General features: G+C 63.7%; 45 protein-coding genes and 7 tRNA genes. 9 read left to right on the top strand and 43 right to left on the bottom strand.

The genetic code is table 11. The features are described 5' to 3' along the window. The first annotated feature begins 213 nt into the window (after nt 1-213). From ACTYOL_RS08520 to ACTYOL_RS08510, 3 genes are read left to right on the top strand one after another with little or no spacing between them, the layout of a single operon-like run. Nucleotides 214-1,449: an exonuclease SbcCD subunit D C-terminal domain-containing protein gene (locus ACTYOL_RS08520; protein WP_063543913.1), complete on the top strand. Its 1,236-nt coding sequence runs from the start codon at nt 214-216 to the stop codon at nt 1,447-1,449. Next, complete coding sequence (locus ACTYOL_RS08515) at nt 1,446-5,090, top strand: AAA family ATPase (protein WP_444757775.1); 3,645 nt, start codon at nt 1,446-1,448, stop codon at nt 5,088-5,090. The genes ACTYOL_RS08520 and ACTYOL_RS08515 overlap by 4 nt, the downstream gene beginning before the upstream one ends. Then, nucleotides 5,087-5,680, top strand: a complete 594-nt coding sequence (locus ACTYOL_RS08510; protein ID WP_444757774.1) for a glutathione S-transferase — start codon at nt 5,087-5,089, stop codon at nt 5,678-5,680. The genes ACTYOL_RS08515 and ACTYOL_RS08510 overlap by 4 nt, the downstream gene beginning before the upstream one ends. Nucleotides 5,681-5,808: 128 nt before the next feature. Here ACTYOL_RS08510 and ACTYOL_RS08505 read toward each other — a convergent pair whose 3' ends face one another. The 11 genes from ACTYOL_RS08505 to ACTYOL_RS08455 all read right to left on the bottom strand — a co-directional run bounded on the left by ACTYOL_RS08505 (nt 5,809) and on the right by ACTYOL_RS08455 (nt 17,772). Beyond that, nucleotides 5,809-5,988: a hypothetical protein gene (locus ACTYOL_RS08505; RefSeq protein WP_063543907.1), complete on the bottom strand. Its 180-nt coding sequence runs from the start codon at nt 5,986-5,988 to the stop codon at nt 5,809-5,811. A 121-nt stretch (nt 5,989-6,109) separates the two neighbouring features. After that, a complete protein-coding gene (locus tag ACTYOL_RS08500; protein WP_420029848.1) occupies nt 6,110-7,240 on the bottom strand; it encodes a lactonase family protein in 1,131 nt (376 codons plus the stop codon). Further along, nucleotides 7,206-7,496 (bottom strand): DUF5629 family protein, encoded by a 291-nt coding sequence (locus ACTYOL_RS08495; protein WP_153773411.1) that lies wholly within the window; start codon nt 7,494-7,496, stop codon nt 7,206-7,208. The genes ACTYOL_RS08500 and ACTYOL_RS08495 overlap by 35 nt, the downstream gene beginning before the upstream one ends. Before the next feature lie 113 nt (nt 7,497-7,609). After that, entirely contained in the window at nt 7,610-9,982 is a 2,373-nt protein-coding gene (locus tag ACTYOL_RS08490) for an efflux RND transporter permease subunit (RefSeq protein ID WP_444758134.1), read from the bottom strand. A gap of 20 nt (nt 9,983-10,002) precedes the next feature. Then, on the bottom strand, nt 10,003-11,025 hold the full coding sequence (locus ACTYOL_RS08485; RefSeq protein ID WP_200603638.1) for a YCF48-related protein: 1,023 nt from the start codon (nt 11,023-11,025) through the stop codon (nt 10,003-10,005). Between the two features lie 234 nt (nt 11,026-11,259). After that, complete coding sequence (pepN, locus tag ACTYOL_RS08480; RefSeq protein ID WP_444757773.1) at nt 11,260-13,920, bottom strand: aminopeptidase N; 2,661 nt, start codon at nt 13,918-13,920, stop codon at nt 11,260-11,262. Nucleotides 13,921-13,933: 13 nt separating this feature from the next. Continuing rightward, a complete protein-coding gene (locus ACTYOL_RS08475; RefSeq protein ID WP_063543897.1) occupies nt 13,934-14,764 on the bottom strand; it encodes a DUF2797 domain-containing protein in 831 nt (276 codons plus the stop codon). Continuing rightward, a complete protein-coding gene (locus ACTYOL_RS08470) occupies nt 14,761-15,021 on the bottom strand; it encodes a YeaC family protein (RefSeq protein ID WP_054893122.1) in 261 nt (86 codons plus the stop codon). The genes ACTYOL_RS08475 and ACTYOL_RS08470 overlap by 4 nt, the downstream gene beginning before the upstream one ends. A gap of 20 nt (nt 15,022-15,041) precedes the next feature. After that, complete coding sequence (locus tag ACTYOL_RS08465) at nt 15,042-15,914, bottom strand: rhomboid family intramembrane serine protease (protein ID WP_444757772.1); 873 nt, start codon at nt 15,912-15,914, stop codon at nt 15,042-15,044. After that, nucleotides 15,911-16,885, bottom strand: coding sequence for a metallophosphoesterase (locus ACTYOL_RS08460; protein ID WP_178117541.1), 975 nt, complete (start codon nt 16,883-16,885; stop codon nt 15,911-15,913). The genes ACTYOL_RS08465 and ACTYOL_RS08460 overlap by 4 nt, the downstream gene beginning before the upstream one ends. Continuing rightward, nucleotides 16,882-17,772 carry an NAD(+) kinase gene (locus ACTYOL_RS08455; RefSeq protein ID WP_054893119.1) on the bottom strand — a complete coding sequence of 297 codons (891 nt, stop codon included), beginning with the start codon at nt 17,770-17,772 and terminating at the stop codon, nt 16,882-16,884. Before ACTYOL_RS08455 ends, ACTYOL_RS08460 begins: the two co-directional genes overlap by 4 nt. Between ACTYOL_RS08455 and ACTYOL_RS08450 the strand changes: the two genes are divergently transcribed. Further along, complete coding sequence (locus ACTYOL_RS08450; protein ID WP_444757771.1) at nt 17,771-18,805, top strand: DUF1853 family protein; 1,035 nt, start codon at nt 17,771-17,773, stop codon at nt 18,803-18,805. The genes ACTYOL_RS08455 and ACTYOL_RS08450 overlap by 2 nt on opposite strands. Nucleotides 18,806-18,956: 151 nt before the next feature. Then, a complete protein-coding gene (locus tag ACTYOL_RS08445; RefSeq protein WP_323454513.1) occupies nt 18,957-19,502 on the top strand; it encodes a cytochrome b in 546 nt (181 codons plus the stop codon). On the opposite strand, the gene ACTYOL_RS08440 is transcribed toward ACTYOL_RS08445, so the two are convergent. The 3 genes from ACTYOL_RS08440 to ACTYOL_RS08430 form a co-directional block, all read right to left on the bottom strand. Then, on the bottom strand, nt 19,493-20,392 hold the full coding sequence (locus tag ACTYOL_RS08440) for a 1-aminocyclopropane-1-carboxylate deaminase/D-cysteine desulfhydrase (RefSeq protein ID WP_197889832.1): 900 nt from the start codon (nt 20,390-20,392) through the stop codon (nt 19,493-19,495). The two genes, ACTYOL_RS08445 and ACTYOL_RS08440, sit on opposite strands and share 10 nt — an antisense overlap. 34 nt (nt 20,393-20,426) lie before the next feature. Further along, nucleotides 20,427-24,368 carry a dermonecrotic toxin domain-containing protein gene (locus ACTYOL_RS08435; protein WP_444757770.1) on the bottom strand — a complete coding sequence of 1,314 codons (3,942 nt, stop codon included), beginning with the start codon at nt 24,366-24,368 and terminating at the stop codon, nt 20,427-20,429. An 85-nt stretch (nt 24,369-24,453) separates the two neighbouring features. Continuing rightward, a complete protein-coding gene (locus tag ACTYOL_RS08430; RefSeq protein ID WP_200603642.1) occupies nt 24,454-26,490 on the bottom strand; it encodes an oxidoreductase in 2,037 nt (678 codons plus the stop codon). A 186-nt stretch (nt 26,491-26,676) separates the two neighbouring features. On the opposite strand from ACTYOL_RS08430, the gene ACTYOL_RS08425 reads away from it, so the two are divergent. Both ACTYOL_RS08425 and ACTYOL_RS08420 read left to right on the top strand, forming a co-directional pair. Next, on the top strand, nt 26,677-27,795 hold the full coding sequence (locus ACTYOL_RS08425; protein ID WP_444757769.1) for a nitrilase-related carbon-nitrogen hydrolase: 1,119 nt from the start codon (nt 26,677-26,679) through the stop codon (nt 27,793-27,795). Nucleotides 27,796-27,799: 4 nt separating this feature from the next. Beyond that, nucleotides 27,800-28,840 carry an AraC family transcriptional regulator gene (locus ACTYOL_RS08420; protein WP_197889835.1) on the top strand — a complete coding sequence of 347 codons (1,041 nt, stop codon included), beginning with the start codon at nt 27,800-27,802 and terminating at the stop codon, nt 28,838-28,840. Between the two features lie 238 nt (nt 28,841-29,078). On the opposite strand, the gene ACTYOL_RS08415 is transcribed toward ACTYOL_RS08420, so the two are convergent. The 21 genes from ACTYOL_RS08415 to leuC all read right to left on the bottom strand — a co-directional run bounded on the left by ACTYOL_RS08415 (nt 29,079) and on the right by leuC (nt 49,192). Then, nucleotides 29,079-29,948, bottom strand: coding sequence for a DUF2242 domain-containing protein (locus ACTYOL_RS08415; protein WP_197889836.1), 870 nt, complete (start codon nt 29,946-29,948; stop codon nt 29,079-29,081). 258 nt (nt 29,949-30,206) lie between these two features. Beyond that, nucleotides 30,207-30,283 (bottom strand) — tRNA-Asp (locus ACTYOL_RS08410). A 139-nt stretch (nt 30,284-30,422) separates the two neighbouring features. After that, nucleotides 30,423-30,499, bottom strand: a tRNA-Asp gene (locus tag ACTYOL_RS08405). Between the two features lie 99 nt (nt 30,500-30,598). Then, nucleotides 30,599-30,675: transfer RNA gene (locus tag ACTYOL_RS08400), tRNA-Asp, on the bottom strand. Nucleotides 30,676-30,754: 79 nt separating this feature from the next. Further along, nucleotides 30,755-30,830, bottom strand: a tRNA-Val gene (locus tag ACTYOL_RS08395). A 168-nt stretch (nt 30,831-30,998) separates the two neighbouring features. Then, entirely contained in the window at nt 30,999-31,772 is a 774-nt protein-coding gene (locus ACTYOL_RS08390) for an SDR family oxidoreductase (protein ID WP_054893111.1), read from the bottom strand. Next, the gene (locus tag ACTYOL_RS08385) at nt 31,769-32,980 is read right to left on the bottom strand and encodes an O-succinylhomoserine sulfhydrylase (protein ID WP_112897765.1); all 1,212 of its coding nucleotides are present in this window, start codon (nt 32,978-32,980) and stop codon (nt 31,769-31,771) included. Before ACTYOL_RS08385 ends, ACTYOL_RS08390 begins: the two co-directional genes overlap by 4 nt. 25 nt (nt 32,981-33,005) lie before the next feature. Continuing rightward, nucleotides 33,006-34,511, bottom strand: a complete 1,506-nt coding sequence (gene purF, locus ACTYOL_RS08380) for an amidophosphoribosyltransferase (RefSeq protein ID WP_054893109.1) — start codon at nt 34,509-34,511, stop codon at nt 33,006-33,008. A gap of 42 nt (nt 34,512-34,553) precedes the next feature. Further along, the gene (locus tag ACTYOL_RS08375; RefSeq protein WP_054893108.1) at nt 34,554-35,108 is read right to left on the bottom strand and encodes a CvpA family protein; all 555 of its coding nucleotides are present in this window, start codon (nt 35,106-35,108) and stop codon (nt 34,554-34,556) included. A gap of 195 nt (nt 35,109-35,303) precedes the next feature. Then, entirely contained in the window at nt 35,304-35,987 is a 684-nt protein-coding gene (locus ACTYOL_RS08370) for an SPOR domain-containing protein (RefSeq protein ID WP_444757768.1), read from the bottom strand. Beyond that, entirely contained in the window at nt 35,971-37,278 is a 1,308-nt protein-coding gene (folC, locus tag ACTYOL_RS08365) for a bifunctional tetrahydrofolate synthase/dihydrofolate synthase (RefSeq protein ID WP_444757767.1), read from the bottom strand. The genes ACTYOL_RS08370 and folC overlap by 17 nt, the downstream gene beginning before the upstream one ends. Then, the gene (gene accD / locus ACTYOL_RS08360) at nt 37,278-38,171 is read right to left on the bottom strand and encodes an acetyl-CoA carboxylase, carboxyltransferase subunit beta (protein WP_054893105.1); all 894 of its coding nucleotides are present in this window, start codon (nt 38,169-38,171) and stop codon (nt 37,278-37,280) included. Before accD ends, folC begins: the two co-directional genes overlap by 1 nt. Nucleotides 38,172-38,423: 252 nt before the next feature. After that, a complete protein-coding gene (locus ACTYOL_RS08355; protein WP_444757766.1) occupies nt 38,424-39,044 on the bottom strand; it encodes a phosphoribosylanthranilate isomerase in 621 nt (206 codons plus the stop codon). Between the two features lie 60 nt (nt 39,045-39,104). Beyond that, nucleotides 39,105-39,959, bottom strand: a complete 855-nt coding sequence (gene truA, locus ACTYOL_RS08350) for a tRNA pseudouridine(38-40) synthase TruA (RefSeq protein ID WP_054893103.1) — start codon at nt 39,957-39,959, stop codon at nt 39,105-39,107. A gap of 95 nt (nt 39,960-40,054) precedes the next feature. Further along, nucleotides 40,055-42,712 carry a FimV/HubP family polar landmark protein gene (locus tag ACTYOL_RS08345; RefSeq protein ID WP_197889839.1) on the bottom strand — a complete coding sequence of 886 codons (2,658 nt, stop codon included), beginning with the start codon at nt 42,710-42,712 and terminating at the stop codon, nt 40,055-40,057. A gap of 72 nt (nt 42,713-42,784) precedes the next feature. Then, nucleotides 42,785-43,789: an aspartate-semialdehyde dehydrogenase gene (locus ACTYOL_RS08340; RefSeq protein WP_200604006.1), complete on the bottom strand. Its 1,005-nt coding sequence runs from the start codon at nt 43,787-43,789 to the stop codon at nt 42,785-42,787. 108 nt (nt 43,790-43,897) lie between these two features. Further along, the gene (asd, locus tag ACTYOL_RS08335) at nt 43,898-45,010 is read right to left on the bottom strand and encodes an aspartate-semialdehyde dehydrogenase (RefSeq protein WP_054893100.1); all 1,113 of its coding nucleotides are present in this window, start codon (nt 45,008-45,010) and stop codon (nt 43,898-43,900) included. A gap of 64 nt (nt 45,011-45,074) precedes the next feature. After that, the gene (gene leuB / locus ACTYOL_RS08330; RefSeq protein WP_054893099.1) at nt 45,075-46,157 is read right to left on the bottom strand and encodes a 3-isopropylmalate dehydrogenase; all 1,083 of its coding nucleotides are present in this window, start codon (nt 46,155-46,157) and stop codon (nt 45,075-45,077) included. A gap of 52 nt (nt 46,158-46,209) precedes the next feature. After that, entirely contained in the window at nt 46,210-46,974 is a 765-nt protein-coding gene (locus ACTYOL_RS08325) for a class I SAM-dependent methyltransferase (protein WP_200604005.1), read from the bottom strand. Nucleotides 46,975-47,117: 143 nt separating this feature from the next. Continuing rightward, nucleotides 47,118-47,762, bottom strand: a complete 645-nt coding sequence (gene leuD / locus ACTYOL_RS08320; RefSeq protein ID WP_125930419.1) for a 3-isopropylmalate dehydratase small subunit — start codon at nt 47,760-47,762, stop codon at nt 47,118-47,120. After that, on the bottom strand, nt 47,759-49,192 hold the full coding sequence (leuC, locus tag ACTYOL_RS08315; protein WP_125930420.1) for a 3-isopropylmalate dehydratase large subunit: 1,434 nt from the start codon (nt 49,190-49,192) through the stop codon (nt 47,759-47,761). The genes leuD and leuC overlap by 4 nt, the downstream gene beginning before the upstream one ends. A gap of 131 nt (nt 49,193-49,323) precedes the next feature. On the opposite strand from leuC, the gene ACTYOL_RS08310 reads away from it, so the two are divergent. Both ACTYOL_RS08310 and ACTYOL_RS08305 read left to right on the top strand, forming a co-directional pair. After that, nucleotides 49,324-50,202, top strand: a complete 879-nt coding sequence (locus tag ACTYOL_RS08310; RefSeq protein WP_054893095.1) for a LysR family transcriptional regulator — start codon at nt 49,324-49,326, stop codon at nt 50,200-50,202. 61 nt (nt 50,203-50,263) lie between these two features. Further along, complete coding sequence (locus ACTYOL_RS08305) at nt 50,264-53,560, top strand: bifunctional diguanylate cyclase/phosphodiesterase (RefSeq protein ID WP_153773430.1); 3,297 nt, start codon at nt 50,264-50,266, stop codon at nt 53,558-53,560. A gap of 83 nt (nt 53,561-53,643) precedes the next feature. On the opposite strand, the gene ACTYOL_RS08300 is transcribed toward ACTYOL_RS08305, so the two are convergent. The 8 genes from ACTYOL_RS08300 to ACTYOL_RS08265 all read right to left on the bottom strand — a co-directional run bounded on the left by ACTYOL_RS08300 (nt 53,644) and on the right by ACTYOL_RS08265 (nt 57,638). Then, a complete protein-coding gene (locus tag ACTYOL_RS08300; RefSeq protein WP_054893093.1) occupies nt 53,644-54,087 on the bottom strand; it encodes an Hsp20 family protein in 444 nt (147 codons plus the stop codon). A gap of 140 nt (nt 54,088-54,227) precedes the next feature. Next, nucleotides 54,228-55,208, bottom strand: a complete 981-nt coding sequence (locus ACTYOL_RS08295; RefSeq protein ID WP_054893092.1) for a tRNA dihydrouridine synthase — start codon at nt 55,206-55,208, stop codon at nt 54,228-54,230. Nucleotides 55,209-55,259: 51 nt separating this feature from the next. Beyond that, nucleotides 55,260-55,694, bottom strand: coding sequence for an acyl-CoA thioesterase (locus tag ACTYOL_RS08290; RefSeq protein ID WP_054893091.1), 435 nt, complete (start codon nt 55,692-55,694; stop codon nt 55,260-55,262). 43 nt (nt 55,695-55,737) lie between these two features. Beyond that, nucleotides 55,738-56,571: an alpha/beta fold hydrolase gene (locus ACTYOL_RS08285; protein ID WP_153773431.1), complete on the bottom strand. Its 834-nt coding sequence runs from the start codon at nt 56,569-56,571 to the stop codon at nt 55,738-55,740. A gap of 25 nt (nt 56,572-56,596) precedes the next feature. Then, entirely contained in the window at nt 56,597-57,136 is a 540-nt protein-coding gene (locus ACTYOL_RS08280) for a TetR/AcrR family transcriptional regulator (RefSeq protein ID WP_054893089.1), read from the bottom strand. Between the two features lie 166 nt (nt 57,137-57,302). Continuing rightward, nucleotides 57,303-57,378 (bottom strand) — tRNA-Glu (locus ACTYOL_RS08275). A 41-nt stretch (nt 57,379-57,419) separates the two neighbouring features. Beyond that, nucleotides 57,420-57,495 (bottom strand) — tRNA-Ala (locus tag ACTYOL_RS08270). Nucleotides 57,496-57,562: 67 nt separating this feature from the next. After that, nucleotides 57,563-57,638, bottom strand: a tRNA-Glu gene (locus ACTYOL_RS08265). Nucleotides 57,639-57,671 lie beyond the last annotated feature (33 nt).

The raw sequence follows: 57,671 nt of genomic DNA, 5'->3' as shown, positions 1-57,671 counted from the left end.
TCGAGCGCCGCCCGCGCGGCGCTCGATCTCAAGGGCACCAAAAATCTTTCGGCGAACACCTATCAGCCTCTACGCAAACACTTCGCCTGGCGACCTCGCAGCCACAGCAAAAGCGAACCTGCGCAGCCACTTGGGTTACCATACCCACCCTCCGAGACCCCATCCCAAGCGCAGCCCCGGCCGCTCGCTTGATTCGACACCAACAGGTCCTCCATGCGTCTGTTTCACACCTCCGACTGGCACCTGGGCCAGAGCCTCCACGGCCAGGAACGCGACTTCGAACACGCCTGCTTCCTCGACTGGCTGCTCGGCCAGCTGCGCCTGCGCCAACCCGACGCGCTGTTGATCGCCGGGGATATCTTCGACACGGTCAACCCACCGGTCAAAGCCCAGGAGCGCCTCTACGACTTCATCGTCCAGGCCCACGAACAGCAGCCCAAGCTGGACATCGTGATGATCGCCGGCAACCACGACTCCGGCTCGCGCATCGAATTGCCCGCCGCCCTGATGCGCCGCCTGCGCACTCACGCCCTGGGCCGCGTGCACTGGCTCGACGAAGGCCAGCTCGACGCCGAACGCCTGCTGATCCCGCTGACCAACGCCCGCGGCAAGGTCTGTGCCTGGTGCCTGGCCCTGCCCTTCCTGCGCCCGGCAGAAGTCACCGGCCCGCAACTGGGCGATGACTACCTGCAAGGCATCACCCAGGTGCATCAACAACTGATCGCCGCCGCCCTTGGCAAGCGCAAGAAGGACCAGGCGCTGATCGCCATCAGCCACGCCCACATGGCCGGCGGCTCGATTTCCGAAGACTCCGAGCGCAGCCTGATCATCGGCAATGCCGAAGCCCTGCCGGCGCGGTTGTTCGACAAGGCCATCAGCTACGTCGCCCTGGGCCACCTGCATAAGCCACAGAAGGTCAACCGGGAGAACCGCATCCGCTACAGCGGCGCGCCTATCCCGCTGTCATTCGCCGAGATCAACTACCCGCACCAGGTACTGGAGATCGAGCTGGACGGCACCGAGCTGCTCAGCGTCGAACCGCGCCTGGTACCGCGGGCCGTGGCCTTGCAGCGCATGGGCCCGGCACCGCTCGGCGAACTGCTCGAGCAGCTTGCCGACCTGCCGGTGATCGACCTCCTCGAAGACCCCAACCGCCAGCCGTGGCTGGAAGTGCGGGTACGCCTGGACGAGCCGCAGCCCGACCTGCGCCAACAGATCGAAAGCGCACTGCAGGGCAAGGCAGTGCGCCTGGTGCGCATCAGCGCCGAATATGCTGGGCGCAACGCTCAGGACGAGGACGCACAGGCCTTCGTCGAGCTGTCGCAGATGACCCCGCAGGACCTGTTCGGCCGCGCCTGGGAGCAGGCCTACGGCAGCCCCGTCGATGAACAGACCCTGAGCGACTTCGCCCTGCTGCTGCAGGACGTGCAACTGGAGGAGCAGCCATGAAGATCCTGGCCATCCGCCTGAAGAACCTTGCCTCCCTGGCCGGCCCCATCGACATCGACTTCACTGCCGAGCCCTTGGCCAGCGCCGGGTTGTTCGCCATCACCGGCCCGACCGGCGCAGGCAAGAGCACCCTGCTGGACGCCCTGTGCCTGGGGCTGTTCGGTACGGTGCCACGCCTGAACGAGATCGGCCGCGAAGCCAAGGTGCCGGACGCCGACGGCGAAATCCCCACCTCCGATCCGCGCAACCTGTTGCGCCGTGGCACCGGCAGCGGCTTTGCCGAGGTCGATTTCGTCGGCATCGATGGCAAGCGATACCGCGCCCGCTGGGAAGCCAACCGAGCGCGTGACAAGGCCAACGGCAAATTGCAGCACAGCCGCCAGAGCTTCTACGACCTGGACGGCGAACAACTGCTGGCCAGCGGCAAGAACGAATACAAGCAACTGGCCGAAGCACGCCTGGGGCTGAATTTCGAGCAGTTCACCCGTGCGGTGATGCTGGCCCAGAGCGAGTTCGGTGCCTTCCTCAAGGCCGACGATCGCGAGCGCAGCGAACTGCTGGAAAAGCTCACCAACACGGCCATCTATACCCGCCTGGGGCAGCGCGCCTTCACCCGCTCGCGCGAGGCTGCCGAGGCGCTCAAGGATCTTGAGGATCGCGCCAGCCACCTGCTACCGCTGGCCACTGAGGCCCGTGCTGAACTCGACCAGCGCCTGGAGCAGGCGCAACAGCACTTCAAGGGCGAACAGGCGCGCGAGCGGCAGCTTGAACAACAGTGCATCTGGCTCAGCGAACAGCAGCGCCTGCTGGCCCAACACGCCGAAGCCGGTGAAACGCTCAAGGCTGCCGAGCACGCCAGCGCACAGCTCAGCGAACAGCGTATCGACCTGCAACGCCTGGAGCGCCTGGCCCCGCAGCGCCATCAGTTCCACCGTCAGCTGGCCCTGGCCGCCCAGCTCACGCCGCTGGCCGCCGAAATCGCCGAGCAGGTACGCCAGCAGACCGAACTGCACACCCGTACTGGCGAACTGGAGCAGGCGCAGCTCGCGGCACGCGACGCGCTCACGCAATGCCAGGCGCAGCACAGCGAGAACGCTCCCCGCCTGCGCCAGGCCTTTGCCGCCCAGGACGGCCTCGCCCGCCTCGACCAGGACCTGGCAAAACAGCACTCGGCCTGCCAGCAGGCTGAGCAGGACCTTGCCGAAAGCCAGCAGCACCTGCAGCAGCTGGAACAGAACCAGCAGCGCAGCCTGGAACAACTGGCCCTGATCGACACCGCGCTGGCCGACAGCCAACACCTGGCAGGCCTGGCCAATGCCTGGCAGGCCTACCTGCCGCAGCTCAAGCAGGTGATGCTGATCGGCGGCCGTCTGGCCAAGGGTCGCGAAGAGCTGCCAGGCTTGCAGGCGCAGGCCAGCCAGGCCAATACCCAACTGCAAACCCAGCGCGACAGTTTCGAGCTGCTGTTCCGCGAAGCCAAGGCCGAACCCCAGGCCCTGGCCGAACAGATCGACCTGCTCGGCGGCATGCTCCAGGACAACCGCAAGCAGCAGCGTGCTGTCGAGGAACTGTCGCGCCTGCACGGTCGCGAGATGGAACTGCGCCAGCAGCTCGACGTTCTGCGTGAGCGACAGCAACAGGCCATGCAGCAACGCCAGCAACTGATCAGCGACGGCACATCGGCCAAGGCCCGGCTGGAAACGGCAGAACAGGCGCTCGCCCTCACTCGCCAGTTGCTCGATCGCCAACGCCTGGCGCGCAACACCAGCGTTGAAGAACTGCGCGGCCAACTGCGCGACGGCGAACCCTGCCCGGTGTGCGGCAGCGCCGAGCATCCGTTCCACCAGCCCGAAGCGCTGCTGCAGAGCCTCGGCCGCCATGACCAGGCCGAAGAAGAGGCTGCGCAGCAACAGGTCGAGGCCCTCAACGGTCAACTGGTGGAGCTGCGCACCCAGTTGGGCGTGGTCAATGCCCAGCTCAAGGATTTCCAACAGCAGCAACAGCAACTCGGCGCACAGCTGCAGCCCTTGGTCGCACAGGTGCAGGCCCACAGTCTGTGGCCAGCCCTGGCACCGCAGGACGACAAGGCTCGCAGCGCCTGGCTCGACAGTCAGCTGCGGCGCCTGGACGAGGAAATCGGCAAGGACGAGAAGCGCCAGAGCGCCCTGCTCGCCCTGCAAAAGGACGCCGCCCGCCTCACCCAGCAGTTGCAAGCGGCGCAAGAGGCCCAGCAACAGGCCCAGCGCCATCTGGAACAACAGCACCAGGCCTTGGCCAACGACGAGCAGCAACTGGAACAAGGGCTGAAGGACCTCGCCAGCGTGCTGCCGGACGACGTGCTCAAGGCCCTGAGCGACGACCCGACCCACGCGTTCGTCGCCCTCGACCAGCAGATCACCCAGCGCCTGCAGCAGCTCGAACAGCGCAAGGACGAACAGGAAGAACAGCAGGCACGCCAACTCCAGCTGGACAAGCTGCGCGACCAGCATCAAGCACGGCTGAATACCCAGGAACAATTGCGCCAGCAACTCGCCGCCCTTGAGGCCCAGCGACAGCAGGCCCAGGCCGCGCTGGCCGAGTTGCTTGGCGAACAGCCCAGCGCCGAAGCCTGGCAACAGCATATGGAGGCGCAACTGGAGCAGGCCCGTGCGCTCGACGCCGATACCGCACAACACCTGCAGACGCTGCGCACCCAAGGCGTGCAGTTGGCCAGTGAGCTCAAGGCCAACGGCAATCGCCAGCAGGCACTGGAACAGGAACACCAACAACTGCACGGCGACATCGCCCAATGGCGCGCCGAGCACCCTGAGTTGGACGACGTCGGTCTGGAGCGCCTGCTGGCCATCGACGACGCCGCCGTCAGCGCGCTGCGCCAGCACTTGCAGGACGCCGACAAGGCTGTCGAGCAGGCGCGGGTGCTGCTGCACGAGCGCGAACAGCGCCTGCAACAGCACAGCGCCGATTCGACCGTCCAGACGTCGGCCGAAGACCTGCAGCAGAGCCTTGGGGAACTGCGCGAGCAACTGGCCATCCACGAACAGCACTGCGCCGAACTGCGCGCCCAACAGGCCGACGACCAGCGTCGCCAGCAGGCGCACCAGGCACTCGCCGACGACATCGACAAGGCCCGTGGCGAGCGCCAGCGCTGGGGCCGGCTCAATGACCTGATCGGCTCGGCCTCAGGCGATGTGTTCCGCAAGATCGCCCAGGGCTACAACCTCGACCTGCTGCTGCACCACGCCAACAATCAGTTGCGCCAGTTGGCCCGGCGCTATCGTCTCAAGCGCGGTGGCAGCGCCCTCGGCCTGCTGGTGCTGGACACCGAGATGGGCGACGAACTGCGCTCGGTGCACTCGCTGTCGGGCGGTGAGACCTTCCTGGTCTCGCTGGCACTGGCACTGGGGCTGGCGTCGATGGCCTCGAGCACCCTGCGCATCGAGTCGCTGTTCATCGACGAAGGCTTCGGCAGCCTGGACCCCGAGTCCTTGCAGCTGGCCATGGATGCGCTCGACGGCCTGCAGGCCCAGGGGCGCAAGGTCGCGGTGATTTCCCACGTGCAGGAGATGCATGAGCGCATTCCGGTGCAGATCCAGGTACGCCGCCAGGGCAATGGCCTGAGCGATGTCGAGGTCTGCGGGTGATTCTCTATTCATTCCGCCGTTGCCCGTGGGCCATGCGTGCGCGCCTGGCCCTGCGTTATGCAGGCTGTGACGTGGAAGTTCGCGAGGTGGCGCTCAAGGCCAAGCCGGCCGAACTGCTGGCCCTGTCGCCCAAGGGCACGGTGCCGGTGCTCGATACCGGGGAGCGGGTGCTGGAGGAGAGTCTGGACATCATGCGCTGGGCGCTGACGCAAGACGACCCGCAAGACTGGCGGCTGCTGGCCGATCCACTGGCGGCTGAACGGGGCGAAGCGCTGATCGCGCGCAATGACCGGGATTTCAAGGCGCAGGTCAACCTGTACAAATACGCCGAGCGCTACCCGGAGCATTCACGCGAGCATTACCGCCAGCAGGCCGAAGCCTGGCTGGCGGAGCTCGAAGGCCTGCTCGAGAACAGGCCTTTCCTGCTGGCGGACCACCCAAGCCTGGCCGATGCCGCGTTGCTGCCATTGCTGCGCCAGTTCGCCGGGGTCGAACCTCAGTGGTTCGCCGAGGCGGCTTATCCGCGGGTGCGGAGCTGGTTGCAGGGATGGCTGGCATCGGACCTGTTCAAGGCGATCATGGCCCGCTGAAAAAAACGCATTGACCAGGTTTCTGTGGGAGTAGGCTTGCTCGCAAACACCGGCGGAGTCGGTGCCATGGCACCGTGGTGACTGCTTCGCAAGCAAGCCCGCTCCCACAAAAACCTGTCAGGGGTCCATCAGCTGCTGTGCTTGGCACTCAGGGCTGCGTGGAAATGAGCACTCTGGCGCAGATACTGCTCGGTGTAGCTGTGGGTTTCGACAGTTTTGCCGCGGCTTTCCGACTGGGCATGGACCGGCAGCACGACGGAAGCGGAAATGGCAGAAGCGGCAATGACCGGGAAGAGATTGAAGTTCATCGGTGTGTCCTCGTCTTCGCTGTTTGACAGTGGCCCTCTTGGGCCTTGGGTCAAACTTACGCCGACGAGGCGCTTGGCTGAAATTCATTGCAGCAGTAGCGATTATCAAGCCGATTGATAGTCAATCGAGAAACTTCAGGTCCGAAGGCGCGTCCTGGGGCAGTGTCTGCACCGTTTCGCCAAGCTTGCCGCTGCGCGGATCACGGCGCATGACCACGATCTGGTTGCTCTTCTGGTTGGCCACCAGCAGGAAGTTGCCGCTTGGATCCAGGCTGAATTCCCGGGGGTGATCGCCCTCCACCGAGCGACGCTGCAGCAAGGTCAACTGGCCGTCGTCCTTGCCCACGGCGTAGACCACGATCTGGTTGGCGCTGCCGCGGTTGCTGACGTACAGGAAACGTCCATCGGCGGACAAGTGCAGGCCGCCCGCGGCCTTGGCGGCAGGTTCGGTGCTGTCGGTCAACGGCAGGCGCTGACGCTCGAGCAACGCACCGTCCAGAACGTCGAAGGCCACCACCTCGGCACTCATTTCCAGCGTGAGGTAGGCATGCCGCCCCTTGGCATCGAACAGCAGGTGCCGTGGCCCGCTGCCTGGCGGCAAGGTGACGAACGCGGGTATCGCCGGGCTCAGCGGCCGGTCGGTACTGGCGCCGTCGTAGCGGTAGATGAACACCTTGTCGGCGCCCAAGTCACTGGCATAAAGATGGCGGCCATCGGGCGACTGGACCACCGAGTGCACATGGGCGCCGGCCTGGCGCTCGGAATTGACCTTGCTCGGGGCATGGCGCAGCTGCTGTAGCACCGCCTTGAGCTTGCCGTCGCGCGCCACCGGGACCACCACCAGGCTACCGCCAGGAACGGGCGCCACGGCGTAGTTGGCGACGAACAGGTAGCGCTGGTCGTGACTGAGGCTGGCGTGGGTCGGTTCATCGCCCAGGCTGGCGACCTTGTTCAGCGGGGTTATCTCGCCGTTGCCACTCACGCCAAAGCTGCTGATGTGCCCCGCGGGCGTCTCGTTCACCGCGAACAGTTGACGCTGGTCGGCAGACAGCACCAGCCAGGACGGGCTGACAGCCTTGATCACCTGCTGGGCTGGCGTGGCGATCTGGCCACTGCGCGGGTCGAATTGATAACGGTAGATGCCTTGGCTGGCACCCTCGGTGTAACTGCCGACCAGCAAGGTGGCAGCCTGGGTGTGGATCGACAGGCTCATCAGACTAGCGGTCAGCAGGCTCTTGGAGGTCAGCTTCATCTTCGTCATCTTCCGGGGCGCGAAACGCACTCATCAAGACTAGACGGTGTTCTGCTTGGGCATCGTCGAGCAGCCAATCGTTCCCCTCTGCCCGCGCAGCGGCGATCTGTTCGGGGGTGAAGCTCCAGCGGCGCAACTGGCGCCCGTCCATGCATTCGATGGTGAGGCCAGAGCTGTCGCAGGTGAATTCGAAGGCGTGCAGGCCGTCGATCAGGAGCATGTCGCAGGTTTGCAGGGCGGTTGCGAGAGGGGGCATGGGTGCACCTTGGGGTAGGAAGGTGGCCATTATATCTTCGGATCACTGCAAGAGGCCTTGAAACTGTGCAGGAGCGGCCTTGCGCCGCTCCTGCACGAATAGCGTCAGTTTCCTCAATGGGCGAAGATCGAGCCCCCCTCCTTGCCCACCATCTTCTCGGGCTTGATCAGGAACCGTGCCAGCGCCGGCAGCAGCCACAACGCGCCGAACATGTTCCACAGCAGCATGAAGGTCAGCATCAGGCCCATGTCGGCCTGGAACTTGATCGCCGAGAAAATCCAGGTGCACACGCCGATCGCCAGGCACAGGCCGGTGAACAGCACCGCCTTGCCGGTGGAGCGCAGGGTCTCGTAATAGGCTTCCTGCAGCGGCAGACCCGCACGCAGGAAGCTTTCCAGACGGCTGTAGATGTAGATGCCGTAGTCCACACCGATGCCCACGCCGAGGGCGACCACCGGTAGCGTCGCGACCTTCACGCCAATGCCCATGAACGCCATCAGCGCGTTGCCCAGTACCGAGGTCAGGACCAGCGGCAGAACGATGCACAGGGTGGCGGCGAAGGAGCGGAAGGTGATCATGCACATCACCGCCACGCAGATGTACACCAGGATCAGGATGGTCAGCTCGGCCGACTTGATCACCTCGTTGGTGGCCGCCTCGATGCCGGCGTTACCGGCCGCCATGAGGAACTGCAGGCCTTCCTTGTTGTGCGCATCGGCAAAGGCCTTGGCCGCCGTGGTGACGCGCTCGAGGGTCTCGGCCTTGTGGTCGTTGAGGAACACCAGCACCGGCGCCAGCGAGCAGTCGGCGTTGTACAGGCCGTCTGCGCGGGCGATGGAGTTGTTGAGGATGTCCGGGTTGCGCGAGAGGGTCTCCCACTTCAGGCTGCCCTCGTTCATGCCCTTGATGACCTGCTTGGACACGGTCACCAGGGAGATGGTCGACTGCACGCCCGGCGTGTTGTCCATGGTCCACATCAGCTCGTCGATCGGCGCCATGGTCGAGTGGATCGAGCAGCTCTCTGCCGGGGTCTTGACCATGATCACCAGCACATCCGAACTGGTCGAGTAGTTGTTGATGATGAAGCTGTTGTCCTGGTTGTAGCGCGAATCCGGACGCAGCTCCGGCGCGCCCTGGTCGAGGTCGCCGATCTTCAGGTTCTGGCTGTACCAGAGACCGCCGGCAAAGGCGACCAGCGCGAGTGCGATCGACACCGGCGCCACCTTGGGGCTGGCGAAGTTCGACAGCAGGCGCCAGAACGGGTGCTCGCAGACCGCGTCCTTCTTGCTGCGGGCGATGGCCTTCTGGCTGATGCCGACGTAGCTGATCGCGACCGGCAGCAGGATCAGGTTGGTGAAGACGATGACCGCCACACCGATCGAGGCCCCGATGGCCAGTTCGCGGATCACGCCAATGTCGATGATCAGCAAGGTGATGAAGCCCACGGCGTCAGCGAGGATGGCGATCATCCCCGGCAGGAACAACTGGCGGAAGGTGCGCCGCGCTGCGGTCAGGGCGTTGTCGGCATCGCTGGACTGCAAGGCGATGCCGTTGATCTTCTGCACCCCGTGCGAGATACCGATGGCGAAGATCAGGAACGGCACCAGCATCGAGTAAGGATCGAGGCCGAAGCCGACCGCATGCATCAGCCCTAGCTGCCATACCACCGCCACCAGCGTGGTGATGAGCACGGCGATGGTGCTGCGAATGCACCAGGTGAACCAGTACAGCAACGCCCAGGTGATGACCAGCGCAACCCCGAAGAACATCGCCACCATCACCAGGCCGTCGATAAGGTCACCGACCTTCTTGGCGAAGCCGACGATGTGGATCTTCACGTTCGGGTTCTGCGCCTGGAACTTGTTGCGGATCTTCTCTTCCAGTTGGTGGGAGAATTTCTGGTAGTCCAGCTTGGTCAGCTTGCCCGGGTCTTGTGGGTCGGGGAAGTTTTCCAGCAGCGGAATGTCGACGATGCTCGACTTGAAGTTGTTGGCCACCAGGCGCCCGACCTGGCCAGACTTGAGCACGTTGTCACGCAAGGTGTCGAGGCTGTCCTGCGAGCCATTGTAGGTGTTGGGGATCACCTCGCCGCCAGAGAAACCTTCCTCGGTCACCTCGCTCCAGCGCACGCTCGGGCTCCACAACGACTTCAGCCCGGCACGGTCGACGCCGGGGATGTAGAACACCTCGTCGTGGATCTGGCGCAGGGTCTCCATGTAGTCCTTGTCGAAGATGTCGCCGTTGACCGCCTCGACCGAAATGCGCACGGTGTTGCCGAGGTTGGCCAGGTCATTGCGATGCTCCATCATCTGTTCGATGAACGGGTGCTGCAGCGGGATCATCTTCTCGAAGCTGGTGGAGGGGCGAATCTGCGTGGCCTGCCAGAACAGGAAGATGCTCACCAGCACGCACAGGGCGATGACCACGGGGCGGTTGTTGAAGATCAGCCGCTCGAGCAGGGTGGCCTTGTCCTTGTGGTGGGGCATGTTGAAATTCTCCGGACGGGTCATGGCCGAGCCTCCTGGGCGCCTTCGGCGGTGGCCAGGTGTACGCCACCCTGCCCCACCAGCAGCAGGCCGCCATCGGCCAGACCGCTGACACCGGACAGCGCGATGCGATCGGCGCGGTTGTAGACCGTGAACGTCTGTCCGTCGTCGCGGCTGCGCAGCACGCTGCCACCGTTGCCGACCACGACGAGGCTGCCATCATCGAGAAGCGTAGCGTTTGCCAGGCCGAATTCGAGCGCCCCTCGTCCCGCCTCCAGCGGGATGGCTTGCCAGGTGTCGCCAAAGTCGGTGGAGCGGAACAGGTTGCCGCGCAGTCCGTAAGCCAGCAGCGTGTGCGCCTGCCCAGTGCCGGTCACGCCGAACAGCGAGCCCTCGTAGGGGCTTTCGACGTGCGACCAGGTCTGGCCGTCGTCGCTGGAGCGGAACATGCTGCCCTGCTCGCCCACGATGAACAGGCCGGCATCCTTCACCTGGGTGATGCCATTGAGGTGCAACTGGTCGGGGTTGTCGAGACGCTCGGCGACGTCCTGCCAGTTCTGCCCACCGTCGGTGGTTTCCAGCAGCGCACCATAGGCGCCGACGGCGAAGCCGTGCTGGGCATCGACGAAACGCACATCGAGCAGCGGGGCTTCACGGGAGAGGTCTTCGAACTGCTTGCTCCAGGTTGCCCCGCCGTCGTTGCTGGCGAGAATCTGCGCGTCATGGCCGACTGCCCAACCACGCTTGTCGTCGAGGAAGAACACGGCGGTGAGCAGTTGACGGGTTGGCACCCGAGCCTGAGTCCAGGTCTTGCCCTGGTCGTCGGAGAACAGGATATGGCCGCGATCGCCGACCACCACCAGGCGCTTGCCGGCGTGCACGGCGTCGATCAGCAGGCTCTGGCTGGCCTTGGCCGATTCCACCGAATATTCGGCCACGGCCGCGGCCTGTGCGGTACCTGCCCATGTGCCCAGCGCCAGTAACGCGCTGGCCGTCAACGCCAAGGCTCCGCGCCTGGCATCCGCCTTCAGCCATTCCCTCATGACCGCCCCCTGTTGTGTTCTTGTAGTGGGTCAATGCCTTGCAGGTACTGCGAAAACCCTTGATCCAGAGCCCTGCAATAGCTTTGGGCCATCCTATCGGGGAAAATCGCGCGAACACAACGGGCGGGACGTTATGTTTTGTTAACCGCCAAAAAGCATCGCGGGCAAGCCCGCTCCCTGATCCTTGTGGGAGCGGGCTTGCCCGCGAATAGGCCAGCCCGGTTTAAAAGTGAATCAAGCCAGGCTCTTGCTCACCACCTCATACACATCACTGGACAGTGCCCCGGAAGCGAGAATCCGCTCCAGCTCGCCCTTCATCAGCGCCTGACGCGCAGCATCGTACTTGCGCCAGCGGGTCAGCGGCGCCAGTTGGCGCGAGGCGATCTGCGGATTGAGCGCGTTGAGCTCGATCACCAGGTCCGCCAGGAAGCGATAACCCGAACCGTCGCCGGCGTGGAAGTTGACCAGATTCTGCCCGGCAAAGGCGCCGACCAGCGCGCGCACCTTGTTCGGGTTCTTCAGGGTGAAGGCCGGGTGCTGCATCAGCGCCTTGACCCGCGCCAGCCCGCCCGGAAGGCTGCTTGCCGCCTGCACGCTGAACCACTGGTCCATGACCAGGGGGTTGTCCTTGAAGTGCTCGGCGAAGGCCTCGAGCGCCTTGGCGCGCTCGGCTTCGAACGGCGAGTTGACCAGCACTGCCAGCGCGGTCAGGCGCTCGGTCATGTTGTCGGCGTGCTCGAACTGCTCGAGGGTCGCTTCCAGCACCTGCGACTTGCCAGCGAGCATCAGGTACGACAGCGCGATGTTCTGCAGGCTGCGGCGGGCGAAGTGCTCGGCTGCGGCTACATAAGCAGTGCTGCGCGACACCTGGCGGTTGGCCTGGTAGCGCGCCCACAGCGCATCGAACAACTGCTCGGCGATCTGCTTGCGGGCGAACTCGCGGGCCGTATGAATCGCGTCGACGTCAGCCACCTGGCTGATCTCGGTGAGGTAGGCCTCGCCGGGCAGCGACAGCATCTCCGCGACCATGGCCGGGTCCAGCGACTGGTTGCCCAGCACCGTACCCAAGGCGGTGATCAGCCGTGGGTCGAGTTTCAGCGCTTCGCCGCGCTGATGCTGGCCGATCAGCTCCTGCAGCACCTGCACGGCCAGCTGCTGGCCCGCTTCCCAGCGGTTGAAGCCGTCGCTGTCGTGCTGCATGAGGAACATCAGCTGGTCGCGGTCGTAGGGGAAGCTCAGCTTGACCGGCGCACTGAAGCCACGCAGCAATGACGGAAGCGGCTTGGCGACGATGCCCTGGAAGGTGAAGGTCTGCTCGGCCTCGGTCACCGACAGCACGCGCTGGGTAGCGACGTCAGCAGCTGTTTCACCGGCCAATTGCAGCGGCAGGTCATTGCCCTGAGCATCGAGCAGCCCCAACGCCACCGGAATCACGAATGGCAGCTTGTCGAGCTTGTCCGGCGTCTGCGGGCAGCTCTGGCGGAAGGTCAGGCTGTAGGTCTGTGCCGCGGCATCGTAGGTTTCGCTGACCTCAAGACGCGGCGTGCCAGCTTGGCTGTACCAGCGCTTGAACTGGGTCAGGTCGACGCCGTTGGCGTCTTCCATGGCCTTGATGAAGTCGTCGGTGGTCACCGCCTGGCCATCATGACGCTCGAAGTACAGGTCGCTGCCCTTGCGGAAGCCCTCGGCGCCCAGCAGGGTACGGACCATGCCTACCACTTCGGCGCCCTTCTCGTACACGGTCAGGGTGTAGAAGTTGGAGATCTCGATGAAGCTGTCCGGGCGCACCGGATGGGCCATGGGGCCGGCGTCTTCGGCGAACTGGTGGGTGCGCAGGTAGGCGACGTCCTCGATGCGCTTGACCGTGCGCGAGTTCATGTCGGCGCTGAACTCGGCATCGCGGAACACCGTGAAGCCTTCCTTGAGCGACAGTTGGAACCAGTCGCGGCAGGTCACGCGGTTGCCCGACCAGTTGTGGAAGTACTCGTGGGCGACCACCCCTTCGATGCGCTGGTGGGCGGCATCGGTGGCGGTTTCGGCGCGGGCCAGCACGCAACTGGAGTTGAAGATGTTCAGGCCCTTGTTTTCCATGGCGCCCATGTTGAAGTCGTTGACCGCCACGATCATGAAGATGTCCAGGTCGTATTCACGGCCATAGACCTCTTCGTCCCAGCGCATGGACTTCTTCAGGCTGACCATCGCGTGGTCGCACTTGTCGATGTTCTCGGGTTCGACGTAGATGCGCAGGGTCACGTCGCGACCCGACTGGCGGGTGAAGCTGTCCTCGACGCACCAGAGATCGCCCGCGACCAGCGCAAAGAGGTAGGCCGGCTTCTTGAACGGGTCTTCCCAGGTTGCCCAGTGACGGCCGTCTTCTGCCGGGCCGCTGCCGACCGGGTTGCCATTGGACAGCAGCACAGGGTAGCGGTGCTGCTCGGCGATCACCGTGGTGGTGAAGGTGCTCATCACATCCGGGCGGTCGAGGTAGTAGGTGATCTTGCGGAAACCTTCGGCTTCGCACTGGGTGCAGAACATCTTGCCGGACTTGTACAGGCCTTCCAGCGCGGTGTTGCTTTCCGGGTGAATCTTCACGCTGGTGTCGAGGGTGAAGCGCTCAGATTTGGGGTGGAGGGTCAGGCTGCTGTCATCGAGCTGGTAGTCACCGGCCTGCAGCTCCTGGTCATCCAGCGCGGCGCGCTTCAGCTCCAGCTGCTGGCCATCGAGCACCAGCGGCGGCAAGCCGGCGCCGCGCTCGGGGTTGCGGCGCATGACCAGTTGCGCATGGACCAGCGTGTGGTCCTCGAACAGCTCGAAGGTCAGGTGCGTCTCGTCGATCAGGTACTCGGGCGCCTGATAGTCCTTGAGGTAGATCACTTGCGGTTGTTCGGTACGCATGGTGACGATCCTTTTACTGGAGCACGGCCAGCTGGTAGGCCGTGTACTTGCGAATATTGATCACGCCGGTGTCGAAGATCAGGTACTGGCCCTTGATGCCCAGCAGCGTGCCTTCCACCACCGGGTCCTTGTCCAGGTTGAAGCTGACGATCTTCTTCGGGTAGGCCTGGACCGGGTAGCGCATCTCGACCACTTCGGCGTCGGGCAACGGTTGGATCGCCTGCAGGCCGAAGCGGCCTTGCAGCTCGCGCAGGCCTTCGGCGCAGGCATCGAAGATCTGTTCGCGCACCGCGACCAGGTCCAGTACCTCGGCATCGCCCTTGAGCAGGGTGCGCCAGTTGGTGCGGTCCGGTACCTGGCTGCGCAGCAGGTCTTCGACCAGGCCCGACTGCTGGCGAGTGGCCACGCGCATGATCGGCAGTGCCTGGCTGGCGCCCTGGTCGAGCCAGCGGGTGGGCAGTTGCGTGGCACGGGTGATGCCCACCTTGATGCCCGACGAGTTGGCCAGGTACACCACATGGTCGGTCATGCAGAACTGCTCGCCCCACGACGGCTCGCGGCAGGTGCCGGCGTCGTAGTGGCAGCGTTCAGGGGCCATGATGCACACATCGCACTGGGCCAGCTTGGTCATGCAGGGGTAGCAGTAGCCCTGGCTGAAACTGGTCTTGGTGCGCTTGCCGCAATGGGTGCAGTGGATCGCACCGAGGTATTCCAGACGCAGCGACTGGCCGATCAACGGGTTGACCGGCACCTGCTCCTCACCGAGGCGAAAGCTGTACTGCACGACCGGTGCTTCGAGACGCACCGCCATCTTGCTCAAGGAGCCACGAGCGAGTTCGATCAATGTACCGAGTCCGACTTGAACAGGATGTTGGGGATCGGCGCGGACTTGGAGGCGCATTCCTGCGGCCCCATGTAGCCGGTGCGCTCTTCCTCGGGCAGGTTCTGGATTTCCCAGGCAATCACCGCTTGCAGCGACAGCTCCTTCTGCTCGGCGGTGAGCTTGCGGCCATCGGACCATTTGCCGATTTCCACCGCCGTCTTCAGGCTCTGGTAGATCTCGGGGGTGATGTTTTCGATCATTTGCGCGAAAGTGGACATGAGCGTCTCCTAAATCAAGCCTACAGTTTACGCCGCGCCAGCAGTCCACCCAAGAGGCCTGTCAGGCATCCGATGAGCAGCCCGCCGACGTGTGCGGCATTGGCGATCTGGCCGAAGCCGAGCTGGCCGACCACACCACTGAGGCAGATCACCAGCCAGATGAGCATCATCACCAGCACGCCACGAGGCAGGCTGAACAATGGGGTGGGCGCCAGCCACTGGTAGAGCCAGAGGTAACCGAGCAAGCCATAGAGCACTCCGGACAGCCCACCGAACAGGTTCGGGCCGCCGATGAAATGCTGGGCCAGGTTCGACACCAGGCTGAACACCAGGGTCAGCGCCAGCAACGCCCAGGGCCCCTGGCGCAATTCGATGCGCCGCCCCAGCTCCCAGTACCACAGCCCGTTCATGGCCAGGTGCAGAACGCCGAAGTGCAGCAGCATGGGCGACACCAGGCGCCACCACTGGCCCTCGCCCAGACTCTGCGCCAGCGGCACGAAGTAAAGGTAGTCGCCCTGTACCTGGTAGTCCTGGAAGGTGAACCAGCTCAGGGTCGAGAGGTTTTCGCCCAGGCCGGTCAAGCCAACGACGGCCATGCACAGCAGCAGCATCCCAGCGGTAACCTTGCAGGCGCGCAACTGTTCCTTCAGCGGGGGCCGGGCCGGCTCGCTCGCCGGCAAGCCTGCGTCCATGACCGGCTCCACATCGGCATTGCCGTCAGGGTAGCGCCGGTAGAGCTCGAGCACCTGCGCGGCCATGGCGGGCGGTACCCAGAGCACCTGCTCACTGCCCTCCTCGACCACCCGGTGCGGCACCTCGAGGCGCCGCAACAAGGCAACGAAACCACTGAGGTCGACACCCAGCGGCAGACGCATCGCTTCGATCACGTTCATTGGCTGGCCTGCGGTCGGTCGACATCGACCCAGACGAACTTGTGCGGGTCGATGCGGGTTTCGTCGTCCAGCCGGTAGGCGGCCAGCTTGCCGTAGAGCACCGCGCTGTAGTCCAGGCAGGCCAGGTTGGCGCGAATCGGCGCGGGGTGGCCGCTGCGCCAGTAATGGCCGACGAACAGCAGTGGCTCATCCTCCGAATAACGCAGCAGGGCGTTCTTCTGGCTGTGGCTGAGCGGCGCGCGGGCCACTTCCTCGGGCAGCGCATCAGGTTGGAACACGATGTCGCCATAGGTTTGTGGGTCTTCTTCCCAGAACTTGGTGCGGAAGAAGGCGCGGGTCAGACCGTCGCCGCCGGTCAGCGTGAGGCCGTCCGGCAGGCGCATGTCGGTGCCGCGCAGCAGGCGGTTGCACACGGTCGAGGCGAAGCTTCCCGACACCGCCGAGGCCTGCACGAAGTGTTCGTCGATACGGCCGTCCGGGTACTGGGCGCGCAGCTGTGCGATCAGTTGATGATCCCAGCAGGCATGCACCAGACGGAAACGCCCGGCGTCGACGAACAGCGGCAGGGTGTAGAACCACTGGATGAAATCGTGCCAGTCGCCGGGATGCTGGGCGAACTGGGTGAGGGTCTCGTCGATCAGGCGGGCATGACGCGGCGTGTGCTCACGCACGAAGGCCTTGCCGCTGCCGGGGAGCGCCGGCGTGACCCAGCCCAGGGCGTTGTACTCGTGATTGCCCATGATGCAGTGGGCCTGGCCGGCTTCGACCATGTCGTGGACGATATGCAGCGCCTCGCGGATGCGCGGGCCACGGTCGACGATGTCGCCGAGGAACAGCGCCTGGCGCCGCGGATGGCGCCAGACACCGCCCGTGCGCGTGTAGCCAAGGGTGTCGAGCAGGCGTTCGAGGGTCAACGCACAACCGTGAACGTCGCCGATGATGTCGAAACTGCGTGCCGGATCGAGCATCAGTCGTCCCTGCCCCCCAGGCGACTGCCCCAGCCAAGCTTGGTGCGGCAGACTTCGTAGTAGTTATGATCCAGCGGATGGATCAGGCGCAGCTTCTGTGGCTTCTTGCTCACCGTGATGGTGTCGCCTGGAGCGCAGGTGAAGTGGTTCTGCCCGTCACAGGAGACCTGTGGGTAGATCTGCAGGTCCTTGGCGACCACGATCTTCAGCTCGCTGTTGCCATCGACCACGATCGGCCGGCCAGACAGGGTGTGCGGGTACATCGGCACGATGACGATGGCATCGAGCTTGGGGTGCATGATCGGGCCGCCGGCAGACAGCGCGTAGGCGGTGGACCCCGTGGGCGTGGCGACGATCAGGCCGTCGGCCTTCTGGCTGCAGACGAACTGGCCGTCGATGTAGATCTCGAACTCGATCATCCGCGTCGACTTGCCTGGGTGCAGCACCACATCGTTGAGCGCGTCGCCCTGGCCAATGGCCTCGTTGTGGCGGCGAACCTCGGCCTGCAGCAGGAAGCGGTTCTCGACCAGGTAGTGGCCGTCGAGCACCTCGGCGACCTTGGTTTCCAGCTCGTCGGGGCGAATGTCGGTGAGAAAGCCGAGGTTGCCGCGGTTGATGCCCAGCACCGGGATGTTATGCCGGGCCAGCGCTCGGGCGGCGCCCAACAAACTGCCGTCGCCACCGACGACGATGACCAGGTCGCAGACCTCGCCCAGCAGCTTGCGCGTGGAGGTCTGCAGGCCGTGGCCAGGCAGCACTTCGGCGATAGTGTCCTCGAGGATCACGTGCAGGTGGCGCTCGAGCAGGAACTTCTTCAGTCGGCGAATGGTGTCGAGCACCTGCGAGCTGCCGAGGCGTCCGATGATACCGATATTGCGAAATTGCTCCATGGGGCTCCTGCAAGGCTCTGCGGCGGGTGACAATGCCTGGATTATGGGCGAAACGACCGGCCAGCGGCAAACCGGCTATGCTCGCAGGATGACACCCTTCACCGACCTCCATGCCCTGCCCCGCCAGCTCCGCCACCCTGCCGTGCGTGATCTGGCGTGGACGCTGCTGTCGCCGCCGCTGCTGAGCGAACCGCCCTGCCCGCAACGCCATCCGCTGGCGGCCAGCGGCTGGGCGGACGATCCGGGGCGGTTACGCGACTGGCTGCTGGCTCTCGACCATGATGCGCAGCCCTTGCAGACGTGGCTGGCGCGCCTCACCAGCCGGCGGTTGGGGCTGTACTACGAAAGCCTCTGGCAGTTCGCCCTGCAACAGGCACCCGGTGTCGAACTGCTGGCTGCCAACCTGGCAATCCGCCAAGGCGGGCAAACCTTGGGTGAGCTGGATATCCTGCTGCGCGATCGCACGGGCGACCATCACCTGGAACTGGCGATCAAGCTTTACCTCGGGCCGGATCAGTCTGATGCCCATGACCCGGCGCAGTGGCTGGGGCCAGGCTGCCACGACCGCCTGGGCAGCAAGCTGGCGCACCTGGTCGCACATCAGTTGCCGATCTCGGCTCGGGCCGAAAGCCGGGAAGTCCTGAATCAACTGCAGGTGGGCGATCTGCAGTCGCACCTGTGGCTGGGTGGCTATCTTTTCCATCCATGGCCAGGGCAACTCACGGCCCCCTTCGGGGCCAACCCTGCGCACCTGCGCGGGCGATGGCTGCATCGACGCGAGTGGGCGCAGTATGCCAGCGCTCACCCAACGGCACTCTGGCAACCGCTGCAACGCCATGCCTGGCTGGCACCTGCACGGGTCGAGGCTGGAGATCACTGGGGGGCGGCGGGTTTTTCAGCCTGGCTGTGGCGCCTGGAGGAAGGAGCCGCGGCACAATTGCTGGTGAGGTTGGAGGAGGATGGCGAAGGCGCCTGGCAAGAGGCGGAGCGAGTGTTTCTGGTGAGTGACAGCTGGCCACACTTGTCGGGATGACCCACGACCAGTGCTCGAGAAAATGCCGTTCCGAGCCCAAAAATCATCGAAACAACCGACCTGAAACAACGAAAAATTACCAATCGACGCGCTAAAGTCCACATCAGGCGCCAGCAAGAGCGCCCATCCAACCTGATGACGAGGACCGACCATGGTTTCATCCACTCCCGGGCCACACTATGCGCGCCTGTCCATCACCTTGCACTGGCTGATGCTGGTGCTGCTGGCCGCCGTCTATGCCTGCATCGAGCTGCGCGGCCTGTTCCCCAAGGACAGCGCCGAGCGCGACCTGATGAAGAGCCTGCACTTCATGCTCGGGCTCACCGTGTTCGTGCTGGTATGGCTGCGCCTGGCCATGCGCCTGGCGCGCCCGACACCACCGATCGTGCCCAAGCCACCCGCCTGGCAGACCGGCCTCTCCCATCTGGTCCACGTGCTGTTGTACCTGCTGATGATCGGCATGCCACTGGCCGGCTGGCTGATCCTCAGCGCTGCGGGCAAGCCAATACCATTCTTTGGGCTGGAGCTGCCTGCACTGATCGGCCAGGATCCGGACCAGGCAAAGTTCATCAAGGGCTGGCATGAACGCATCGGCACCTGGGGCTACTGGCTGATCGGGCTGCATGCCGTTGCCGGGCTGTACCACCACTACGTACGCCGGGACAACACACTGCTGCGCATGCTGCCTTACAAGTAGCCGCGCCGCCCCTGCAGGCCACCGGTATGAACGAAGATCAGGCGGGTGCCGGGTGAAAATCGCCCGGCCTCGACCTGCTCACGCAGCGCCAACAGCGCTTTCCCTGTGTAGAGCGCTTCGAGTGGCAGACCGCTGTACCGCTCGCTGTCTGCGATGAATGCCAGCAACGCGTCATCGCGCCGGGCGAATCCGCCGCGGCAGGCATCGTACAGGCAATAGCCCGCTGTACCCGCCAGTTGCGCAATGCCCTGCTCCACACCATGATCGCGCGGCACCGCCAAGGCGCCATGCACCGGATGCGCGCCCTGCTCGGCCAGTACCAGGCCTGCCAGCGTGGTGCCGGTGCCCACCGCCAGCCACCAGGCGTGATAATCATCCCAACCGATCGACGCCAATTGCGCTCGCGCCTGCTCGACGATCTGCCCACATCCCAGGGCACCTTCCATACCGCCCCCACCTTCGGGGATGCAATGCCAGCCGGGATAACGCGCCTGCCAGGGTTGCCAGAAGCCTGGCGCGTGGCGCGCCCGATAACCACCGTAGCCCAACCAGTGCAAGGTCATGCCCAGCGCTTCCAGATCACGGACGGTCGGGGTGTCTTGCCGCTGGCCTCGCAACAACCCGGCGGTGGCGAAGCCGAAGCGCCTGCCCGCAGCGGCCAAGGCGTGCAAATGATTGGAATGGTTGCCGCCCAGACTGATCAGGCCAGGTGCGTTGGCCTTCCGGGCAGCACGCAGGTGGTGCTGCAGCTTGAACCACTTGTTGCCACTGACCAGTGGGTCGATCAGGTCCAGACGCAACACCGCGCACGCCACATCAGCGTGCGCCAACCAGGGCAGGTGCAGGCTTTGCAGGGGCGCGGCGGTGGAGCCGGAAAGTCCATCGAACATCTATAGCACCCCGAAAAGCCCGCACGTTAGCAGGTCAACGGCGCCCCGTCTTCCAGCTGTGGGCATTGCCGACATTGATGTAGTCTTCCAGTGGCGTCAGCAGCGCGGAAACGCGCTTCACCCATTCAAATACCGCGCGCTCGGGACGTACGCCGTTGTCCTGCGAGTGGAAGATATACAGCTTCGCCTCGGTCAAGGCCTTCTCGATCGCGCTGGCGCTGTGCCGCATCGTATTGAGCAGACCAGGGCCAGTCACCCGTGATACCTCACGCATGTACTCGGTGAAACCAGGATCGGAAAACTTCGGACGATGCCCAAGCTTGCGACTAGCGCTGAAACGCTGGGACATTTCCCGCAACACCGCATCGAGCAATGGATTGCCCTTGAGCGAGGCGAAATGACTGTTGTTGGGGCCGTTGAGCATCAGGGTCGCGTTGCTCACCACCCCGCCCACCGCCAGTTGCCCAGGGCGCAATGCCAACTGAGGCAGCGGGCGGAGCAGCACATCGTCCATGTCCATGTACACCCCGCCCAACTCATCTATCAACTTGTAGCGCAAGGCGTCGCAGGCCGCCGCATAGTTGCGGGTTTCCGGCCGCAGGAAGAACTTGAACACCTCACCCTGCGGACCCTCCTCGAAATCCTTGAAGAACGCGTCTCCCTTCAAGGACGTGCAGGTCGCTCCTGGGTAGCGCGAGCGTAGCTTGCGCAGCTGCAACGCATTGTTCACCCCCCATCCGCTGCGGCCTAGAAAATGCAGATGCAACTGATAACCGCCGGCCCGTGCCATCTCGATGTTGCCCTTGAGCGTGGAGTCGTGAGACGCAATCAGACTGTCTGCGCTGCCGATCCAGATCTGGTGGATAACCTTCGGGAGCAGCTCCAGCCCACTGCTCGGCGGCAGCTCTGGCAACACCGGCCGCTGGAGACACTCCAGTTCCAGGCGCGCTTGCTGGCGCTCCAATCGAGAAGCCGCAGGGCCAGGGTCGACGGCGCCCAGATAGGTATTCGTCTGCTCATCCCGCCGGTAATAACGACCTTTGGAAGATGAGTACCAGCAGCAATAATCCAGATCGAACAGCACCTCCACCTCCTGGGTGCCGTCCATGATCCGGAAAGTCCTGCCACTGCTATTGGCGCTTTCTCGGACGCCACGCATCACCTTCAGCGGCATTGGCCGAACCGGCAGCGGTTGATCCATTCCGCCCAGCAACCCCGGGCGGCGCACGATCAGCCAATCGCCTGTACGTGGATCACGTTCGATTCTTGGATCGGGATTGGAAAACAACGAGCGGCTTTGAACCCCGTCGCCTGATCCGATATAAAAAGTCGACGTGCGTTGCAGCGGGTCACGCACTTCGTAGACGGGGTAGTAACGGCCCTGCAAAGACACGTTCAACCGGCCATCGAAGACCAGTAACCCACTGCGCAGGCCGTGAGAAATGACAAAGGGCGCGCCCTGAGGCTTGGGCACTTCGTCGATCGCGACGACCGACCGTACACCGCTGCCGCTCACCAGTCGCAGCGGCACTCCCGAAGCAGCGGGAGCCTTGAACCGGTAGAACTTTGCGTTAGCCAGGCCGCTCAGGCTGGTCAAGGCCTCTAGGGCATAGGTTCCGGCCTGCTCGCGCTGCCCGCTGGCCAGCGCCGCATAGCTGTTGAACATGTAGTAGCCAAGCTCTGCCAGGTCGAGCACGGTCATGACCCGCGCAGGAATCAGCGCGCTCAGCACGCGGAACACGGTGACAGCGATATCCAGGCCACGCTCCAGCCGCAACTCGGCATCGGAAACCGCCAGGCTGTTACCTTCGGCCAGCAGATAAGCGATGCGATAATTGAAAATTGCCTTGCCTATCGGTTGGTTGAGGGTTTGCGTCGCCAGCTCTGCACCGGCCTTGCCATCAGCGATGCGGAGCAACAGAGGCAAGGCGGCCCCGAGCTGATGACGGCCGAACCGCGACACCCAGTACTCAGTGCTTGCAGGCCACGGGGACATCCGTTGGAGACCTTCGAGCTCCTGGGCCAGCACGCTGCGCAGCGCACTGCGAGAGCTGTGACGCCTGAACGGCTTGCCAGATGGATGGCCGGGTGTATAGCAGATCAGTGACGACTCACCCACTTCATGGAAGATCAGCACGTCACGCAGAGAGTTGCCACCCAGCGTGAGCCACTGCAACTCGGCACGCTGCCCTTCGCGTATAGGCCGCTGGTCCGGCGATGGATGATCCAGAATGTCCTGGACAGCCTGATACCCGGAATCGTCAAGGTCACCGGTAGCATGCGCCAGGAACGCATCGAGCCGCAGACGTTTCTCGAACAGGCTTGTCGCAGCATCGTGGCGCCGCTGGTGCAGGCCCTTGGTTTCGCCATCGGACGGTGTCTTCAACGCGTCGCTGATTGCTTGTCGATAGTGCGTCTGCAGGTCAAGCCGCTGGATCAGGCTGGCCAGCCGAGTACTGGAAAGATAGCGTGACTGAGCCTGAGTAACGCCACTGAAATCGACCGTCCAACTGGCGTCGGCCCTGGCATCCATGCGCATGGCGATGTATTCGAGCAACGAGCACTCGCTCTGCACGCTTTGCGCCTGTCCAAGATCAGGAGTGACGCCCGGCGCAAGCTCCGACTCTGGCAACTCGGGGCTGTATTGGACGACGTCGATCTCGACGGTGACAGCACGGGGGTCCAAATCCTGCCCGTCCTTGCGCAACTCGGCGCGAATCCGATCACGGGCGAAATCCTCGAAAGCGGGTAACTGCTGCCAATAGTCCTCGGCGAGGCTCTGCTGCTGGGCAATGTCCAGCAACAGGCCATCCAGCATGTCTTGCTGCGCTTGGCCAAGGTTGCGCAGACCATCTGGTAGTTGCGCCCGCAACGACTGGCGTTCGGCCTCGAACGCCACCAGCACCTGCGTGGAACGTGCACGCGATACATCCAGGCCGATACGATCATCCCATACACCGCGCTGCTCGCAGGTCGCGCTCGCACGCCAGGCCTCACACTGCTGTCTGGCCAGGTGCTCGAACGGATTGCCCTCGATCACCCCGGCTCTCACTTCGAAGCTTGCGTCTTCGCGCTCCCATTCTTCCAGCAACGCCTGCTGCGCCTCCGGTGCCAGGCGCATCAACAAGGCCAAGCCCCAGGCGCGATCCTCCAACAATGCCTTGCGCACCCCATCCAGGGTGGCCTGGAGGTTGTCGTGACGACGGATGAAACCGAAGTGCCCGCTGCAATACAGCACAGCTTCGCCGGTCAGAGCCTGCCGCTCGGTAACGTAGGACAGTGCCGGGTCGTAGCCGGCCGGGATTTCGCTGAGGACCAGCATGCCTGGCAAAGAGAAGGACTTCGAGCTTCCACCGGTGCGCACCGTCAGGTCATAGACACCTCTTGGCACGCTGCGGTCGGAGAAACGGGGGTGGGCGACGATGTCTTCGATCAGCGCCCTGGCTTGGGCAGTGAGCGTTCCGACGCTCTCCAGCAGTTGCACATCATCCGCCAGGCTCGCGCGCACCTGCTGCTCCATGGCCAGTTGCCGAGGGGCCAACGACAGCTGCGCGGGAACCTCCCAGTAGGTTTGCGCATCGACCTCGAAGCGGCTGAGCACCGTCTTGGCGTCTATAAGCTTCAAGGCGTCGTGCACCTGATCCAGGGTCACGTCCGCAATCAGGTCGGCTTCGGCCAGCGAACTGGCGCTCGACGACAGCACCGCCTGTGCCGGGTCGAAGAGATCAGCCGTAGTCTGCCCCAGGCGTGCGGACTCGACCAGGCTCTTCAGGGTGTGGCCATGGGTGACCGTACGCTCCTCGGAGCCCTCGTCGTCGATGAATTGCAACAGGTAGGGGGCACGCGCCAGCAGGCCCGGCAACTGTGCCTCGAACAGCGCAAGGGCCGACGCGCCGAGCGTGGGCAGGGCATCGGTTTGCGGGAATTGATCCGGCAGTTCGGCGGCAAGCGGCTGGGGTTGCGGGGGATGGGTCATGGCGGCAATCTCTTTTGAAAAATCGAGAGGTTGCCGCCACCAGGCGGACAGTCGGTGCTAAGTATGTATTTGCAGTTCGGTCTTCCTAGAGCTCCGCTGCCAGACGCGATCCCTGGTTGATCGCACGCTTGGCATCGAGCTCGGCAGCGACATCCGCACCACCGATCAGGTGCACCGATTGCCCCTTGGCCAGCAGCCCTTCATACAGCTCGCGCTGCGGCTCCTGCCCGGCGCAGATCACCACGTTGTCCACCGCCAGCACCTGCGGTTCGCCTTCGCCAATGCGCACATGCAGGCCCGCATCATCGATCTTCAGGTAATCGACGCTGTTGAGCATCTGTACCTGTTTGTTCTTGAGACCCGTACGGTGAATCCAGCCAGTGGTCTTGCCCAGGCCGTCGCCGACCTTGGTCTTCTTGCGCTGCAACAGATAGACCTGGCGTGCCGGGGCATGGGGTTCAGGCTTGACCCCCGCGATACCGCCGCGGGCTTCAAGGCTGGCATCGATACCCCACTCCTTCCAGAACGCAGCGCGATCCTGGCTGGTGGCGATGCCCTTGTGCACCAGGTACTCGCTGACGTCAAACCCGATACCACCGGCGCCGATCACGGCAACCCGCTCACCTACTGGCTTGCGCTCGAGTAGCACATCAAGGTAGCTCAGAACCTTGGCATGCTCGACCCCGGGGATGGTTGGCGTACGTGGGGTGATCCCGGTAGCCAGGATAATCTCGTCGAAGCCGCCCGCCGCCAGTTCGTCGACACCGACACGGGTGTCCAGGCGCAGCGTCACGCCGCTGTTCTTCACTTTGTTGGCGAAGTAGCGCAGGGTCTCGAAGAACTCTTCCTTGCCCGGTACACGCTTGGCCACATTGAACTGCCCACCCATCTCGGCGCTGGCATCGAACAGGGTCACCTCGTGCCCACGCTCGGCGGCGACCGTCGCCGCAGCGAGGCCAGCAGGCCCTGCGCCGACCACGGCGATGCGTTTCACCGCACGTACCGGCAGGTAGTTGAGCTCGGTCTCGTGGCAGGCACGCGGGTTCACCAGGCAACTGGTCAGCTTGCCGCCGAAGGTGTGGTCCAGACAGGCCTGGTTGCAGCCGATGCAGGTGTTGATCTCGTCCGCGCGGCCCTCGGCAGCCTTGTTGACGAAGTCAGGGTCGGCGAGGAAGGGCCGGGCCATCGATACCATGTCGGCATCGCCTTCGGCCAACACGGCTTCGGCCACTTCGGGCGTGTTGATGCGGTTGGTGGTAATCAGCGGGATCTGCACTGCGCCGCGCAGTTTGGCGGTGACCTTGCTGAACGCTGCGCGCGGCACCTTGGTCGCGATGGTCGGGATGCGCGCTTCGTGCCAGCCGATGCCAGTGTTGATCAAGGTGGCGCCCGCCTGCTCGATGGCCTTGGCCAACTGCACGATCTCGTCCCAGTTGCTGCCACCCTCGACCAGATCGAGCATCGACAGGCGGAAGATGATGATGAACTCACGGCCCACCGCTTCACGTACGCGTCCGACGATCTCTACCGCTAGACGCATACGGTTCTCGTAGCTGCCACCCCAGCGGTCGGTGCGGTGGTTGGTGTGCGCGGCGAGGAACTGGTTGATGAAGTAGCCTTCCGAACCCATGATCTCGACGCCGTCGTAGCCGGCACGCTGGGCCAGTACCGAACAGTTCACAAAGTCATCGATCTGCTTCTGGATGCCCGCCTCGTCCAGCTCCTTGGGCTTGAACGGGTTGATCGGTGCCTGGATGGCACTGGGCGCCACCTGCCGGGGGCTGTAGGCGTAGCGACCGGCATGCAGGATCTGCAGGCAGATCTTGCCCCCAGCCGCGTGCACCGCCTCGGTGACGATCCGATGCTTATCGGCTTCTTCGTCGGTGCTGAGCTTGGCCGCACCGGAGTACACGCCACCCTCGTCATTCGGCGCAATACCGCCGGTCACCATCAGGCCCACCCCGCCACGGGCACGTTCGGCAAAGTAGGCGGCCATCCGCTCGAAGCCACCCGGGCGCTCTTCGAGACCGGTGTGCATGGAGCCCATCAGGGTGCGGTTACGCAGGGTGGTGAAGCCCAGATCGAGCGGGGCCAACAGGTGTGGGTAACGTTCGGCAGCCATGGAGGGACTCCTGATGAGGCGTGATCACGGAATGCGGGTGCCTCACACGGGCCCCGTCGTTTGTCTGCCGTCGACATTAAACAGGCGTTTGAACTGGCTCAATGATCGAAACTGACAACTTATTGATCCTGCTGCACAGCGGGACTACCCTAGAGCACCCTTGGCCTCAAGATGCCGTACCGCTTCATGCGCAAACTCCTTGCAAGCGCCCTGGCGCTGGTGATGATCGCCGCCCTGTTCAGCTATGGCTTCTGGACCCAACAGCGCCCGGAAGGTCATTACCTGTCCGATTTGCGCATCGAACTGGCGCTCAACCAGGGCGTACCCGGCGAGCACGGCAACCTGCTGGGCATCGAGCCGCTGCTCTACCCCAGCGACTACCAGAACCTCGGGCGCCTGCACCGCAAGCTCTCGGCCTATCTGGAACAGGCCCGTGCCCAAGGCTTGGTCAACCCGCGAACGGTGGTGGTGCTACCCGAGCACATCGGCACCTGGCTCTGGGCCCGCGGCGAGAAAAAGGAGCTGTACCAGGTCACCCAGTTCCGCGAGGCCTGGCAGTGGCTGGAGCTGAGCAACCCCGTGCGCTACGGCCTGGCCATGCTGGCGGCCACTGGTGATGATCGCCGCTCCGACGCGCACCTGCGCATGAAGGCGCGGCAGATGGCCGCTGACTACCAGCAACTGTTTGGCGGCCTGGCCCGCGAGTTCGGCGTCACCCTGGTGGCCGGCTCCATCGTGCTGCCGTCGCCCTATGTCGAGGAGGGCCAGTTGCACGTCGGCAAAGGCCCCCTGTTCAACAGCAGCCTGGTGTTCGCCAGCGATGGCACGCCGCTTGGCCAGCCGCAGTTGCAGCAATACGCCGATAGCGAGGTCCGTCGTTTCATTCAAGATGGCCAGGCCCAGCCGCTGCAGGTCGTGCAGACCCCGGCGGGGCGCCTGGGTGTACTGGTGGGCAGCGACAGCTGGTATCCGCGCAACCATGACCTGTTGGCTCACCAGTCGGTGCAACTGATCGCCAATCCGGTGTTTCTCAGTGGCAAGGGAAGTTGGCAGGAACCCTGGCGCGGCAACCGCCACCAACAGGCTGCCAACCAGTTGCCGCTGAGCAAGGGCGAAGTCAGTGAAGAGGCGGCTTGGCGTCAACTGATCCTGGCCGCCAACCCCAAGCTGCCAAGCATCAGTGTCTTCCTGCGCGGCCAGTTCTGGGAGCTGGGCAGCGACGGCCAGGGCTTTGCCAACCAGGCGGGCGCGCAACTGGCTGGCAATCCCAGCCAGGGTGCCCGCCTGCTGAACCTCTGGCTGTAAGGGCATGCGCCAGCCACGCGTGCGCCTGGGTGACCTCTCGGTAGGTTTCGTCCAGCCCCTGACCGAAGCCCTGCAGGAGCTCGGATATGACCCGGCACCGCTGCTGCAACGTTATGGGCTGGATGCCATGCGCATGAACGAAGCCGGTGCCCGCCTGTCGATTCCCCGCTACATGCACCTGGGGCACGCAGCCATCGAGCTCAGTGCCGAGCCCGCCCTTGGGCTGCGCATGGGACGCCTGAGCCGCCTCGCCCAGGCCGGCCTGGCAGGCGTGACGGCAGCGCAAGCCCCGAACGTGCGTGAGGCCGCGCGTACCCTGCTGCGCTATGAGCCGCTGTACGCTGCCAACTATCGTGGCAGCTCGGCCTTCATCGAAGACGCCCAAGGGGCCTGGCTGCGCTTTTATTCGATCAGCCCGTACAACACCTACAACCGCTTCGTGGTCGATTCGTTGCTGGCCGGCTGGCTGGCACAGCTGTCAGGGCTGGCTGGCACGCCGCTGCTGGCCGAACGCATGGAAATCGAGTTCGAGGCGCCCGCCTACAGTACCCTGTACCAACCGTTGTGCAGCACGCCCGTGCAGTTCGGTGCCGCCAGCAACCAGCTGCGCCTCGGCCAGGCCGCGCTCGCGCTGGGCAACCCACACCACTGCCCCAGCACCTGGCAGCACCTGCTGCAACTGTGCGAGGCGGAGCTGACCCAGCGCACGCGTGTGCGTAGCCTGGGCGAGCGCATCACACATCTGCTCGGCCCATTGCTCAACGGCGGACGGGAGCCTGACCTGGAGGAAGTGTCACGCCACCTGCAATTGCCCACCTGGACCTTGCGTCGCAAGCTGGCCGAGGAAGGCTCGAGCTTTCGCGGCCTGCTCAATGACACCCGACGCGACCTCGCCGAAACCTACATCCGCGACACGGAGCTGGCCTTCGGTGAAATCGCCTATCTGCTGGGATTTGCATCGGCCGAAGCCTTCCAGCGCGCATTCAAGCGCTGGACGAGGCTGACACCGGGGGAGTTTCGCCGCCATCAGCGGCAAGTAGGCTAGAGCTCGGTGGCGTCTTCCGCCGGCTCCGGGGTATCCAGTTCGTATGCCTGGAATTCGAGAAGTTCTTCCTGATAGTCGTCCATTGGCCTGCGTCCTCTTGCATTCATTTTTTCATGGGTCTGGCCATCAAGCTAAGCGGGCCGGATGAAGGAATCATGACATCCCCATGAGGAATAAACGTAGCAGGCGTTCAGGTCGTTAACCGCAGTACGTGTGTAACAGCAGATGAAGCATTTCCCTAGAGTGACGAAGGTACCGACTCGCCGGTGGGTGCCGCTTGCTGCACCTGGATCGGCGCAGCTTCGACCGGCGGCGCGATAGGCTGGGAGCCCTGGCTATCGTCGACCACTGGCGCCGCGGGCGCCTCGCTGGCGGCCGGTGCTGCAGCGGTCGGCGATGGCGCGTGCTCCGAAGGAGTCACCGGCGCTGCCGGCTCGACCTGCGGCGCGCTGCCAGACACCGGTACCGCCGCTGGCTGTGCGGCCGGGGCCAATGCCGCAGGCTCGGGCAAGCCCAACTCCTGCGCCGGTTTTTCAGGCTTGGGCGCCTCCACCTGAGGGGCGGCCTTTTTCTGCTTCTTCGGTTTTGGCAGGTAGCTTTCGACCAGCGCGAAATAACGCTCGTAGAACTGCGGCGAAGTCACGGTTTCGCTGGCCACCTTGACCATGGAGTCGTCGGTGGAGCCGATCGGCATCGACACCGAGCCGAGGATGCCTACACCGAGGCTGGCCGAGGTGTTGGATTTTTTCAGGGTGTAGCGATCCTGCAGGGCGTTGGCAAAGATCGTCGAACGCTGATCGTCGCTGCTGTCGGGGGCGCAGGTGATGTTGAAGCTGATCTGCAGGTGGTTCTCAGCGTTCTGCTGGAAGCTCTTGTTGCCCGCCACCTGGCTCGCGTCACTGCTGGTGATGATATAGCCCTGGCTCAGCAATGCCCGGCGCGCGGCTTCGCACGACCCGGCATCGCTGACCTGGAAGCTGCGCGAGAACGTCCCCGAGTCGTCGAAGTTCTCGTGTTCGTAGATCGCTGCCTTTTTCGAGGAACAGCCGGAAACACCCGCCAGCACCAGGGCCAGCCCGAGCGCTACAGAGACGGTAGATCTGGACATTGTCAATTCCGGGAAGAACGAATGGTGCCTATTGTGCAACACATCGCTGGGTCGCTGAAACCGCTGGTCGGTGAAGAGTCTGTCAGCATCAGGTAAATGTTCGGAGTGACCCCGTCAGCTCCACGCAGATGTCTAACCGCACTGGCGATTGATACCAAGGTCGGCACTAGCCATTTACCAGGCCACAGAAACAAAAAAAAGCGACCCTAAGGTCGCTTTCTTTGTGCCTCGAGGGGTTCAGTGACCTCGGAGCGAATATGGCGCAGCGGACGGGACTCGAACCCGCGACCCCCGGCGTGACAGGCCGGTATTCTAACCGACTGAACTACCGCTGCGTATCGCACAGGCCGAAGCCTGCTTGAAACTGGGATCTGCATGCCAGCGCATGACGCTGGTGTTGCAGGCACAAAAAAGGCGATTGGTTTATCGCCTTCAATGTCGCTTGGAGGAGTTCTAGGGCCTCGAAGCAGAAGATGGCGCAGCGGACGGGACTCGAACCCGCGACCCCCGGCGTGACAGGCCGGTATTCTAACCGACTGAACTACCGCTGCGTATCTTGCAGGCCGTAACCTGCTTGAAACTGGGATCTGGCAGGAAGGTCTTGCCTTCATGCCACAGACCGGTGAAGCTCACCCATCTGTTGAAATAAGTGGCGCAGCGGACGGGACTCGAACCCGCGACCCCCGGCGTGACAGGCCGGTATTCTAACCGACTGAACTACCGCTGCGCATGTGGACTTGCGTCCTGTTCCTCTCTGGTAGGAAGCCTCTTTCGAAGCGCCCCGGGTCAGGAACAATCTCAGGAAGTGGTGGGTGATGACGGGATCGAACCGCCGACCCTCTGCTTGTAAGGCAGATGCTCTCCCGGCTGAGCTAATCACCCTCGCGATGTTGCTTGTTGCGTTTGCTTCGCTGAGGCCGCGAAATTTACGCAGGTACCGATGCTAAGTCAATAGCCCCGTTGAATTTTTTTTCAAAAACCTGAAAAAGCGTCAGAACGAAAAAGGAGCCTTGTCGGCTCCTTTTGCTTTGCATAGCGGCAAGTGGCGCGTCAGCTGTAGATCATCTTGCGGCTCATGCCGCCATCGACCACAAATTCCTGGCCGGTGACGAATCCGGCCTGACGCGACAACAGCCAGGCCACCAGTGCCGCAACATCCTCCACCGTCCCTACCCTGCCCGTTGGATGCTGGGCGTGGTCGGCTTCGGTGAGGGGTTCGGCGCGGCGCTGGGACGGATCGCGGGCGTCGACCCAACCAGGGCTGACGGCGTTGACCCGGATCTCCGGCCCCAGGCTCATGGCCAGGGCGTGGGTCAGTGCCAGCAGCCCGCCCTTGCTTGCGGCATAGGCCTCGGTGTCCGGCTCCGACTGACGTGCACGTGTGGAGGCCAGGTTGACGATCGCCCCGCCATGCGCGCGCAGGTAAGGCGCACAGTGCTTGGCCAACAGCATCGGGCCACTGAGGTTGACCGCCAATACACGATTCCATTGCGCAAGACTCAGGCTCTCGAGCGTATGGTTGTGCGGGTTGGCGATGGCCGCGTTGCACACCAGCGCATCCAGACGCCCAAATTGGCCCAGCACCTGGGCCACACCAGCGCTGACCTGGGCCTCGTCGGAGACGTCCATGGCGATGAACCAGGCGTTGCTGCCCAGGGTCTTGGCAACCTTGGCACCGCGCTGGCGGTCCAGGTCACTCAACACCACCTGCCAACCTTCGCAGATCAGCCAGGCGGCGATGCCCAGGCCGATGCCGCGGGCGGCACCGGTTACCAAGGCCACCCGACCGTTATGGTCTGGCTCGCCACCTGTCCAGTCGATCACAGCGCTGCCAACCCACGCGCCAGGTCGGCCTGCAGATCGGCGACGTCCTCAAGCCCCACCGCAACACGAATCAGGCTGTCACGGATGCCGGCCGCCTCACGCTCCTGCGGGCTCAGACGACCGTGGGAGGTGGTCGCCGGATGGGCGATGGTGGTCTTGCTGTCACCCAGGTTCGTGGTGATCGAAATCACCCGAGTGGCGTCGATAAAGCGCCAGGCACCCTCTTTGCCGCCCTTGACCTCAAAGCTGACCACCGCGCCGAAGCCACTCATCTGGCGCTTGGCCAGTTCGTGTTGTGGGTGGCTTGGCAAGCCGGCGTAATGCACCTTTTCCACACCCTCCTGCTGTTCCAGCCATTCAGCCAAGGCCTGCGCGCTCTCGCAGTGCGCACGCATGCGCAGCTTGAGGGTCTCCAGGCCCTTGGTGAAAATCCAGGCGTTGAACGGGCTGAGGGTCGGCCCCGCGGTACGCAAGAAGCCCACCACTTCCTTCATCTGCTCGGCACGACCGGCAACCACGCCGCCCATGCTGCGGCCCTGGCCGTCGATGAACTTGGTCGCGGAGTGGAAGACGATATCGGCCCCCTGCTTGAGCGGTTGCTGCAGCGCCGGCGTGCTGAAGCAGTTGTCCACTACCAGCATCGCGCCACCGGCGTGGGCGATTTCGGCCAGTGCGCCGATATCCACCAACTCCGCCAGCGGGTTGGACGGCGACTCGACGATCAGCAGCTTGGTATTGGCCTTGATGGCGTTCTTCCAACCACCAAGATCGACCAGCGGCACATAGTCCACCTGCACACCGAAGCGCTTGAAATACTTCTCGAACAGGCTGATGGTCGAGCCGAACACGCTCTGCGACACCAGCACGTGGTCGCCGGCGCTGCACAGCGACATGACCACGGCGAGAATCGCCGCCATGCCGGTGGACGTCGCCACGGCCTGCTCCGCACCTTCCATGGCCGCCAGGCGTTCCTCGAAGGCACGCACGGTCGGGTTGGTGTAGCGTGAGTAAACGTTGCCCGGCGTTTCACCGGCGAAACGCGCAGCCGCATCGGCGGCCGTGCGGAAGACATAGCTGGAGGTCAGGAACAGCGCTTCGCTGTGCTCGCCCTCGGGCGTACGGTGCTGACCGGCACGCACTGCCAGGGTGTCGAAACCGACACCCTCCAGGTCGCTGTCCAGCCGTCCGGCATCCCATTGATCCGTCATGCCGTTACTCCTAAAAAGCCCAAAGTCAGTTGTTGTACAGGTCGATGATCGCGCTGACAGCCTGGGTCTTGACCTTGGCCGCATCGTTGCGAGCCTGTTCGATACGGTCCAGGTAGGCATCGTCGATGTCGCCGGTAACGTATTCACCGTTGAACACCGCGCAATCGAAGTGCTCGATCTTGATCTTGCCGCCACCGACCGATTCGATCAGGTCCGGCAGGTCCTGATAGATCAGCCAGTCGGCGCCGATCAACTCGGCCACCTGTTCGGTGGTACGGTTGTGGGCGATCAGTTCGTGAGCGCTCGGCATGTCGATGCCGTAGACGTTGGGGTAACGCACAGCCGGCGCCGCGGAGCAGAAGTAGACGTTCTTCGCGCCGGCTTCACGGGCCATCTGGATGATCTGCTTGCAGGTGGTGCCGCGTACGATCGAGTCATCCACCAGCATCACGTTCTTGCCGCGGAATTCCAGCTCGATGGCATTGAGCTTCTGGCGTACCGATTTCTTGCGCGCGGCCTGGCCGGGCATGATGAAGGTACGGCCGATGTAGCGGTTCTTGACGAAGCCTTCGCGGAACTTCACACCCAGGTGGTTGGCCAGCTCCAGGGCCGCGGTGCGGCTGGTGTCCGGGATCGGGATGACCACGTCGATGTCGTGCTCCGGGCGCTCGCGGCGAATCTTCTCGGCCAGCTTCTCGCCCATGCGCAGACGCGCCTTGTACACCGAGACACCATCCATGATCGAGTCAGGACGAGCCAGGTAGACATGCTCGAAGATGCAGGGCTGCAGTTTCGGGTTGTTGGCACACTGCTTGGTGTACATCTGCCCTTCTTCGGTGATGTACACGGCCTCGCCTGGCGCCAGGTCACGGATCAGGGTGAAGCCGAGGACGTCCAGAGCAACGCTTTCGGAGGCGATCATGTACTCGACGCCTTCGTCGGTGTGGCGCTGGCCGAACACCACCGGACGAATGCCGTTGGGGTCACGGAAGCCGACGATGCCGTAGCCGGTGATCATCGCCACCACCGCATAGCCACCGACACAGCGGCTGTGCACATGGGAGACCGCCGCGAACACGTCCTCCTCGGTCGGCTGTAGCTTGCCACGTACGGCCAGCTCATGGGCGAACACGTTGAGCAGCACTTCCGAGTCGGAATTGGTGTTGACGTGACGCAGGTCGGACTCGTAGATCTCCTTGGCCAACTGCTCGACGTTGGTCAGGTTGCCGTTGTGCGCCAGGGTGATGCCATACGGCGAGTTGACGTAGAACGGCTGGGCCTCGGCCGAGGTGGAGCTGCCCGCGGTCGGGTAGCGCACGTGGCCGATGCCCATGTGGCCGACCAGGCGCTGCATGTGGCGCTGCTGGAAGACGTCGCGCACCAGGCCATTATCCTTGCGCAGGAACAACCGGCCGTCATGGCTGGTCACGATACCGGCAGCGTCCTGGCCGCGGTGCTGGAGGACCGTTAGCGCGTCATACAGCGCCTGATTGACGTTCGACTTACCGACGATACCGACGATGCCACACATGCGACGCAACCCCTACTTTGACGAAACTTGAGTGAAAAGCGCTCAGGGCCGGGATGGACCGAGCAGCTGTTCCTTGAACGGAAGATCAACTGGAGAGCTGATCCCACTGGACATCCACTGACCGGCGAAACCGAGAATCAGGTTCTTCGACCAGTCAGCGACCAATAGAAATTGTGGTATCAGGCGTGATTCCTGCCACCACGGATCCTGTTGCACCGGGCCCAGGCTGAGCAAGCCGACGGCCACCACCACCAGCAAGGCCCCGCGCGCGGCGCCGAACACCATGCCGAGGAAACGATCGGTGCCGGACAGCCCGGTCACGCGGATCAGCTCGCCGACGAGGAAGTTGATCATCGCCCCCACCAGCAGGGTGGCGACGAAAAGAATGGTACACCCGGCGATGATCCGTGCCGAGGGTGTCTGGATATAGCTCTCCAGGTACTGCGACAGCGACCCGCCGAACATCCAGGCGACCGCGCCGGCAATGATCCAGATGAGCAAGGACAAGGCTTCCTTGACGAAGCCGCGCTTGAGACTGATCAGTGAGGAAACGGCGACGACCGCAATGATCGCCCAATCTACCCAGGTAAATGCCACGGTGCTGCCTGCAGACGTTTGAGGCGGCGCATTTTAACAGAGCGGAGGGCTTGGGGTAAGCGGAATGTCAGGTCGTTGAAGGCCTGCAGCTTGACTTTCAGGACAACTTTGTAGCGCTCGCGAAGGCTGGAATCGAACGAAAAACGGCCCCGCCCGACCGGCGTCAATGCGCTGATCTGGCAGGGCCGCTCGGATTCAGCCTCGTTCCGGCTGGAAACGAACCACGATACCCTTGAGATTCTGCTGGCGGTTGATCACATCACGCAGGCGCTCGGCTTCGGCACGCTCGATCAGTGGGCCGACGAACACCCGGTTCATGCCGTCAGCCGACCGGATGTAGGCGTTGTAGCCCTGGCTGCGCAGCGTCTTCTGCAGGTTATCGGCCCCAGCGCGATTGGACAGGCTGGCCAGCTGGATCGACCAGCTCACCGGCAGGCCGTTGGCGTCGATCTTCGACGCTGCCGCCGGCTTGCTTACACTGGCGGTGGCAGCAGGTGCGGGAGTGGCAGGCGGCACCGGGCGCGCTTCAGCTTTAGCGGCAGGCGCTGGGGCTGGCGACTTGGCCACCGGCACCTGGGCGACCTGCGCAGGTGACGGCGTGATCGGCTGGCTTGGCGCGCTGACCGGTGCAGTGGACTCATCGACCACCACCGGCGGTTGCTCCGAGGGATCAGGCAGCGCCTGAGGCTCCGGCACCTGCACAGGCTCCACCTTGACGTCGGGAAGGCTTGGCATGGCCGGCGCCTGTGGCGCCTCGACGCGCACCTGGCGCATCTCGTCCTCGCGGGTGAACAGCATCGGCAGGAAGATCACCGCCAGCGCCACCAGCACCAGCGCACCGACCATGCGCTGCTTCATCCCTTTATCCAGCACTGCCATCTACTCCATCCTCCGGGACCTGCCGCTCGAGCCATTCCAGGGCTTGGCCGACGCAGAAAAACGAACCGAACAGCAAGATCTGGTCATCCGCCGTTGCCTGTGCACACTGCCCTTCTAGGGCAGCGGCGACACTGGCATAAGACTTCACCGTAGCACCTTGGTTCGTCAAGGCAGTGGCCAGTTCGGCAGCCGCACGACTGCGCGGGGTATCCAGGGGGGCTACCGCCCAGTCGTCGACCAGGCCCTGCAGTGGCGCGATCACGCCTTCCAGGTCCTTGTCGGCGAGCAGGCCGAACACCGCCAACCGACGCCCCTTCAACGGACGCGCGGACAGGCGGCGGGCCAGGTACTCGGCGGCATGCGGGTTGTGCCCGACATCCAGCAGCAGCTCCACCGTCTTGCCCTGCCAGGTCAACTGGCGACGGTCCAGGCGACCGGTAATGCGGGTATCGAGCAACGCCCGGCGAACCTGCTCGGCCTGCCACGGCAAGCCCATCAGCAGGTAGGCCTGCAGTGCCAGGGCAGCGTTTTCCATGGGCAGGTCGAGCAGCGGCAGGTCATGCAGCGCCACCGACTGACCATCGGTCGTGGTGCCACGCCAGCTCCAGCGGCCTTCGGCGCTGTCCAGGTCGAACTCACGGCCACGCAGGAACAGCGGCGCAGTGAGTTCTGTTGCCTTGTCCAGCAGCGGCTGCGGTGGGTCCAGGTCGCCACATAGCGCCGGCTTGCCCGCACGGAAGATGCCAGCCTTCTCGAAGGCCACCCGTTCACGGGTATCACCCAGGTAATCGACATGGTCGACACCGATGCTGGTCACCAGCGCCATGTCGGCGTCCACCACGTTCACGGTGTCCAGCCGGCCACCCAGGCCCACTTCGAGCACCACGGCATCGAGCTGCGACTGTTGGAACAGCCAGAAGGCCGCCAATGTACCCATCTCGAAGTAGGTGAGGGAAATCTCGCCCCGCGCCGCCTCGACGGCGGCGAAGGCTTCGCACAGACACTCATCGCTGGCTTCGACGCCATCGATCAGCACCCGCTCGTTGTAACGCAACAGGTGCGGCGAGCTGTACACGCCGACCTTCAAGCCCTGGGCACGCAGCAACGAGGCGATGAACGCACAGGTCGAACCCTTGCCGTTGGTGCCGGTGACCGTCACCACCCTCGGCGCCAGCCGACCGAGCGCGAGGCGCGCCAGCACCTGCTGTGAACGCTCCAGGCCCATGTCGATGGCCGAAGGGTGCAACTGCTCGAGGTATGCGAGCCACTCGCCCAGGGTACGCTGGCTCATCACGCGACGACGGCCGCTTCTTTTGCCTGCTCGGGAGTCGGTTGGCCGGTCATCTGTGCCAGCAGGCGGGCCAGGCGTGGACGCAGCTCATGACGGGAGATGATCAGGTCGATGGCACCATGCTCCAGCAGGAACTCGCTGCGCTGGAAGCCTTCCGGCAGTTTTTCGCGCACGGTCTGCTCGATCACACGCGGGCCGGCGAAGCCGATCAGCGCCTTCGGTTCACCGACGATGACATCACCCAGCATCGCAAGACTGGCGGACACACCACCATAGACCGGGTCGGTCAGTACCGAGATGAACGGGATGCCTTCTTCACGCAGGCGCGCCAGCACCGCCGAGGTCTTGGCCATCTGCATCAGCGAGATCAGCGCTTCCTGCATGCGCGCACCGCCGGAGGCGGAGAAACAGATCATCGGGCAACGGTTTTCCAGGGCGTAGTTGGCTGCGCGCACGAAGCGCTCGCCGACGATGGCACCCATCGAACCACCCATGAAGGAGAACTCGAAGGCGCTGACCACGATCGGCATGCCCATGAGTGTGCCGCTGACCGAGACCAGCGCGTCCTTCTCGCCGGTCTGCTTCTGCGCGGCGGTCAGGCGATCCTTGTACTTCTTGCCATCACGGAACTTCAGGCGATCGACCGGTTCCAGGTCAGCGCCCAGCTCGGCGCGGCCTTCGACATCGAGGAAGATGTCGATACGCTCACGGGCGCCGATACGCATGTGATGGTTGCACTTGGGGCAGACGTCGAGTGTTTTTTCCAGCTCCGGACGATACAGCACGGCTTCGCAAGCCGGGCACTTGTGCCACAGGCCTTCCGGCACCGAGCTCTTCTTCACCTCGGAACGCATGATCGAAGGGATCAGTTTGTCTACCAACCAGTTGCTCATGCTCTATTCTCCCGTTTTGGCCGGTGGCGGGCTTGCTGTCGCCTGCCCTGCCCCGACCCTTGAGCTCAAATTCGTGTTCTAAACGACGATGGACCGGTCACAGGGACCACCCGCGCACCACTCCACCTTCAACCTGTACGCCGACGCCCCTGGCGTCGCGTGTTCTGATGACCAGCCCCACGGGGCCAGCCGGGCAGCACCGGGCTGCGATAGCTATGGACGATGGCACGCCGCCAACCGTCACATCCGCCGTCACTCCGCGCGGACCGCGCGCATGAAGGCTTCGATCTTGCTGGCATCCTTGATGCCCTTGGCCTGCTCGACGCCGCCACTGACGTCCACCGCATAGGGGTTGACCTGGACGATGGCCTGACCGACGTTGTCCGCCGACAACCCACCCGCGAGGATGATCGGCTTGCTCAAGCGCGCCGGCACCAGCGACCAATCGAAGGCTTCGCCAGTCCCCCCCGGCACACCAGCCACGTAGGTGTCCAGGAGAATGCCACGGGCGCCGGAGTACTGCTGGCAGGCAGCCTCGAGATCATCCCCGGGGCGCACTCGCAGGGCCTTGATCCATGGGCGGTGATAGCCTTCGCAATCGGCGGGGGTTTCGTCGCCGTGGAACTGTAGCAGGTCCAGTGGAACCACCTCGAGGATCTCGTTCAGCTCACAGCGTGACGCGTTGACGAACAGCCCCACCGTGGTCACGAAGGGCGGCAACTGCTCGATGATCGCCCGCGCCTGGCGCACATCCACCGCGCGCGGGCTCTTGGCATAGAAGACGAAGCCAATGGCATCGGCACCGGCCTCGACGGCGGCCAGCGCGTCTTCGATGCGGGTAATCCCGCAGATCTTGGTGCGGACGTTGCTCATGGACGACGAACCTTGAGTGATCGGTGAAAGGCCGGATGTTAGCAAATGACGTTTCGCCCGTCAGTCTGCCAACGCCTCGTAGCCGGTAAGAAAGTGTGGGCCGATGTAACGCTGCGGCAGGGCGAACTCTTCCGGATACTCCACCTGCACCAGGTACAGGCCATAAGGATGCGCCGTCACGCCCCCCTCCCGACGGTTGCGCCCCTCCAGCACCTCGCGGGCCCATTGCACAGGGCGCTCGCCGGCACCGATGGTCATCAGCACACCGGCGATATTGCGCACCATGTGATGCAGGAAAGCCGTGGCGCGCACGTCGAGGACGATCATCCGACCATGGCGGGTAACGCGCAGGTGGTGGATATGCTTGATCGGCGACTTGGCCTGGCATTGGCTGGCCCGGAATGCGCTGAAGTCGTGGGTGCCGAGCAGGTATTCGGCGGCCTCGGCCATCGCCGCGACATCCAGCGGGCGGTGATTCCAGGTTACCTCTTCGGCCAGGTGCGCCGGACGGATGGGATCGTTGTAGATGACGTAGCGGTAACGCCGGGCAGTGGCCTTGAACCGCGCATGGAAGTGCGCCGGCATCGTCCGTGCCCAGGCCACGCTGATGTCATGGGGCAGGTTGAAGTTGGTGCCCAGGGTCCAGGCACGTTCGTCACGCACGGCGCGGGTATCGAAGTGCACCACCTGGCCACAGCCGTGAACGCCAGCGTCGGTGCGCCCGGCGCACATCACACTGATCGGCGAGTCGGCGACCTTCGACAATGCCTGCTCCAGCGCCTGCTGGACACTGGGCACACCGCTGGCCTGGCGTTGCCAGCCGCGGTAGCGCGAACCTTTGTATTCCACGCCCAGGGCGATGCGCGAGTACCCTTCGGCCGCCGATTCGGCCGCGTCGATGTCGTTGATGTCCAAGAAAGCCAAACCTGTGGATGAAACGAAAAGGCGGCCATTATAACGACAACGGCAGCCCACAGGGCTGCCGTTGTCCGATCAGGGCAAGCTACGCGTCAGACCAGACGCGACAGCATGTCCTGCGCCTCCTGGCGCTGGCCGTCGTCGCCATCCTTGACCACCTCGTCGAGGATATCGCGGGCGCCCTGGTGATCGCCCATGTCGATGTAGGCCCGAGCCAGGTCGAGTTTGGTCGCCACTTCGTCGGTGCCGGAGAAGAAGTCGAAGTCCAGGTCATCCAGGGCTCCGGGCTCGAGCGCCGCATCCTCGGCGGTGAAGTGCGGCTCCAACGACGGCGATGCCAGGCTCTGCGACAACTTGTCGAGCTCGGCGTTGACGTCACTGAGTTCCGAGGCGAAGTGCTTGTCGGCTGGCGATTCGTCATCCAGCGACAACGACAGGTCGAAGTCGTCCGGCAGCTCGAGTTCGGAAATGGGGTCGAATTCCGGAATTTCGTCGAATGCAGCCAGCTCGGCGGCGACATCCACGGGCGCCTCCGGCTCGGCAGCAGGCGGCGCGGCTACGGCCGGCTCACCGACATCCAGATCGAAGTCCGCCAGATCATCCAGGCTTTGTGGCTCGGATTGCGCCTGAGCCTGGGCCAGCAATGCCTCGAAATCGTCGTCGGCATCGCTCTCGACGGCCGGCTCGGCCTGCACCGCCGGCTCAACCACGACCTCGGGCGCTTGCGTCGCGTCAGGTGCATCCAGCACCGGGGCATCGAGCGAGTCATCAAGCGCGAGGTCATCGTCCAGACTCAGGTCAAACGCACTGTCCAGATCGTCCGTGGCGGTGACGGGCACCTCATCGAGCTCTGGCACGCTGTCCAGCACAGGCTCTGGCTGGGGCGCCGCGGCCACCGCTTCGTCGACAACCGGCTCGGGCTCTGCGACAGGTGCCGCCTCGTGGTCCTGGAGCAGCTCCTGCACATACTGCTCGTCCATCTCCGCAGCCAGCGCAGCCGCGCCGAGCCCTGCCGCCGCAACCCCGAGCATGGCCGGATAACGTTGCTTGAGCCCCTCGACTTCGCCCTGGTTCTCAGGTGTGCCGGGCAACTGGCGCTCCTGGCCGACGAACGCGTCCTGATCGCCTTGGCGAGCGTAGACTTCCATCAATTTAAGGCGCAGGTCGCTGCGCTGCGGCTCGGCAGCCACCACCGGTTCCAGCAGAGTAGCTGCGTGATTCAAGCGCCCCTTGGCGACGCTCTCGTCGACCTCGGCCAATAGCGTCGCGTGCGGATCGGCATCAGTCGGCGCACTGGCAACGACTGGCTTTTCCGCCGCCGCCGCGGCTGCAGCGGAGGCCGCCACCACGGCAGGCGACAAGGTCACGCTCGGCGCCGAGACATCCAGTCCATCGAAGCTGCTGGGCGGCAGGTCCAGATCAGGACCGCGCTCACCTTCCTCGGCCAAGGCTCGGGCCATGCGCAGGTGCTTCTCAGCCTCCTGCTGGGCCTTGCGCTTGCGCGCCAGAAGCAGCAACAGCAGCAGCAACACGAGGAAGGCCGAGCCCGCCAATAGCGCCAGCAACAGCGGATTGCCCAGCAGTTCGTCGAGTGCACTCGGTGGCTGCTCCGGCGCCGCCGCTGCTTGCGGCGCAGTATCCGCTGCTGCAGGCGGCGGCGTGACCGCAGGTTCGGCAGGGGCCAAGTGGGCGTTGACCACCGGCTCGACGGGCGGCGTCGCGGCTACAGGTGCTGCAGGCTCGGCGGCCCCTTGCGCCTCGAGACGCGCCAACTGGTCGTTCTTCAATTCGATCAGACGCTGCAGCTTGTCCAGCTGGCTCTGCAGGTCGGTCATCCGGCTCTTGAGTTCTTCGTTGTCGCGGCGGCTGGTATCCAGGCTTTCCTGGGCCACGGCCAGCTTGTCGCTCAGCGCCTTGGCGCTGTCGGCCCCGGTCTGTGTGCCGGGCGCAACCAGCCGCAGGTTATCGCCCTGGGCGATACGTGCAGGCGCGGCTTCGGCAGCACCCCGACGGGTGGCGTCCAACTGTCGCGCACGCGGCCCCAGGCGCCGACCTTCGCGCCAGGCGGCGTACTGCTCGGAAACCTCGCGGATCGCCTCACCCTGGGCAATGCTGCGGATCTGCTGCTCGTCTGGAAGGCGCAGGACCTGACCGGTCTTGAGCTGGTTGATGTTATTGCCGATGAAGGCATCGGGGTTCAGGGCCTGGATCGCCAACATGGTCTGCTGGATCGAACCGCCGTGGGTGTTGCGTGCAGCGATCTGCCAGAGCGTGTCGCGCTGGCGAGTCGTGTAGCTGGCGGCGCTCACTGCCGGGCTGATGGCGCCCTGGGCAGGCTTGGCGCTGGCCTGCTGCGGCTGGTCGAGCGCCACGTTGTAGTCACGCAATAGCCGCCCTTGGGGCCACATCACCTGAACCAGGAACTTGACCACCGGCTCCGGCAGCGGCTTGCTGGAAGTCACGCGCAACACGCTGCGACCGTTGGGGTTGATCACCGGCGTGAACGTCAGGTCTTCCAGATAAGCGGGCAGCGTCACCCCAGCCTTGGCGAACTCCTCGGGAGGGGCCAGGCTTGGCGCCACTTCAGCGGCGGTGAGGTCGCGCACATCGAGCAACTCGATCTCGGCATCCAGCGGCTGGTTCTGCGCCGACTTGAGGGTCAGCTCCCCCAGGCCAAGGGCATTGGCCATGCCGGACGACAGCGCCGAGGCGGCCGCGATGGCCAGAACCAGTTTGCGAATTCGAAGCATGACCTCTTCCCTTGTATGAATCGTCCTAAAAACCTGCCAGTGGTGTAGGACAAAATTGCTGGCCAGTATCTTTTACGCCATTTTTTTTATCAACAATTGCGCCAATTGTACGGCGTTGAGCGCCGCACCCTTGCGCACGTTGTCGGTGGTCAGCCACAAGTTGAGCTGCTGATCCTCGTCGACGCCATGGCGTACACGACCAACATAGACCACGTCTTGCCCCACTGCGTCACCGACGGGTGTCGGATAATCGTCATTTTCCACACGCTCGACGCTGGCAGCGGCGTCCAGCGCCTGGTTGACCGATTGCAGATCGACCGACTGGCGACTCTGCACCGTCACACTGAAGCTATCGCCGAAAAACACCGGGACTTGAACGCAGCTCACGGAAATCTTCAGCTCAGGCAAGCCCAGCAGCGTACGTAACTCGCTGACCAGGCGACGCTCCAGCGCTGCATGCCCCTGCTCATCGGTAGTCCCCACCTGCGCCAACAGGTTGAACGCCACCTGGCGATCAAAGAAACGCGGCTCCAACGGGCGGGCGTTGAGCAACTCGGCCGTCTGCCGCGCCAACTCGTTCACCGCTTCACGCCCCTGGGACGAAACAGCCAGGCAGGCCATTACCTGGACCCGCTCGATATCCAGCAACCCCTTGAGCGGCGCCAGCGCGACGGCCAGCGCGACAGCGGCGCTGCTTGGGCTGGCCAGCAAGGCTGGCAATTCAAGGCTGTCGACGACTTCGCCATTGGCCTCCGGCACCAGCGCCAGCGCGTCATCCAGCCCGCCAGACAGGTCGATCACCGAGCAGCCGGCCTCGCGCGCCTTCTGCGCAAAGCTGCGGCTGACTGCAGCACCGGCGGCGAAGAACGCCAGCCTGACCTGGGCGAAGTCGAAGCTGTCCACCTCACGCACTCGCACATTCTTGCCAGCAAACATCACACTGCTGCCGGCAGATTCCATACTGGCCAGCAGGTGCAGGGTCGCGACCGGGAACTCCAGCTCCTCGAGAATCTGCACGAGGGTCTCACCGACACTTCCGGTGGCGCCGACGACGGCGATATCTAGGGGTTGGCTCATGGTTTGGCTCCTTCTGCGGGTACGGCGGGAGCGGCACTTTACTTGATTGCCGCACAAACAAAAAACCCGCGCTGTCTCCAGCGCGGGTTTTCGATCAACTTGAGGCGATCAACGCTCCAGCAGAATCCGCAACATGCGGCGCAGCGGCTCGGCAGCGCCCCACAGCAACTGGTCGCCGACAGTGAAGGCGCCCAGGTACTGGGACCCCATGTTCAGCTTGCGCAGACGGCCGACCGGAATGTTCAGGGTACCGGTCACGTTGGTAGGACTCAGTTCCTGCATGCTGATCTCACGCTGATTCGGCACCAGCTTCACCCATGGGTTGTGCTGGCTGATCATGCCTTCGATATCGGCGATCGGCACATCCTTGTTCAGCTTGATGGTAAGCGCTTGGCTGTGGCAGCGCATGGCACCGATACGTACGCAGATGCCATCGACCGGGATCGGGCTCTTGAAGCGGCCAAGGATCTTGTTGGTCTCGGCCTGAGCCTTCCACTCTTCGCGGCTCTGCCCGTTCGGCAGTTCCTTGTCGATCCACGGGATCAGGCTGCCAGCCAGCGGCACGCCGAAGTTTTCAGTCGGGTAGGCTTCGCTGCGCATGGCTTCGGCAACCTTGCGGTCGATGTCGAGGATCGCGCTGGCCGGGTTGGCCAGATCGTCGGCCACCGCAGCATGGGTTGCCCCCATCTGCTTGATCAGCTCGCGCATGTTCTGCGCACCGGCACCGGAGGCCGCCTGGTAAGTCATGGCGCTCATCCACTCGACCAGGCCAGCTTCGAACAGCCCGCCCAGGCCCATCAGCATCAGGCTGACGGTGCAGTTGCCGCCGATGTAGTTCTTGGTGCCGGCGTCCAGCTGCTGGTCGATGACCTTGCGGTTGACCGGGTCGAGGATGATGACTGCATCATCCTGCATTCGCAGGGACGAGGCAGCGTCGATCCAGTAACCCTGCCAGCCGGCTTCACGCAGCTTGGGGAAGACCTCGTTGGTGTAGTCGCCGCCCTGGCAGGTCAGGATCACGTCGAGGGTCTTGAGCTCTTCGATCGAATAAGCGTCCTTGAGCGGAGCAATATCCTTGCCCACGTTCGGGCCTTGGCCACCCACGTTGGAGGTGGTGAAGAACACCGGCTCGATAAGGTCGAAGTCCTGCTCCTCCAGCATCCGCTGCATGAGCACGGAACCGACCATACCGCGCCAACCGATCAGACCTACACGTTTCATCGCAACTACACCTTTGCTAAAAAGTGGGCCGCCACCGAAGGGAAACGATGGCGGGCCAGAGAGATTACAGATTCCGCAGCGCTGCGACTACTGCGTCGCCCATTTCCTGCGTACCGACCTTGGTGCAACCGGCCGACCAGATGTCACCGGTGCGCAGACCCTGATCCAGCACCAGGCTCACAGCCTGCTCGATCGCCTCGGCAGCGGCCTGCTGGTTGAAGCTGTAACGCAGCATCATCGATACGGAGAGGATGGTCGCCAGCGGGTTGGCGATACCTTGGCCTGCGATGTCAGGCGCCGAACCGTGGCAAGGCTCGTACATGCCCTTGTTGTCGGCATCCAGCGAAGCAGAAGGCAGCATGCCGATGGAACCGGTCAGCATGGAAGCCTCATCCGACAGAATGTCACCGAACATGTTGTCGGTCACCACGACGTCGAACTGCTTGGGTGCGCGCACCAGTTGCATCGCGGCGTTGTCGACGTACATGTGGCTCAGCTCGACGTCCGGGTAGTCCTTGGCGACGTCTTCGACCACTTCGCGCCACAGCTGGCTGGAAGCCAGGACGTTGGCCTTGTCCACCGAGCACAGTTTCTTGCCGCGCACGCGAGCCATGTCGAAGCCCACGCGGGCGATACGGCGCACTTCACTCTCGCTGTAGGGCAGCGTGTCATAGGCTTGGCGCTCGCCACCTTCGAGCTCGCGCTGGCCACGCGGAGCACCAAAGTAGATGCCGCCGGTCAGCTCGCGGACGATGAGGATGTCCAGCCCGGAGACGATCTCGGGCTTGAGCGACGAAGCGTCAGCCAGTTGCGGATAGAGGATCGCCGGACGCAGGTTGGCAAACAGGCCCAGTTGCGCACGAATCTTCAGCAGACCGCGTTCAGGACGGATATCACGCTCGATCTTGTCCCACTTCGGCCCGCCGACGGCGCCGAGCAGGACGGCATCGGCCTTGCGCGCGCGCTCCAGGGTTTCGTCAGCCAGCGGTACGCCGTGCTTGTCGATGGCCGCACCACCGATCACGTCGTGCTCCAGGGTGAAGTCCAGGCCGAACTTGTCGTTGGCCAGCTCCAGCACCTTGACCGCCTCGGCCATGATTTCCGGACCGATGCCATCACCTGGGAGAATCAGAATCTGCTTGCTCATGCTTTCCTCTATTCATTCAAACAGCGCGGCTCGGTCAGCCACGCCGGAAACTCTATCGCTCGGCCCACAGCACCAGGACATCCGTGCTGAAGGAGCCATCAGCTTCGATCTGGTAATACTGCCGCACTTCCTCGCCCATCGCCTGCTGCAACTGGCGGATGGCCACACGCATCGGTTCGGGAGTACGCATGCGCTCCACCCAGGATGCGAACTCCAGGCGCAGGCGCTGGCGGCTATGGCTGCGCGTGAACAGCCCTGCCTCGCTGACCTGACGCTGCCACTGGGCGGCAGAATAATCGCGTACATGGCTGGTGTCGCGCAGCACTTCGACACTTTGCAGGTAGGTGTCGAGCAACGGGCTGCCCGGCGACATGACATCGACGAACGCCGCCACGCCACCCGGCTTGAGCACCCGACGCACTTCACGCAGTGCCAGGCCCAGGTCGCTCCAGTGGTGTGCCGAGTAACGGCTGAAGACGAATTCGAACGACGCGTCGGCGAACGGCAGACGCTCGGCGGCACCGCGCTCGGTGACGATATTGGCCAGCTCACGCTCGCTGGCGGCCTTGGCAACCACGTCAAGCATCGACTGGGAAAGATCGTATGCCACGACTTGGGCCACCAGTGGCGCCACGTGAAAACTGACATGACCGGCGCCACAGCCCAGGTCCAGCACGCGAGCAGCGCCCTGCCCTTGCAGTTCGGCCTGCAGCAGGGCGAACTCGCTGCCCTGGGCATGCACGGTGCTGCTGAGGTAGGCGCTGGCCTGTTCGCCGAACTGACGCTGGACTACTTCGGTGTGGCTGGTACCCGTCATGATTCAATCCTTTTGGTTTTATTGCCTGTACCGGCCTCTTCGCGGGCAAGCCCGCTCCCACTGGTACAGCATTGCCTCAGGCCTTGCGATATCTGTAGGAGCGGGCTCGCCCGCGAAGAGGCCGGTAGTGTCACCTACCTGCTTCAGGCATCCCGGAACAGCCAGGGCTGCGTGGCGCGGTGCTTGCCTTCGAAGGCCTTGATCGCGTCGCTGTCCTGCAAGGTCAGACCGATGTCGTCCAGGCCGTTGAGCAGGCAATGCTTGCGGAACGCATCGATCTCGAAGTGCAGCACCTTGCCGTCTGGACGGGTAACAGCCTGCGCCTGCAAGTCGATGGTCAGCTGGTAGCCCGGGTTGGCTTCGACCTGCTTGAACAACTCATCCACTTCCTCATCGCTGAGGATGATGGGCAGCAGGCCGTTCTTGAAGCTGTTATTGAAGAAGATGTCGGCAAAGCTCGGCGCAATGATGCTGCGGAAACCGTACTCGTCCAGCGCCCAAGGGGCATGCTCGCGGCTGGAGCCACAACCGAAGTTTTCCCGCGCCAGCAACACGCTGGCACCCTGGTAGCGTTCGTGGTTGAGCACGAACTCCTGGTTCACCGGGCGCTTGCTGTTGTCCTGGTAGGGCTGGCCCACGTCCAGGTAGCGCCACTCGTCGAACAGGTTGGGGCCGAAGCCGGTACGCTTGATCGACTTGAGAAACTGCTTGGGGATGATCTGGTCGGTGTCGACGTTGGCACGATCCAACGGCGCGACGAGGCCGGTGTGCTGGGTAAAGGCTTTCATGCTGCGCTCCCTTGGATCAACTCGCGGACATCGATGAAGTGGCCGGTTACCGCAGCGGCGGCGGCCATGGCCGGGCTGACCAGGTGGGTACGACCACCGGCGCCCTGACGGCCTTCGAAGTTGCGGTTGGACGTCGAGGCGCAATGCTCGCCGCTTTCCAGGCGGTCCGGGTTCATCGCCAGGCACATGGAGCAACCTGGTTCACGCCACTCGAACCCCGCCTCGAGGAAGATCTTGTCCAAGCCCTCACGCTCGGCCTGGGCCTTGACCAGACCCGAACCCGGCACGACGATGGCTTGCTTGACGGTAGCGGCAACCTTGCGGCCCTTGGCGATGTCCGCCGCAGCGCGCAGGTCTTCGATCCGCGAGTTGGTGCAGGAGCCGATGAACACGCGGTCCAGCTGGATATCAGTGATCGCCTGGTTGGCGGTGAGCCCCATGTACTTGAGTGCGCGCTCGATCGAACCACGCTTGATCAGATCGGCCTCGGCGGCCGGATCCGGCACGCGCTGGTCGACGGCGAGCACCATTTCCGGGGAAGTGCCCCAGCTGACCTGCGGCTTGATCTGTGCGGCGTCGAGTTCGACCACGGTGTCGAACACGGCATCGTCGTCGGAAACCAGGTCTTTCCAGGCTTCGACGGCACGCTTCCAGTCCTCGCCCTTCGGCGCATACGGACGGCCTTCGACATAGGCAACGGTAGTCGCATCGGTAGCCACCAGCCCGACACGGGCACCGGCTTCGATGGACATGTTGCAGATGGTCATGCGACCTTCCATCGACAGCTCGCGAATAGCGCTGCCGGCGAACTCCATGGCGTGGCCGTTGCCACCGGCAGTGCCGATCTTGCCGATCACGGCAAGCACGATATCCTTCGCGGTGACGCCGACAGGCAACTGGCCTTCGACGCGCACCAGCATGTTCTTCATCTTCTTGGCGACCAGGCACTGGGTGGCGAGCACGTGCTCGACCTCGGAGGTGCCGATGCCATGGGCCAAGGCCCCGAAGGCGCCATGGGTCGAGGTGTGCGAGTCACCGCAGACCACGGTCATGCCCGGCAAGGTGGCGCCCTGCTCCGGGCTGATGACGTGGACGATGCCCTGGCGCTCGTCGTTCATCTTGAATTCGACGATGCCGTATTCGTCACAGTTCTCGTCCAGGGTCTGCACCTGCAGGCGCGACACCTGGTCGACGATGGCCTCGATACCACCCTTGCGCTCTGGCGTAGTCGGCACGTTGTGGTCGGGCGTGGCGATGTTGGCGTCGATGCGCCAGGGCTTGCGATTGGCCAGGCGCAGGCCTTCGAAAGCTTGCGGCGAAGTCACTTCATGGATGATGTGACGATCGATATAGATCAAGGACGAGCCATCGTCGCGCCGTTTGACTTCGTGCGCATCCCAGAGTTTGTCGTAGAGCGTTTTGCCAGCCATCAGACTGTTCCTCATCAGCGTCTTTCTATGCCAATAACCCCTTGGCTTGTACGGACGATGCTATGGGGTTAGATTGAATAACTCAAATTCATAATTTTTATGCTTTGGATAACCAATAGGAATTCGAGCGCATGGACCTCGCCAACCTCAGCGCTTTTATCGCCATCGCCGAAACCGGAAGTTTTTCCGGCGCCGGTGAACGCCTGCACCTGACCCAACCCGCCGTCAGCAAACGCATCGCCGGCCTGGAGCAGCAACTGGATGTACGCCTGTTCGATCGCCTGGGCCGTGAGGTCACCTTGACCGAAGCCGGCCGAGCCCTGCTGCCTCGCGCCTATCAGATCCTCAATGTACTGGATGATACGCGCCGCGCCCTGACCAATTTGACAGGAGAAGTTACCGGGCGCCTGACCCTGGCCACCAGCCATCATATCGGCCTGCACCGCCTGCCCCCGCTGCTAAGGGCTTTCACCCGACAGCACCCTTCCGTGGCACTGGATATTCAGTTTCTAGATTCAGAAACGGCCTACGACGAAGTTCTCCATGGCCGCGCGGAAATCGCAGTGATCACCCTGGCCCCCGAGCCCCATCACCTGGTCCGGGCCGTTCCAGTGTGGGACGACGCCCTGGATTTCGTAGCGGCCCCGGAGCACGCCCTGGCCCTTGATAGCGATGTCAGCCTGGCCGATATCGCCCGCCACCCCGCCGTGTTCCCCGGCGGCAACACCTTTACCCACCACATCGTGCAGCGCTTGTTCGAGAGTCAGGGCCTGACGCCGAACATCGCCATGAGCACCAACTACCTGGAGACCATCAAGATGATGGTTTCAATCGGCCTCGCGTGGAGCGTGCTGCCACGTACTATGCTCGATGAACAGGTTGCACCCATCGCCTTGCCCGGCATACAGCTGTCGCGCCAGCTAGGCTACATTTTGCATACGGAACGAACGCTGTCGAATGCGGCAAAGGCGTTCATGGCATTGCTCGACAGCCACTCGGGGTCCGCCTGACCGTCCATCAGCCAGGCATTTCACTTACAAGGACGCTTCATCCGCCAAAGGTCTGGTACCGATGCCCAAATCAGCAAACCGCTTTCCGCGCCTGCCGCGCATCCCTGCGGTCGATCCCCAGGAGTCCGAGCAGGCCTGGCAGAATGCTCCGCAATTGCTCGCCGCGCTCAACGGCGCACGCCTGGGCGCATGGCTGTGGGATATCGAAACCGGCCGGGTGAGCTGGTCACGAGGCACGCAGGCGCTGTTCGGCTTCGATCCCCTGCGCCCGTTGCCCGCGGATATCGACTACCTGGACCTGCTGCCGGAGGAGGATCGCGCCCGCACCCGCCAGCTGTTCCACGCCGTGGTCAACGGCGAGCCCGTGGAGCAGGCCATGCGCCATCGCATCCGCTGGCCGGACGGCAGCCTGCACTGGCTGGAAATCAACGGCAGCCTGACCCACGATCGCCATGGCCGTCCACAGATGATCGGCGTGATCCGCGAGATCACCCGTCAGCGCGATCGCGAAACCGCACTGATCAACTCGGAAAAGCGTTTTGCCACCCTCTTCCACCTCAGCCCCAATGCCATCCTCCTGACCCGCCGCCACGATGGCATGATCTTCGAGGTCAACCAGCACTTCGAGGACATGTTTGGCTGGCCCGGCGCCCAGGTCGTCGGCAAGACCAGCGTGGAACTCGGCCTCTGGGTGCACCCCGAGCAGCGCCAGCAGGTACTGGAAGCCACTCGCAACAGTGGCAGCCCGGTGATCATGGAAGTCCAGTTCCGTGCCACCAGCGGCAACATCCACGATGGCATCCTCTGCACCCAGGGTATCGAGCTCGAAGGCATCACCTACCTGATCAGCACTTTTGTCGACACCACCGAGCGCAAGCGGGCCGAGCAGGCACTCAAGGACAGCCAGGAGCGCTTGGACCTGGCCCTGGACTCGGCGCAGTTGGGCACCTGGGACTGGCACATTCCCAGTGGCATGCTCTATGGCTCGGCGCGCGCCGCGCAACTGCACGGCCTTGACCCGGTGCCCTTCCATGAGTCCTTCGAAGCCTTCTTCGAAGGCGTGCCCGAGGAAGAACGCAGCGTCATGCGTCAAGCCTACCGCAGCCTGCGCGAAGGACCGGCCGGTAACTACCAGATCACCTATCGCGTCCAGCTGGAGAACGGCGCATCGCGCTATATCGAAAGCCGTGCGCGGCTTTATCGCGACGAGCATGGCAACCCACTGCGCATGGCCGGCACCTTGCTGGACATCACCGACCAGGTCGAGCGCGAGCAACGCCTGAGCGCCTCGGAAGAGAAGTTCGCCAGCCTGTTCCAGGTCAGCCCCGACCCGATCTGCGTCACTCACCAGGATACGGGCCAGTTCATCGAGATCAATCCAGCCTTCACCCAGACCTTCGGGTGGGACGCCGAACAGGTCATCGGGCGCACCGCCGAGCAGATCGGCCTCTGGGCCGAGTCGTCCGCGCGCGCGCAACGCATCGAACGGGTGATCCGCGATCAGGCCTTGAGCAATGTCGCGGTCGTGGTCAACCACCGCAATGGCTCACCACTGACCTGCGTGATTTCCAGCCGCCTGATCACCGTGGACAGCCAGCCCTGCAGCGTCACCACGCTGCGTGACATCACCCAGCAGCAGCGCGCCGAGGCGGCACTCAAGGCCAGCGAGGAGAAGTTCGCCAAAGCCTTCCACTCGAGCCCCGACGCCATCACCATCACCGAACGGCTCAGTGGACGCTATGTCGAAGTCAACGACGGCTTCTGCCGCCTGACCGGCTACAGCAGCATCGAGGTAGTGGGTCGTACCGTTTTCGAACTGGGCATCTGGGCCGACGACAAGCAACGGGCAGCCTTGCTTGCCGAACTCAAGGAGCGCGGCCGGGTACACCACCGGGAGATGCTCGGGCGCAACAAACGCGGAGACATCCTGACCGTCGAGGTGTCCGTCGAGCCGATCAGCCTCAATGAAACCGACTGCCTGCTGTTGACCGCCCGCGACGTCAGCCAGTTGAAGAACGCACAAGCGCAGATCCGCCACCTGGCCTACCATGACCCGCTGACCAATCTGCCCAACCGCGCCCTGTTGATGGACCGGCTCAGCCAGCAGATCGCCCTGCTCAAGCGCCACAACCTGCGCGGCGCCCTGCTGTTCCTCGACCTGGACCACTTCAAGCACATCAACGACTCTCTGGGCCACCCCGTCGGCGACACGGTATTGAAGATCATCACCGCCCGCCTCGAAGCCAGCGTGCGCCTGGAAGACACCGTGGCACGCCTGGGGGGCGACGAGTTCGTGGTCCTGCTCAGCGGTCTCGAGGGGAGTCGCGAGCACGTCGAGGGCAAGGTTCGCGAGTTGGCCGACACCCTGCGCGAACTGCTGGCCGAACCCATGTCGCTGGACGGCCAGCGCCTGCAGGTGACGCCGAGCATCGGCGTGGCACTGATTCCCGACCATGGCATCACCCCGGCCGATCTGCTCAAGCGAGCCGACATCGCCCTTTACCGCGCCAAGGATTCCGGACGCAATACCACCCAGCTGTTCCACACCACCATGCAAAAGGCGGCCAGCGAGCGCCTGCGCATGGAAAACGACCTGCGTCTGGCGCTCGCGCGCGGCGAACTGGCCCTGCACTTCCAGCCCCAGGTGGACGCCCGCGACAACCGCATCGTCGGTGCCGAAGTGCTCTTGCGCTGGCACCATCCGCAACTTGGCCAGCAAGCGCCCTCCCAGTTCATCCAGGTGCTCGAGGAAAGCGGCCTGATACTCGAGGTGGGTAGCTGGATCCTTGACGAAGCCTGCGACGCCTGCGCGCGCATGCTCGAGGACGGGCTGATCAGTGCCGACGATTTCAGTCTCTGCGTGAATATCAGCCCCCGGCAATTCCGCCAGAATGATTTCGTCGAACGAGTGCTACGCAGCCTGGACGACTATCGCTTGCCCAGGCGCATGCTCAAACTGGAGATCACCGAGGGCATTGTCATCCAGAACCTGGAAGACACCATCAACAAGATGCGTGAGCTCAAACGCTACGGGGTGAGCTTCGCCATGGATGATTTCGGCACGGGCTATTCGTCGCTGACCTACCTGAAGCGCCTGCCGGTGGATGCCCTGAAGATCGACCAGACCTTCGTGCGTGACGCGCCCAACGACCCCAATGATGCCGAGATCGTTCGAGCCATCGTGGCCATGGCGCGAAGCCTGGAGCTGGCGGTGATAGCAGAAGGTGTCGAACTGACGGAGCAACTGGAATTTCTCGAGCGACAGGGCTGTTACCTGTACCAGGGCTACCTGCACAGCCGCCCGCTGCCCTTGCCGGAGTTTCGCCAGATCTTGCAGGAAACCCCGGCAGACTATTAATAGCGGCCTGCCTCTACGGGAGGGGTGTGCCCCATAAATGCGAAAGGGCACCCTAGGGTGCCCTTCCATTCACTTCAGTGCATTCAATTCAGTGCAGCCTTTTCACCATTGATCGGAATACGCTTGGCCTTGGCTTCTTCCGGCACGATGCGCAGCAGGTCGATGCTGAGCAGGCCGTTAGCCAGACCGGCAGCTTTTACTTCAATGTGATCCGCCAGGCGGAACGACAGCTTGAAAGCACGCTGGGCGATACCCTGATGCAGATAGGTGACTTCGGCAGCGCCATTTTCGCGCTTGCCACCGGTAACGGTCAGGACGCCTTTTTCGACCTGAAGGTCGAGATCCTGCTCCTGGAAGCCGGCTGCAGCAACCACGATGCGATAGTGGTCATCGCCATGCTTTTCGACGTTGTAGGGCGGGTAGCTGCTACCGGCCTCATTACGTGCCGCGGATTCGAACAGGTCATTGAAGCGATCGAAACCTACGGAATGGCGGAACAGTGGTGCGAGGGAGAAAGCGGTAGTCATGATCATAAACTCCTGAGATTCAGCAAGTAAGTCACTACGCGACCCGACTTCGGCATCGCGTACTCAAGAGATAAGGTCAGGCAACGGACTTTCAAGGGCTCTCATGAAAAAATCTTCCCCCCGCACAATGCAGCTGCACATCAAGCGACGCACTCGGTGAAAGAGGCCGTTTTCACTGGCTCGACGCCCAACAGCCGGCTGATGCGGGCGCAGTCATCCTCGCGCCGCAACTCGGCAAACAACAGCACCGCCTCCGGGTAGCTGCGGGTCAACATCGCCAACCACTGCTTCATCCGCCCGGGCGCATAGCGCGGCGACAATTTGGCCTGCGCCTGGCGCCAGAACTCGCGCAGCAGCGGTAGCAGGTCGCTCCACACCATCGGCTGGTAGTCCCGCCCCTCGCGCGCTGCGGCGATCTGCAAGCCCAGATCCGGCCTCGACACCAGCCCGCGCCCGAGCATGATGTTTTCGGCGCCGCTGACTTCGCGGCAGCGTCGCCAATCATCGACGGTCCAGATCTCGCCATTGGCAAAGACCGGCACCTTGACCACATCCTGCACCCGCGCCACCCACTCCCAGTGAGCCGGCGGCTTGTAACCCTCTACCTTGGTTCGCGCATGCACCACCAGGTGCTGCGCCCCACCTTCGGCCAGCGCGATGCCACACTCCAGCGCACCATCCGGGCTGTCGAAGCCCAGACGCATCTTCGCCGTCACCGGGATCTGCGCCGGCACCGCCCGTCGAACTTCACGAACGATGGCATGCAGCAGCTCGGGCTCCTTGAGCAGCACAGCGCCCCCGCGAGACTTGTTCACGGTCTTGGCCGGGCAGCCGAAGTTAAGGTCGATTACCGGCGCCCCGAGTTCACAGGCCAGGGCGGCGTTGTCCGCCAGGCACAGCGGATCGGAGCCCAGCAACTGCACACGCATCGGCGTGCCGGCAGCCGTGCGCGCGCCGTTGCGCAACTCGGGTGCCAACTTGTCGAACGACGAAGGTGGCAGCAAGCGATCACAGACACGGATGAACTCGGTGACACACCAGTCGATACCCCCGACGCGGGTCAGCACGTCGCGCAGGATGTTGTCGACCAGCCCCTCCATGGGGGCCAGGGCAATTTGCATTTCAGGGTCCCGACGAGAAAAGGCGGCAGTCTAGCAAAAAATGCCCTTCGATCAGGCGCCGATCAGCGCCGGACCATAGCCCTCGATGAACTCGGCCGGCATCCGCCTGGGCTTGCCGCTGGACAGTTCGATACAGGCAAAGGTGGTTTGCGCGCGCAACAAGGTAACGCCGTCACGTGGGCGCTTGAGCTGAAAACGACGGGTCATGCGCAGGCGCTGATCCCAGTCGATGATCCAGGTGGCCAATTGCAGCTCGTCGTCTTCGTACGCCGCTGCCAGGTAGTCGATCTCATGGCGCACCACGGCCATTGCCCGATCCAGACGACGGTACTCGGCCAGATCCAGCCCCAGGCGCTGCGAGTGACGCCAGGCGCAGCGCTCCAGCCAGGTGACGTAGACAGCGTTGTTGGCATGACCGAGGCCGTCGATATCCTCGGTGCCAACGCGAAGGTCGATGATGAATGGCGCTGCCAGATCCCAGCTCATGCCCGCTCCTGTAGTCAGTGAACGGGCAAAGTGTAACGGATGCTCAGGCGCTTTGCCGTGCCGGTTGCGTCGTACGCGCCAGCAGCTCGAGCACAGCCTGGGCCAGACGCGGGTCAGCCAGCACCCGTTGATGCCCACCTTCCTCCAGCAGCAACAGGCGACTGTCGAACCAGGCCTTGTGGATGAGCTGCGCCTCACTGGCCGCGACCAGCGCATCGTCGGCTGCATGAACCACCAACCCAGGCAACTCGAGCTGGTAGCCACTGACATCCAGCCGATCGATCTGCACGCCCACATCACGCTCGACCTGGCGGATGAAGGCTGCACGCGCCCGCCTGGGCATCCCCAGGCGCCGGGCAAAACCGCGCAACACCCCGAGCAATTGAGCAGGTGCAGCAATGCTCACCGCCGACTCGGCACGCAAGCCCCACTGCAAGGCCAACATGACACTGGCGCCCCCCATCGAATGACCGATCACGGCCCGCAACGGCGGCAGCTCCGCCGCGGCTTCAAGCAGTGCCCGGGCGAACAGCACCACATGCGCCTGCTGCCCCGGCGAACGGCCATGGGCTGGCCCCTCCAGGGACACGACCGTGTGTCCTGCCTGCACCAGGGCTTCGATCAGCGCGGCAAACTGGGTGGGCCGCCCTTCCCAGCCGTGCATCAGGAGCACCGTCGGCCCCTTGCCCCAGCGCAAGGCCGAAAGACCGAAGCGCAGGGTGATACGCTCGGCCGAAGCCAATAGCGGCAACTCCCACTGCCGCGCAGGCAGGTTACGCGGCGTCATGAAGGCGCGCCGCATGCGCCCGGCGACATGCTCGGGGGCCAGATGGCCGAGGGTGCCGTTGACGCTGCGAATCCAGCTCAGGGTCGTCATCGCCTTGCTCCAGAGTTGAGGTTGCTCAGATAACCGCCGACTTGGCGGCGCGCAGAATACGGTCGGAAAGTTCGGTAGCGCCCAGGGCTCGGGCCAGGGCCAGGCCGCCGACCATCAGGGCGAGGTCGGCGAACGCCTTGTCGATATCCTCGGGACGATCGACCATCTGCGCCGTCATAAGCTCGAGGTGTTCGGCCAACATTTCGCGAAAGGCTGCGGGCAAACGCTGCATCTCACCCAACGCATTAGGCAAGGGACAGGCGTGCTCATGGGCATCACGGTGCTTGCGCGACAGATAGAAAGCTGCTGCCAGCGCACGACGCTCGGCACCAGACAGGCTGGGGTCGACCTGCGAAAGCAAGGCCCGTCGCTCACCGAGCAACTGGTCGAATGCCGCCAGCATCAATTCATCCTTGCTATCGAAATGGGCGTAGAAGCCTCCGACGGTGAGGCCTGCTGCAGCCATTACCTGACCTACGCTGGGGTCGGCTGGCCCCTGCTGGATCAGTGCGCTACAGGCGGCGTCGAGAATACGCTCGCGAGTCCGGGTCTTTTTATCGTTCATGGGCACCCCCAAATATGATGATCGAAATATTACGCATGTAATATTTTCTCGCAAGCGAAATCGCGTACCGCTGATCGGGCACCTGGAAGATTAAAGAGGTAGAAAAACAAAAGGCCCATTCAATAATCGAATGAGCCTTTGAAGTCCCGTAAAACACGGGTAAAAATGGCGTCCCCTAGGGGACTCGAACCCCTGTTACCGCCGTGAAAGGGCGGTGTCCTAGGCCACTAGACGAAGGGGACGTAACCTTCGTGCCGATTCATTTTCACGAACCGTGGCAGATTGGTGGAGCTAAGCGGGATCGAACCGCTGACCTCCTGCATGCCATGCAGGCGCTCTCCCAGCTGAGCTATAGCCCCGAAACAAAACAAAAAGCTCACTCAACAGTCGAATGAGCCTTTCAACCCCGCAAAACGCGGGAAGAAATGGCGTCCCCTAGGGGACTCGAACCCCTGTTACCGCCGTGAAAGGGCGGTGTCCTAGGCCACTAGACGAAGGGGACGTAACCTTCGTGCCGATCCGTTTTCACGAACCG

The sequence above is a fragment of the Pseudomonas sp. A014 genome (assembly GCF_052378495.1).
Classification (GTDB): domain Bacteria; phylum Pseudomonadota; class Gammaproteobacteria; order Pseudomonadales; family Pseudomonadaceae; genus Aquipseudomonas; species Aquipseudomonas machongensis.
The sequence above is the reverse complement of the archived record's forward strand: the minus strand, read 5'-3'. Positions and strand labels throughout refer to the sequence as shown.

What these genes read in the sequence shown, in the direction of transcription:
- ACTYOL_RS08385 (WP_112897765.1), bottom strand. Translation starts at nt 32,980, where the DNA reads ATGACGGATCAATGGGATGCCGGACGGCTGGACAGCGACCTGGAGGGT.
- ACTYOL_RS08500 (WP_420029848.1), bottom strand. Translation starts at nt 7,240, where the DNA reads ATGAAGCTGACCTCCAAGAGCCTGCTGACCGCTAGTCTGATGAGCCTG.
- ACTYOL_RS08415 (WP_197889836.1), bottom strand. Translation starts at nt 29,948, where the DNA reads ATGTCCAGATCTACCGTCTCTGTAGCGCTCGGGCTGGCCCTGGTGCTG.
- accD (WP_054893105.1), bottom strand. Translation starts at nt 38,171, where the DNA reads ATGAGCAACTGGTTGGTAGACAAACTGATCCCTTCGATCATGCGTTCC.
- ACTYOL_RS08285 (WP_153773431.1), bottom strand. Translation starts at nt 56,571, where the DNA reads ATGACGACCCTGAGCTGGATTCGCAGCGTCAACGGCACCCTCGGCCAT.
- ACTYOL_RS08300 (WP_054893093.1), bottom strand. Translation starts at nt 54,087, where the DNA reads ATGACTACCGCTTTCTCCCTCGCACCACTGTTCCGCCATTCCGTAGGT.
- ACTYOL_RS08445 (WP_323454513.1), top strand. Translation starts at nt 18,957, where the DNA reads ATGGTTTCATCCACTCCCGGGCCACACTATGCGCGCCTGTCCATCACC.
- ACTYOL_RS08355 (WP_444757766.1), bottom strand. Translation starts at nt 39,044, where the DNA reads ATGAGCAACGTCCGCACCAAGATCTGCGGGATTACCCGCATCGAAGAC.
- ACTYOL_RS08515 (WP_444757775.1), top strand. Translation starts at nt 1,446, where the DNA reads ATGAAGATCCTGGCCATCCGCCTGAAGAACCTTGCCTCCCTGGCCGGC.
- leuC (WP_125930420.1), bottom strand. Translation starts at nt 49,192, where the DNA reads ATGGCTGGCAAAACGCTCTACGACAAACTCTGGGATGCGCACGAAGTC.
- ACTYOL_RS08425 (WP_444757769.1), top strand. Translation starts at nt 26,677, where the DNA reads ATGCGCAAACTCCTTGCAAGCGCCCTGGCGCTGGTGATGATCGCCGCC.
- pepN (WP_444757773.1), bottom strand. Translation starts at nt 13,920, where the DNA reads ATGCGTACCGAACAACCGCAAGTGATCTACCTCAAGGACTATCAGGCG.
- ACTYOL_RS08310 (WP_054893095.1), top strand. Translation starts at nt 49,324, where the DNA reads ATGGACCTCGCCAACCTCAGCGCTTTTATCGCCATCGCCGAAACCGGA.
- ACTYOL_RS08440 (WP_197889832.1), bottom strand. Translation starts at nt 20,392, where the DNA reads ATGTTCGATGGACTTTCCGGCTCCACCGCCGCGCCCCTGCAAAGCCTG.
- ACTYOL_RS08305 (WP_153773430.1), top strand. Translation starts at nt 50,264, where the DNA reads ATGCCCAAATCAGCAAACCGCTTTCCGCGCCTGCCGCGCATCCCTGCG.
- ACTYOL_RS08325 (WP_200604005.1), bottom strand. Translation starts at nt 46,974, where the DNA reads ATGACGGGTACCAGCCACACCGAAGTAGTCCAGCGTCAGTTCGGCGAA.
- ACTYOL_RS08435 (WP_444757770.1), bottom strand. Translation starts at nt 24,368, where the DNA reads ATGACCCATCCCCCGCAACCCCAGCCGCTTGCCGCCGAACTGCCGGAT.
- leuD (WP_125930419.1), bottom strand. Translation starts at nt 47,762, where the DNA reads ATGAAAGCCTTTACCCAGCACACCGGCCTCGTCGCGCCGTTGGATCGT.
- ACTYOL_RS08455 (WP_054893119.1), bottom strand. Translation starts at nt 17,772, where the DNA reads ATGGAGCAATTTCGCAATATCGGTATCATCGGACGCCTCGGCAGCTCG.
- ACTYOL_RS08340 (WP_200604006.1), bottom strand. Translation starts at nt 43,789, where the DNA reads ATGAGCCAACCCCTAGATATCGCCGTCGTCGGCGCCACCGGAAGTGTC.
- ACTYOL_RS08420 (WP_197889835.1), top strand. Translation starts at nt 27,800, where the DNA reads ATGCGCCAGCCACGCGTGCGCCTGGGTGACCTCTCGGTAGGTTTCGTC.
- ACTYOL_RS08290 (WP_054893091.1), bottom strand. Translation starts at nt 55,694, where the DNA reads ATGAGCTGGGATCTGGCAGCGCCATTCATCATCGACCTTCGCGTTGGC.
- ACTYOL_RS08295 (WP_054893092.1), bottom strand. Translation starts at nt 55,208, where the DNA reads ATGCAAATTGCCCTGGCCCCCATGGAGGGGCTGGTCGACAACATCCTG.
- ACTYOL_RS08345 (WP_197889839.1), bottom strand. Translation starts at nt 42,712, where the DNA reads ATGCTTCGAATTCGCAAACTGGTTCTGGCCATCGCGGCCGCCTCGGCG.
- ACTYOL_RS08505 (WP_063543907.1), bottom strand. Translation starts at nt 5,988, where the DNA reads ATGAACTTCAATCTCTTCCCGGTCATTGCCGCTTCTGCCATTTCCGCT.
- ACTYOL_RS08450 (WP_444757771.1), top strand. Translation starts at nt 17,771, where the DNA reads ATGGGGCTCCTGCAAGGCTCTGCGGCGGGTGACAATGCCTGGATTATG.
- ACTYOL_RS08520 (WP_063543913.1), top strand. Translation starts at nt 214, where the DNA reads ATGCGTCTGTTTCACACCTCCGACTGGCACCTGGGCCAGAGCCTCCAC.
- ACTYOL_RS08470 (WP_054893122.1), bottom strand. Translation starts at nt 15,021, where the DNA reads ATGTCCACTTTCGCGCAAATGATCGAAAACATCACCCCCGAGATCTAC.
- leuB (WP_054893099.1), bottom strand. Translation starts at nt 46,157, where the DNA reads ATGAGCAAGCAGATTCTGATTCTCCCAGGTGATGGCATCGGTCCGGAA.
- ACTYOL_RS08485 (WP_200603638.1), bottom strand. Translation starts at nt 11,025, where the DNA reads ATGAGGGAATGGCTGAAGGCGGATGCCAGGCGCGGAGCCTTGGCGTTG.
- ACTYOL_RS08370 (WP_444757768.1), bottom strand. Translation starts at nt 35,987, where the DNA reads ATGGCAGTGCTGGATAAAGGGATGAAGCAGCGCATGGTCGGTGCGCTG.
- purF (WP_054893109.1), bottom strand. Translation starts at nt 34,511, where the DNA reads ATGTGTGGCATCGTCGGTATCGTCGGTAAGTCGAACGTCAATCAGGCG.
- ACTYOL_RS08465 (WP_444757772.1), bottom strand. Translation starts at nt 15,914, where the DNA reads ATGAACGTGATCGAAGCGATGCGTCTGCCGCTGGGTGTCGACCTCAGT.
- ACTYOL_RS08280 (WP_054893089.1), bottom strand. Translation starts at nt 57,136, where the DNA reads ATGAACGATAAAAAGACCCGGACTCGCGAGCGTATTCTCGACGCCGCC.
- asd (WP_054893100.1), bottom strand. Translation starts at nt 45,010, where the DNA reads ATGAAACGTGTAGGTCTGATCGGTTGGCGCGGTATGGTCGGTTCCGTG.
- ACTYOL_RS08495 (WP_153773411.1), bottom strand. Translation starts at nt 7,496, where the DNA reads ATGCCCCCTCTCGCAACCGCCCTGCAAACCTGCGACATGCTCCTGATC.
- folC (WP_444757767.1), bottom strand. Translation starts at nt 37,278, where the DNA reads ATGAGCCAGCGTACCCTGGGCGAGTGGCTCGCATACCTCGAGCAGTTG.
- ACTYOL_RS08490 (WP_444758134.1), bottom strand. Translation starts at nt 9,982, where the DNA reads ATGCCCCACCACAAGGACAAGGCCACCCTGCTCGAGCGGCTGATCTTC.
- ACTYOL_RS08430 (WP_200603642.1), bottom strand. Translation starts at nt 26,490, where the DNA reads ATGGCTGCCGAACGTTACCCACACCTGTTGGCCCCGCTCGATCTGGGC.